This window comes from Bacillus marinisedimentorum (assembly GCF_001644195.2).
GTDB lineage: Bacteria > Bacillota > Bacilli > Bacillales > Bacillaceae_O > Bacillus_BL > Bacillus_BL marinisedimentorum.
In genome coordinates this window covers 1-55,589 of record NZ_LWBL02000067.1, presented here as the reverse complement: position 1 = coordinate 55,589, position 55,589 = coordinate 1, and the positions used below count along the sequence as shown (strand labels likewise).

Sequence of the window (55,589 nt, the reverse complement as noted above, 5' to 3'; positions counted from 1 at the left end):
TCTTAGACGCGCTTGACTTTTGTTTAGTTTTCAAAGAACAATCTATCAATTAATGAATCCGCCGCTTTTAACAGCGACTTTATAAATATACCATGTTCAGAACCAGAAGTCAATATCTTTTTTAAGTTTTTCATCCGTTAAGCTGAACAGGCTGTCTCGCGACAACGTTATTCAATTTATCACCTTTTTAAAGCAGAGTCAATACTTACTTAGCAATTTATTTAGCATTTCCTAAGATCCGCCGCAAGGCTTTCCTATTATAATGAGAACCTTATTTGACTACAAAGTGTTTCGGAGCGCCAACTCTATCATTTATTTCTTTTTTCAAAAACTCAGGATATAAGACAATTTCTCCAAGAGCTTTAACAGGCATCCACTGATAAAGCAGCCTTTTCCCTTCCCCCAAAATGGTTTTGTTTTAAAAGGGTATTCTTCATTAAACGATACCTCATAATAAAACTCTATTTCATGAACATTCTTCCCCTTGCAGACAAAGAAATTTCCAACGGACCAGAGCAGCCGCCCAACGTTGACTTCCACCCCAAGTTCCTCTTTGTACTCTCTTCGCAGGGTTTCTTGTGACGCCTCCGCCACTCCGGCTCTTCAACCAGGAAGCGACCAGTGCGGGCCGCCCGCTTCTTTATGTAAAAAGGACATGATCATTCACAAGGCATACCTTGGCCACGCGATAGTTAATGGAATCAGATAAACAGTGAAATCCCCCACTGTATCTCTCCTATCCTTGTTTTAATCGGATCTCACACAGGCCAAATACATGACAGGTCCGGTTTTCACGCGGTATAACGGCGTTTTCACACCGAAGACAACCAGTTTCACGCCAACAACCACCTTTTTCAAGCCGAACTCCTGCCTTTTCACGCCGAACCGGCGCATTCACGCCATAACACCTGTTTTTCACGCCGCAGCGGCTTTAATTCACGCCAAACCCACCTTCACGCCGCAGCGGCTTTAACCCATGCCAAACCGCCACTTTCACGCCGCAGCGACTTTAACCCATGCCAAACCGCCACTTTCACGCCGCAGCCCCTTACGTCACGCGCAAAAGCCCCTGCAATCATCTGCCGCAAGCGCCAAAATAACAGAATCATCCACCCTGCCTGTCTAACACCTCACCGTGTGCAGACAGGCCCCTGACCACCGTTCCGCCGCCAATGTCGAAATAATAGCGTTGTCCCTTGTGTTCAATTATCCGGGCCTCTTCAAATACTTCTTTTCCGATAACTGAAGTTTCCACTTTTATGATATCCGGATTATTTATTTCACCGAACACCACATGACGCTCATGGAGGCTATTTCCCTGTTCATCATCGTCTCTGAGATACTCATCATATACCGTCAGGTTCTCATTTTCGTAATGCATCCAGCTGTGGCCGCCGATGCTTGCCCGGCCTTTTTCTTCATCACCTTTGAAGAAAGCCGCTGCAAGCACTTCATGTTCTGCAAAAGGGAGCTGTTTTTTATCTGGATCAGTCGTATACATGACAGCAGTCACACCATCGAACAACCCAATATGGATAATGTTGTTGATTTCATACGGAACTGCCTTGTCCATCGCTTCCGGCAAACTGTCATATCTGCCTATTTCAAAGTCTGGCCGGACAAGCAAGAGCACTATAATCGCACAAATCATCAGAGCTGCAAATCCTATTCTTTTCATCTTTCTCCTCAACAAGTCATCCCCCTCCGGCCGAAAACTGGTAAATATATACTACAATCTTAGCATATGCCGCATTTCAGCTGGAAAGAAACTTCATATAAAAGATCCGACCACATAAAAAACCGGTCCCCTTGCGGATATTCCGCAAAGAAACCGGGTCTGTGATGCAAGTCTATTAAATAAGGAAAATGAAGTACAAAACAAAGATCACAAACAGCAAATACATAACCGGATGAATTTCTTTTGTTCTTCCTTTTGCAATCATGGTGATCGGGTAGAAAATAAAGCCGACCGCGATGCCGGTTGCAATGCTGTATGTCAGCGGCATTGCGATGATGGTCAGAAACGCCGGAACGGCAATTTCGAACTTGTTCCAGTCAATCTGGCCGAGTGATGAAACCATCAGGATCCCGACGATGATAAGCGCCGGCGCGGTAACAGGTGCCGTGACAACGGCCAGAAGCGGCGAGAAGAGCAATGCCAGCAGGAAGAACCCGGCTGTTACGACTGAAGTGAACCCCGAGCGCCCGCCGGCGGCAACACCTGCAGTCGACTCAATATAAGAAGTGGTCGTTGATGTTCCGAGCGCCGCCCCGGCAACCGTTGCTGCTGAATCGGCAAACAGCGCCTTTCCGGCACGCGGCAGTTTGTTGTCCTTGATCAGGCCCGCCTGGTTTGCGACTGCGACAAGTGTGCCCGCAGTATCAAAGAAATCGACGAACAGGAATGTCAGGATGACGACAAGCATTTCAATCGTGAAAATATCGCCGAAGTTCTGGAAAGCCACGCCAAATGTAGGCGCTAAGCTGGGCACTGCTCCGACTACTTTTGAAGGTGCATCGATAAGTCCGGCGATCATCCCTGCAATTGCAGTGATCACCATACCGAAGAAAATTCCGCCTTTTACGCCCATCGTCATAAGAATGATGGTGACAAAGATGCCGAAAACGGCAAGGAGCGTGTTGCCGGCAGTCAGATCGCCAAGCCCGACAAGCACTGCATCGTTTGCGACAATCAAGCCGGCGTTCTGGAAACCGATAAAGGCGATGAACAGTCCGATACCGGCTCCGACAGCATGCTTCAATTCTGCCGGAATGGCGTTGATGACTTTTTCACGCAAGCCGGTAAGGGTCAGCACGATGAAGATAAGTCCAGAAACGAGTACCCCTGTCAGTGCTGTCTGCCACGGAACACCCATTGTCAAAACAACTGTGTATGCAAAAAATGCGTTCAGCCCCATGCCCGGTGCCAGGGCAATCGGATATTTGGCCAGAAGCCCCATAATCAGTGAGCCGACCGCTGCCGCGATGGCAGTAGCGGTGAAGACAGCCCCCTGATCCATCCCGACCCCTGCCGGCAGATCCGGAACATCGCTCAGAGAAAGGACAGACGGGTTTACGAATAAAATGTACGCCATTGAAAGAAAGGTGGTCAGCCCTGCGACGAATTCTGTTCTATAGTTTGTGCCGAGTTCGTCAAACTTGAAAAACTGCTTCATTTTAAATCCCCCTTAAATGGTTAGCCGCACACTCCCGGAAACAGGGCCAAAGAGCAGGTCCGTGGTTCTCCACCTGGCATCAGGAAAGAAAAAATGCTCCCGGACAGCATGTCCGAGAGCATTCTAATACAAAGGTAATGGAAAAAAGGGATAGATGGGTCCCTGAATATAAATATCTCCATATACCCTCGTAGTCCAGCCATTTACGGCAGCCGGGTAGAAACTCTCAGGCCATATCCCCAAGAATATACGACGGTTTATCAGTATAATAATTAAGTTCTCGTTTATTCTAGCAATTCAACGAGTGTCCGTCAAGCTAAATACGAACATTTAAAGGAGAATTTATATTTTTATTCGTTTTTACTCCCATTCAATAGTGGAAGGCGGTTTGCTTGTCACATCATAAACGATGCGGTTTACGTGATCGACCTCATTGACGATCCTCGTAGAAATTTTCTCCATTACATCCCACGGGATCCGGGCCCAGTCTGACGTCATCCCGTCAACAGAAGTGACGGCACGGATGCCGACTGTGTAATCATACGTACGCGCATCCCCCATGACTCCGACGCTGCGGATGTTCGGAAGGACGGTGAAGTATTGCCAGATTTCACGGTCAAGGCCGGCCTTTTTGATTTCATCTCTCAGAATAGCATCAGATTCCCGGACAATTTCAAGCTTTTCTTCCGTCACTTCGCCAAGAACGCGGATGGCAAGACCAGGGCCCGGGAACGGCTGGCGCCAGACGATTTCATCCGGGATGCCCAGTTCTGAACCGAGTCTGCGGACTTCATCTTTGAAAAGCGTATTCAGCGGTTCAATCAGCGTGAAATTCATATCCTCCGGCAGGCCGCCGACATTATGGTGGGATTTGATTGTCTGCGCAGTCGCCGTGCCGCTTTCAATGATATCGGTATAAAGGGTGCCTTGCGCAAGAAAATCGATATCCTTCAGTTCGGCAGCCTTGTCATCAAACACGTAAATAAATTCGTTGCCGATAATTTTGCGCTTCTTCTCCGGATCGGAAACGCCGGCCAATTTCGTCATGAACCGGTCTTTCGCATCGATTTTGATGACATTCATGTTGAACCCTTCGCTGAACGTATTCATGACACTATCAGCTTCGCCTTTTCTCAGCAGGCCGTGGTCAACAAAGATACAGGTCAGCTGGTCGCCGATCGCCTGGTGGATCAGCACAGCGGCAACGGATGAATCGACCCCGCCGCTCAGCGCGCAAAGGACTTTGCGGTCGCCGACAAGTTCGCGGATTTTCTCGGTTTCCATCTCGATGACGTTTTCCATCGTCCACTCGCCTGCACATCCGCACACTTCATAAATGAAGTTTTTCAGCATGTCATTTCCGTATTCGGTATGGCCGACTTCGGGATGGAACTGGACGCCGTACAGGCCGCGCTCTTCATCGCTCATTGCGGCGATCGGACACGAAGGGTTCGTTCCGTCCACTCTGAACCCTTCCGGTGTTTCCATTACGAGATCACTGTGGCTCATCCAGACCGTCTGCTGTTCAGGCAATCCTTTGTAAAGCGGTGACGTATGCTGCAATGTCAATGTCGCTTTTCCGTATTCCCTGCTTTTGGCCCGTTCCACTACTCCGCCAAAGTGATGCGTCATCAGCTGCATGCCGTAACAAATCCCAAGAACAGGGATGCCAAGGTCAAAGATGCGTTCGTCGCAGCTCAATGAATCTTCGCCGTACACACTGTTTGGCCCGCCGGAAAATATGATGCCTTTCGGATTAAGTTCTTTAATCTCTTCTGCAGTCATCGTGTGAGGGTGCAATTCACTGTATACACCCAGTTCGCGGATTCTTCTTGTGATCAGCTGGTTGTACTGGCCCCCAAAGTCGAGGACAATCACCATTTCTTCTGGTCTTTCCATTTCTCCACCCCGTTTTTTCCATTTGTATTAGCGTATCCGGATTGCCGGCGGACTATAAGCCTTTGCCGGCCCCATATCCGAACTGTCACTCCGATGTCCATGATAATAAGAAAAGCGCAAGGCGCCCGCTTAGCGGCGTACGCATAAGAGGGAATCACCGCGTATGACGATAGCCGCTGGCGTCTGGAGCTGGACATTGATCTTGCTTAAAAACTTGTCCTTCCTTACCTAATTAAAAAAATAGAACCTGCCTCTTGAACAAGAAGGCAGATTCTATCCCGAAAAAACGGCCGAACTGCTGCACAGGGGCGGCAGCCGGCCGTAACACCCCTACGGACGGACTTTATCATCTGCCTTCATAGCCAGGCCATTTACGGTGACCCGGTAGAGACTCTCGAACCATATTATCGAGGATATACGAAGGATTAGTCATTCTATTAATTTGATGATAATTCTATCAATCCGCTTAAGGGCGGTCAAGACGCAAGTCTTCTGATTAAATTTTCCCATAATTCATACGATTTCTTCCAGCCTGCACTTGCATCTTCATGCCGGTACAGAACCCGCTCGTAATCACGGGTCAGCGCTTCCATTTCATGGAGTCCGAGCGTCTTGTCGACATGGCGGGCAAATTCGCTCAGCGTCTGACCTTCCCTGAACCGAAGGCCTTTTTTGCGTTCAAGCCTTTTCAGCAATTTCTGGTATGCTTCAAAATAAGCCCGTTCATCCTCACGTCTTCGGAAACGGTACAGCAGAAGGGCAGTTCCCCATTTATCCCTTGTTTTATAAAGGATAAATGCAACAGCCGCCAGAATGCCGGCTGCGATGGCCGCTGCCTTCCAGACGAAATCAAAATTGACCGATCCGCCCCCGCCGTTATCGGTGTCCTGTTCAAGCGCCTCGTCCGGCTCGACCTCCTCCGGCTGTTCTTCAGGGAGTTCCGTTTCGGTTTCGGTCTCATTCGGCATCGCTTGAAAGTCAAACGGATTCCGGAAGCCTCTTGTCGGTTCAAACGGCACCCAGCCGACTTCCGGGAAATATGCTTCCACCCATGAATGGGCATTGGCGTTGCGGATTTCATATATTCTTACACCGGATTCCGGGGTTTCAATATATTCACCCTGCGTATATCCTTTCACCCACCGTGTCGGAATATCTACAGCCCTGAGCAGCACAACCATCGAAGTGGAAAAGTTATCGCAGTATCCCTTTTTCGTTTCAAACAGGAATTGATCGACGTAGTCTTCGTTCTCATCCGGAACCGCGACATCGAGCGTTTCATAAATATAACCTTCATCCGTGAAATACTCCTCAATCGCTTTGGCCTTTTCATAACTGGATTCTTTGCCGGCCGTAATTTCCTCCGCGAGTTCCCTTACTCTGCCGGGAAGTTCTTCCGGAAGCTGAGTATAGGCCTCTCGGATGTCCGGGCTGACATTTTGTTCCGGTTCCATCAGCTTTTCAATCGGGAATTCCGGGAAGTCATATGTCATCGAGTAGGAACGGAGAATCGTATTCTCCCCGTTTCGCAGCGTCGTGAATTTTTCAGTTATCGGATTTTTCAAGAGAGATGTTCCATCAGGAAGCTGCACACCTTTTAAATCAACAGGATAAATAAGGTGCGGATATTTTGCGTTATCAGCCATCGTGATCGTCGTCTCAAGCTCTTCCGTATTCACACCTTCTGCCACGGTGTTGAGTTCGATTTGGGATGGATTGACCGGTACGCCCTCCGCTTCCTGTGACACTTCCCAGCCTTTCCCTGTGTATACATCTTTGGTTTCAACACGCCAATAATGGACATCTTCCACTTCAGCCGAAAAAACAGGCGTCTCATCGCCGAAGAACGGACCGCCAAGCTGGCTGTCATCTGCACCGTAACCGACTTTGCTTATGCCCGTATAAGACCCGGATCCGCCGCCCCCCTGGTTCGTCGCCGACTTCAGGAACGGAACAGGATCAGACCATTGCGGCGCCGCTTTCGGTGCGGTGAACCCGCCAAGCACCGCCAGCAGAATGACTGAAACCAGCGGAACCATCCAGAACATAAGGACCTGGCCGATCGGCATCGCGAATCCTTCTTTTTCTTTTATGCGGTTGAAATAAAGGATTCCCATCAGCAAAAAGCTGAAAATGACCGTTCTCACAATGGCAAATGTCGCATCATATTCGGTGAACGTATCAAGCACGGTCAAATAAATGATCGTGAACAGAATGAAAATGAATATCCGTTTCACCTGGACGACCCAGTAGAACATCAGGTATCCCATCAGCCAGAGTAAAACGAAGAAAAGAAGGCTCCGGAACAGATTCGTCATCTCCCACCAGTGCGCTTCAGAAATGAGTCCGATATTATAAATGAAATCATTGATCACAATCGGAATCCATGTGAACCTGAGAAAGGCTTCCTCCAAAAACAGGCTGTTCAACAGATAAAACATGACTGTACCTTTCAGCAGCAGGGAAACCAGCATATTCACATGCAAAAATGAAACAAAAAAACTGAAGGCCGCAAACATGACAAACACCGTCAAATCGCCGGTATCCGTCACTGTTTCAAGCGGACGGAGCCACTCCAGGAACAGCAAAAAACCGAGTCCGTATAATACAGCGTTCAACCAGTTCAAATAGCGCGGATTGTATAAGTTCATGGCTGCCTCACCTCGTCGAAAACCTTTTTGAAATTGTCCGAGCCGACGACTTTTACGATGATATGCTGGACACGGAGACGGTTTATCCGTTTCGTTTCTTCAGGGCCGAGCTCCCGCCGTCCTGTCATCAAAAACAGGTAAAGGGCGTGATTCCGGTAAGAAAGGTTTTCGAGCGTCCGGACAAGATCTGCCGGGAGTTGATGGGTGACAAGCATGATTGTGCTGCCGATCGGCCATTTCCCGATTTCCTGTTCAATGAGGTCGGAAAATGGAATGCGGCTGTCAGCTCTGACAGAAGCAAGGTGATAAAAAATTTTCTCCTCCTGTCCTTTCCCATAATTGAACGGCATGACGGTCCGCTCGCTCCCGATCGACAGGAAGCCGAGCCTGCCGCCCTGCCGAATGACAGCGCGTGCGGCGGATGCGGCAAAAACGACGCTCTTTTCGAACATGATCGGACTGCCGCCGGCGGTGCGATCGAGCATGATGGTCACATCATTTGTCTGCACCTGTTCGAATTCCTTCGTCATGATCGAATTTTTACGGGCCGTCGCTTTCCAGTCAATCCACGAAAACTTGTCACCGGGCACATATTCACGGACACCTGCGGCCATTGTCGTGTCACGCATTTTTTGAACGGTTGAGGCTACGCTTCCGTGTGCATATTTGTTTTCGATCTGACGGTAATGGATTTCCCGATACTGCGGAAAGACAAGGATATCGTCTTCAATCGGGACAGACAACTCTTTTTCCACCAGACCGAGCATGTCTCCCGTCTTCATGCGGATCGCCGAAAATTCATGGCGGCCCCGCTGGAGCGGATCAATCGCATATTCAACGGTGATGCTGCGCTTGAACCAGGGAAACACCACTTTTTTACCGCTGCTTTCCTGCTTTTTCAATTCAGGCGGCAGCAAATCTTCAACGTATAAGTAAACGAGCGGAAACGGCAAAATCCGGTTGATGCGGATCGTTACGGTCATTTTCTCACCTGCCGTGTAACGCTTTTGTTTCAGTTCCCGTTTCACTTGAAAAGCCGTCAGCCGATAAAAGCCGAATAAAACCGAATAAAGGGCAAAAGGAAGAAAACTGTAAAACAAGAACCAGCTGACGAAGCCGCCTTGAAACATGGCATATGCAAACACCGCCGCCACAATAATAAGCAGCAGGAAGAACTTGACTGAGAAGTTTGCATAGTGCTTGGCCTGTCTCATGACTTTTTCATTTCCCTGACAATCGGCACATTCGTCCGTTCGACAATTTCGCGGATGACGTCTTCGGGGAAACGCCCGTCGAACTTCGCTTCCGCCTTCAATAACACACGGTGGGCCAGCGTGAACGGCGCCAGGAATTTCACATCATCCGGCAAGACATAGTCACGCCCGTGGATGAGGGAAAACGCCTGGGCTGCCTTCATCAGCGACAGCGAGCCGCGCGGACTTGCGCCGAGCTGGATCAGGTTATTCGATCTTGTCCGATTAACAAGGTCAACGATATACCGCTTGATCGTGTCATCGACAAAAATACTTGTCACTTCTTCCTGCAGAGTAAGCAGCTCGTCCTTCGTTATAACCGGCTGAATCATTTCAATCGGATGGTCCCCCTGCACACGATTCAACACTTCAAGCTCTTCACTTGCAGTCGGATAGCCCATCTTCATCTTCAGTAAAAAACGGTCGAGCTGGGCTTCCGGAAGCGGATAAGTGCCTTCGTAGTCAATCGGGTTTTGCGTCGCCATGACGAAAAACGGCTTCGGCAAAATTTTTGTATCCCCGTCGACCGTGACACTTCCTTCTTCCATTCCTTCGAGCAAAGCCGCCTGTGTCTTAGGTGACGTCCGGTTGATTTCATCGGCAAGGACGATATTGCCCATCAGCGGGCCCGGACGGAATTCGAATTTCATTTCAGCCTGATTATAAATGGATACACCGGTCAAATCTGATGGAAGCAGGTCCGGCGTGAACTGAATCCGTTTGAAATCTGCGCTTACCGATTTTGCAAGCGCGCGCACGAGCATCGTTTTACCGACTCCCGGTACGTCTTCAAGCAGCACATGCCCCCGGGCAAGAAGGGCGGTCAAACTGAGAACGGCAGCTTCGCGCTTTCCGATCATTACTTTTTCAATATTATTAACTACTTTTTGAATAGCCGGGTTGTATTTTTCAACAGTATAAGCCATTTTTCTTACTCCCTCCCCTGTCTCTCTATCTATCGTATCATGTTCATTGCAGCTGCTGAACTGCGAACGCAGTCCCCTTTTGTAATAATTTCGCAATTATTTTGTAATTTCCTTTGTTTGGGGGTGAAAAAGATTTGTGCAATTGGAATGCGATATTTTTAAGGGGGCCTTCTATAAACAGCAAAAGAAGCACGCCGGATGATTAACGTGCTTCTGCCGCTTCCTTTTATTCAATTATGGTGGTTCACCCGAGGTCATGCTCCAGCTCCTTGATAGGACTCTCTGAAAATCCATCTGTTAGGAGCATACCCATAATTGATTGGCGGGATGATGACCATTTCTTCAGAATTTTTTTGCACTTCCCGCACACATGCTTCATAAGCCGCCAGGACTTGCTTCAGGGTGGGCTTTTTTACGCCACTGAACAAATAAGCAACGCCACCTGACTATATTTCCGGACAGCTTCATATATTTTTAAAAACGCACAATTCAATCATATACCAGCCGTATTAGGAACCGGCCGCCCCGGGAACGGGTCAGTCCATTATATATGGAGGGAGTTGCATCGACATGGATGTCATGCACTATTTAAATGAGAATTATATGTTCCTCGTGCCCGTGCTGTGGATTATTGGCATTGCCTTGAAGCGGACACCAAAAGTGCCGGATTGGATGATCATCTGGATCCTCTTTTTCGTATCACTCGCTCTCGCAGTCTTTTCTTTCGGTTTCACCCCTGATGCAGTCGTCAATGCGATCATTGCTGCAGGTGTGGCGGTGTTTGGGCATCAGCTGGTGAAACAGACGAAGAACAAATGAGGGAAACCCCGACAGAGACCAAAAACAGGAGAATTTATTGGGAATATGTAAGGAAGAGAACCCCAAATGCACATTACTGGGTTCTCTTTTTCATTATAACTAATTTAGTAGTACCTGCGGTTTCTTCCTTCCGCAGCCATTGCGTCCGCTTTTGTTTCATGGACGGTGCCGAATGGATGCTCGGGCGGCGCATAGATAACGTATACCTTGAGCGGAATATTTCCAGTGTTCGTCAGATTGTGCCATTTGCCCTCAGGAATCATCATGGCAAAGTCATCTTCGACCATTTCTTCAAAATCAAGATTATCTGGACGATCACCCATTTGGACAACTCCCTGGCCTTGCTCAACCCGGATGAATTGATCGCCTTCCGGATGAACTTCAAGTCCTATGTCTTCTCCGGGATTAAGGCTCATCAGTGTAACCTGCATATTACTTCCTGTCCATAAAGCAGTACGGAAATTCGTATTTTGCCTGGTAGCTTCATCAATATTTACGGCGAACGGATTTGCTCCATAATCCTGTAATTGAATCCTTGCCTCATTGGAAGATCGTAAGGAGCCGAATTGTGCAGCATGCCTCCTTTCATCGGTAAAAGCCCTCGAAAACACATCCCGGATAAGAGGATGATCTGTCACATAATAACGGCTCCGATATTCTTCACAGCCCTTCAATATTATTTCATGGGCTTTTTCCAACCCTTCCTCATACGTGTCAAAACGAATTTTTTTGGCCCGGTACACAGGCTGGCTTCCTGTCAGAGCTGTATACAGGTCAGTCAATTGCCTTAAATGAGACTTCTCATCCTCCAAAGCACGCCGTATGTCCTTTTTATGTTTGTCATCCGGCGCTACTTTCACTAATCGGCTGTATAAATCAATCGCTGACGTTTCATATTTGAGACCGGAAAGAATTGCATCAACCACAGGCTGGTGATTCCTTGCCATCCAGTCTCCGTTATAAGCTGCTCCGTTGGCATAGTAAGGATTTTGGTACGGGTTATTACCATTAGACATATCCACTCATTCCCTTCACAGAGTTCTGCCATCATCATATGCCCATTTGTTTCGGAACGTACTTCAATGCACTGGACACATTCATATCGGCAAAAAGCCATCAGTCTGTTTAACGCCGCATTTTTTACAGACATTTCCCTGGCGTGCCGATGTAAGGCAAACAAGCATTTTTGCAAGCCTCTGTCATAAAATTCTATGTAGGGGTGATAAAACATGGCAAGAGTAAAATATACAGATAGCGACGTTGCTTTAATGGCAAGGATGATGAGGGCAGAAGCTGAAGGTGAAGGCGGGCTCGGGATGCTGATGGTTGGAAATGTGATTGTTAACCGGCTAAAAGCGAATTGCCTTGACTTCAAAGATTTAAGGTCAATACGGGATGTGATCTTCCAGGTGCAAGGAGGAAATTATTCTTTTGAAGCCGTTCAAAAAGGCAATGTTTTTTACAACAGGGCAAGAAGCACAGAAAAAAGGTTAGCCAGACAAACCCTGGAGTATTGGAGACAACATCCTTCCAAGTATGCCCTCTGGTATTTCAATCCGTACGGCGCATGTCCCTCTCAGTGGTACGGCCAGCCGTTTACAGGGCAATTTAAACAGCATTGTTATTATGAGCCGGAGGCAAATACGTGCGAAGGGGCTTATAGATGGTAGAGAAGCGGGAGGGACAGGTCCCTTGTCCCCCCTCTTTTCCTTATCCTCATTTCTCCTATTGCTTTAGCTTTATCCATATATAAGGTGGCTGCTGTAAAAACAGCCTGCCTGGTTATACAGGACGTTAAAGAAAAAACCATCCTGACCGTTCAATAAGCGGCAGGATGGTTTTTTCTTTGGAAATCTGATAGTTTTGCAGAGCTTTTTTATGAGATGAACCATTTACACTCCCTGATTCTCCGTAATCTTTCTTCTTTCCAAATCAAGACAAGTTGCCGGGTTGTCGCCCGCAACGATTAAAATTGGACGAAATCGGCTGAAAAACAGGCTGGAGATTTAGACAGGCATACATGCGAAAAAGCTGCTTTTGCATTTAATAGTATCAGACAGCGATAGAAACTAGTTCCAGGAGTTTCCAAAATACTTGCTGTCTAAAAACCAAAGGAGGTTATTGATTAAGTGAATAACGGAAAGAACAATCATGACAATTGCTGCTTCAACTGCTGCAATGAAAAGGACCTTGTCCAGGATAAGATTTGCTGTGATTTTAGCGTAGCTGTAGGAGGTACGCCTACAGTGGTGTATGGCACAAATGCCGATCAGTGTGACACTCTTGTGGCTTCGGGAACGATCAAAAACTGCAGCCAGGCTAACATGACTGTTGCGTTTGTGAGAGGTGCAAACGTTGACGGGACCGGCGGGACTGCAATCAGAACAGCTGTTATCCCCCCAGGCGGATGTTTCGTATTCACGATCGGACGTTTTGATGTGATCCGTGCCACTACAGCCAACACTGAAGCGGCAGGACCTGCCCAGGGTGAACTTTGCCTCACTCCGCGTTATAAACTTTAATAAGGAAACAGTTCATCCTTTCTTTTAACGCACTAACAATGGGATGCCAGTTTCCAGACCAGGCACATGAGTGACTTGCTTATCGCAAAAGCCTCTGATTTTTATGCCACGTGATTAACAGATCGGAGGTTTTTGTGCTTTTTTTATTACCGGTGAAGGATTCTGTCATAATAGGCCGGTCATACAAACAAAACCAACTTCGATTCAAAGGATACTTAAAAAGCAGTTTGCTGGAAAAGGGGTAAGGAACCATTGGAAGGATACCGGAACGAAAATAGATGCGTGAAAGCCGTTTTGGAAAAAATAGCAGATGCTCAACGGAAAATTACTATCGATCCACGTGAGCCCTCTATACAGGCCTCAATTGACGAATCCGCTAAAAATAAGAAAAATACAATCCCATTCATCCTGTATTGCGGGTCAAAACCATTTATTGCACATGGTGTGATGCCTTCTGCAGATTATCGTCGGCAAAAAGGCAGTTGGCTCTGGTTTCCTACCTTTCTTTTTCGAGTGAAGGATATAAAAGGTGATTGCGCCTCTTTGGAATTATTAAAACTCAAAGAACACCCTGCATTCAAAACAATGAACACGAATGTGGAATGCACCCCTTGTTGTCAATTAGATTATGCAGAAATCGATGATTTGGTGCCAACAGGCATGCATATAACGGTCGATGTTTCATGTTTCAGTTCCATTCAATGCTTGCCGGCCTTATATATAGTTCCTGCCCTATAACGACTTAATAAGAATCTCCAGAACACATGAAAGAATCCATCCCTCAATCAGATGGATTCTATTTAATAAACAAGAGTGTGTCACTTCCTGATTTGGTTAGGGCTGCTGTTGCTTCCTAAATGGGAAGTTGATTTCCGCTGCTGGCGCTAAAAACACTGGAAAGAACGCACCGCGTTCGGATTGATGACATGATAAATCCAGCCTAACCTTCTCCATCTAAAACCGACGATTGTATTCCTTCCTACAAAGGTCGGGAAAAACCAAAAACTGCTGCCGTCCCTTAACCAAATATACGTGTTCCGGTACAAACAACTGCTCATGCCGGCGGGGCCGTACTGCCAGGCAGGAATAGGGGGTGAAAATGCCGGCGGCGGTCCCATAGGAGGAATGCCTCCGCCGGCCGGCGGCGGACCGAAATAACCTCCCGGGTACTGTCGGTCTTCACTGTTCCACTCATACATGTCATTGTCAAAAAGATACGGATCTTCCTGATACAAAACCAGCACTCCTCTCCATTGATTTTCTGTTCACTATATGAAGCTGGAGAGGATCGGGTGAATGCCTGTGAGTGCTGTCATTTCTGATCAAACGGATTTATAATGCAGCATATCCCTGATCATGACAGCTTTAAACCTATACCAGACACCGTTAATTCGTAATGTCTCCAAAAGGGACACAGTCTCACAATAAGCTCGTTACCTGGAACCCTTTCTCCAAACGTTGACAGAACACAGAAAACCCGAATAATGGCGCTTTTTACCTAATGCTTTTTATTCGGGTTATGATTCATTTTAAAGCTGTTGGCTTATTTACTTTTTGAGAAAAGGCCGACTTCTCCTTACTTCCCGAATGTAACATTCCTGGCAGCTGAGCCGTTCGCTGCCGTCACTTTCTCCATAAGCATGACTGTATCCAGTTTAAACTGCTCATTTTTCCAATATCACCATGTCAGCGTCACGCCCAACTTCCAGTCTGCCTTATTCAAAGCATCCACGGTATTGAATCCTTTATCCACAATCTGATTTAGGTTTAGGTATGAGAAATTAAAGGAATTACCGATTACAACTTTTTTAAAATACAAATGTTTGATTAGGAACGTAAAGAGGATTGTTAGGCCCTTGAATTTACGTTAGTAAGGCCGCGCTGGGTTTCTAATAGTTTGATCAAAAATTTGTACCATTACTTACCTTTAGGAGGTACACGATGAGATTTGCAGGTGTAGGCTTAGTTATGCTAGCCGCTATATTTTGGGGCATTAGTGGCGGGATTGCCGATATTTTAATGAACAAGGGCTGGGATCCCATTGTGATTTCACTTTACCGGGGGGCTGTTGGATTTATATTTTTTTCCGCGTGGCTTCTCTTTCGCTTCAGACAAAATTGGGTCTTCTCCACTCGTTTATCCCTTTGGTCCTTACTAGCGGGTGTTGGTGTTGCTGGAAATTTCACTTTTTATTTTTTAAGTATCCAGGCCTCGAGCATTGCTGTTGCCGCTACGTTAATGTACACTGCACCTTTATTCGTCCTGTTAATCTCCTTTTTATTCCGAATTGAACGTTCGACCTGGTTTAAATGGGGATGCATTTTCAGTGTACTTATTGGGATTATCCTGCTTACAGGTGCCTACAACACCGAATCGATGTCAGTGAGTTTTCTGGGGACGGCAACCGGGCTCGCTTCTGGGCTCTCCTATGCTTTGTTTATATTCGGGTTTAAAAATGCCTCTTCTATGGAAAATGAAAAACCGCAGACTATCTTAACGATCGCTTTTTTTTCATTTTGTCTCATCCTTATTCTTTTGACGGACAATGAAGAAGCAGTCAGTGTGTTGACGTCAAGCGACATAGGATGGTTTCTGCTATTAGGGATTCTGGGTGCTGGAATTTCATTTATATTTTATGTGATCGGCATTCGATGGACTGCCCCGTCAACTGCTTCAATGGTCGCTATGGTAGAGCCGGTGACAGCTTCATTATTTGGCGTTTTGCTTCTCGGAGATCATTTGACCCTCATTCAACTTCTTGGAATGGCACTCATCCTGGTTACGATCACCATACTTAGTGTGAAGCAGGCAGGCTGAATTGGGACAGGTACCTTGTCCCCCATCATTCAAAACGGAACAAGATACTCTCATGATTCAGGGTGGTATTCCTATTGGAAGCGGCCGGATTTCGTCTGGCAGTGATATTGTTTATTGACCAACCCGAGCAAATTTCGCCAAGCCGGAAAAAATCGCCGCTGAAAGCAAAAACCCCGAAAACCCGCTGACCGATCAGCAAGGGTTATTTATTTGAAGAAATAAAAGGAGTGCCTCCCGCTACCCGAGTTCTGCCGAATCAATAGGTGATTCGACAAACTTCGGGTGGTGACAGGCACCACGTTTAAAACCAGTTGATCGGTTCCGGTTTAAGGTTTTGGTATATATGCTTTGTTTCGGTATATTCTTCAATACCCGGTCTTCCCAGCTCGCGCCCGATACCGGACTGCTTAAATCCGCCCCATGGTGCATGCGGGAAGTAGAGGTTGAATTCATTAATCCAGACAGTGCCCATTCGCATCTTTGCTGCACATCGTTCAGCTTTTACAATGTCGTTTGTCCAAACGCCGCCGGCAAGTCCGTAGATAGAGTCATTCGCAAGCTTTATCGCTTCCTCTTCTGTACGGAATTTTTCAACCGTGATAACAGGGCCAAAAGCTTCATCTTGGACAATGCTCATATCTGATTTACAGTCTGTAAAGATGGTAGGAAGGTAGAAAAATCCGTTTTGCAGTTCCGGCTCTTCCGGACGGCTGCCGCCAACGGCTAATGTTGCACCTTCTTTAACACCTGTTTCTACATACTTTTCCACTTTCGCAAGGTGCTCAGCTGAAATAAGCGGACCCATTTGTGTATCTTCGTCAAATCCGTTTCCGAGCTTGAATTTTTTCACGCGATCAACAAGTGCGTTGACGAACTCATCATGAATGCTTTCTTCTACAATCAGTCTTGTCCCAGCGGAACATATTTGTCCTGCGTGGAAGAATACCCCGTTCAATGCCTGGTCAACAGCCACCTCGAAATCAGCATCAGCAAAGATGATGTTCGGGTTTTTCCCGCCCAGTTCAAGCGCAAGCTTCTTCACATTGACGCTTGCTGCCTGCATAATCTTCTTCCCGGTATCAATCCCGCCAGTAAAAGAAATAAGGTCCACATCGATGTTATCAGAAAGCTCTGCACCAACTGTATGACCGGCACCAAGCACAAGGTTGGCGACACCAGCAGGCACGCCTGCCTCTTCCATCAGTTCGAATACTTTGATCGTCGTAAGTGGTGTAATTTCACTTGGCTTCATAATCAGTGTGTTACCTGTAACTAATGCCGGAGCCAATTTCCAGGATGCTTGCAGCAATGGGTAGTTCCAGGGTGTAATCTGGCCACAGACACCAACAGGTTCGTGAACGACCTTACTGATCGAGTTCGGCACTGGCGACTCAATCAGTTCCCCGCTATTTTTATCTGCCAGCTCTGCATAATAACGGAACACTCCTGCGATATCATCCATATCCCAACGGCTTTCCTCTACTGTTTTTCCAGTATCTAAAGATTCCAGTCTGGCAAGCTCTTCTTTATCTCTTTCTATTAATTCAGCAATTTTCCTGACGATCGCGCCTCTTTCTGCTGCCGGAACAGAAGACCATTCTCCGTTATCAAATGCCGCTCTTGCTGCAGCGATTGCCGCTTTTGCATCTGATTCATCACCTTCTGGAACAGCGGCAATCACTTCCTGGTTAAATGGATTAATAATATCACGCGTGTTGCCTGAAATCGCTCCCACCCATTCACCATTTATGTATTGTTGTTTTAGACTCACATCTATCAACTCCAGTTTTTAAATAATTAAGTTTGTTAAAAATTTATTTAACGTTCTGGTAATCATAACATGGTCATTTCAAAGCTGTCAAAAATCTAAATTCAAGAAAGAATTAAAATTAACTTGAACGGTTGGGATTGCTAGGTTTGTATCATTTGCAACAGGTTAACATTGCGTTTTCCATTTGACATATAATCTGAACACGTTATCATAAAGTTTGTGAAGAATATTTAATAAATATTTAATGCGGTTTACTTTCAATTGAAGGAGCAACTTGATGAACGAATCCACTGAAAGATCGAAAATGAAAATAGAAGAAGCCAAAAATAAAGTCATTGGCACCATTGCAGAAACAATGGATTTGTATGGGGTAACACCAGCTGCAGCAAATTTATATGCGACGATGTACTTTAAAAATCAGATGACTCTTGATGAAATGCGTACGGAGCTCGGAATGAGCAAACCGAGTATGAGTACGAGCGTCCGCAAACTCCAGGAAATCGAAATGGTGAAAAAAACATTTACACGCGGTTCCAGAAAACACACCTATGTCGCTGAAAAAAACTTCTTCCGTTCCTTTATGGCGTTCTACTGCCAAATGTGGGAACGCGAAGTGAAAATGAATATGGAAGCAATTGAGGAAGCGCAAGAAGATTTTATCAATGTCATCAAAGATTCCGCCAGCACGCCAGAAATTGTTGCAGAGGCAAAAGAATACTATGATCAGTTAGAAGAATCCAAAACATACTATCACTGGCTGGAAGACTTAGTTGCAAGCATAAAAAGCGGCAAGATATTCGAATTTATACCTAAAGATAACCAGGATTGATATTAGGCAAATCAATAGAAAGATAAACGATCGCCACCCGCTAAATGAATCGTGCACTTATCCCTTTACTGCTAAGGGATAAGTCAGTGCTGTACCATTGTTAAATTATTTCTTAACGTTTTTAACGTTTAGAATAGATTTTTGTTTAATCCACATACTAAAAAGGGGAGTTTTTCAACATGGACAAAGGGAGAAAACAACTTGGTTTAATCTTAGCACTGCTTATGGCTGCTGTACTGGCAGCATGCGGAAGCACTAGTGAGGAAAACAGTGAAGCAAAAGCAGAAGCTCAAGACACAGAAGGAAGTAATGAAGAATTGACGATTGGCCAAATTAACTGGGCCGAAAATATTGCAGTTACAAACATGTGGAAAGTGGTTTTAGAGGATAAGGGGTATAACGTAAAATTAACGTCATTGGACATGGGGGTTACGATGAGCGCGTTAGAAAGCGGTGACCTGGATGCCAGTTTAGAGGTATGGTTACCGGTCCAGGATGCTAATTATTTAGAAAAGTACCAGGATACTGTTAATTTTTCAGAAGCTACCTGGTATGATCATGCAAAGGTCGGGCTTGTTGTTCCAACCTATTTAGAAGAGGTTAATAGTATAGAAGACTTAAATGAACATAAAGATTTGTTTGATGGAAAAATTACCGGGTTCGACCCTGGCGCAGGTACGATGGAAGTCACCGAGCAATTAATTGAAGAGTACAATCTTGATTTTGAACTAGTGCCAAGTTCTGAACCTGCAATGTTAGCTGAGATCGAAAAAGCAACAGCACATGAAGCACCGATCGTGGCACCACTTTGGAGCCCGCACTGGGTATTCTCCAAGCATGACTTGAAGTTCCTTGAAGATCCGAAAAAGACATTTGGCGGAGTAGAGAAAATTCACCATGCGACGAGACACGGATTTGAAGAAGATTATCCTAAAGTGAGCGAATGGTTCAAAAACTGGAAGATGGATGATCAGCAAATCGGCCAGCTTATCGACTATGTAGAAAGTGCAGAAGATCCTATGGATGGGGCTAAGAAGTGGGTCGATGAGAACCAGGAGCTGATTGATGAGTGGGTAAAAGAATAGGTGGAAGAATTGAAGAAGCTGGTCTCTCCTTTTTGGTGGGACCAGCTTTTTTGTTTCGGTTCTGTGGAAGTTTCATGTTGATGTTTGGGGTTTCTTAAAGTTATCCGTTCCTTTCCGCTGCAGGCATTCGCTTTCCGCGGGGCGATCGGGGAGCCTCCTCGTCGCTGGCGCTCCTGCGGGGTCTCCCCTGTTCGCTTGTCCCGCAGGAGTCTCATGCCTTCCGCTCCAATCCACTCAGTTGAATAACAACAATTTGCAGAACCACTGAACAACTTTGATTCGTGATTCTTTACCATTTTGGACATTCAAGGTGAGAATAAAGGAATTGATTTATATGATAATTCAACAAACCAGAGATTTGCGATAACAGAGAGTCCTCTCATTAAAAGAATACGCGGCTGGATTGCTTGTTTTCATCCAAACCACCGGTTGAATAAAATAAAAGCGGGACTTCTTATCACGTGCCAGTTGATTGGCGCGGAAGGGGCTCGACTCCTCGCATTTCCTTCGTGCGGTGAGGATTCGAGGAGGCGTATTCCGTCCTGTGGGAGCAGGGACAGCTGAGATCCCGCAGGACATTGAAAAAGCTTCTTCGAATTGACACCGCACGAAGAAAATTGGTTTTTATTTTCGAGGAACGTAGCGAACGAGGCTCACCGCCCGCCCCGCGGCAAAGAAGACACTGTGAGTGCGGCCGGAGGGAAGTATGAACGGATGCCGTCTTTGTGCCCTGGTGAAAGCGAGCCCCTATTTCTTAAGAGAGGGCCAGGTCTATTTCCCAGCAAAAAAAGAGACGGCCCTCTTTCATAAATGTATTCTTGCAAATACATTTTGAAAGAGGCCATCTCATTGAAGGCATTATTGCTTATGCTTTTACTGTGCCTGCGTCGGCTGGGTGTACGCCATGACGGTAGTAGTCGGCATCGATCGGCTCCAGCGGTTTGCGGCCAAGGATGATGTCCGCTGCCTTTTCCGCCAGCATCAATACGGGTGCATGGATATTGCCGTTCGTGACATAAGGCATGGCAGACGCATCGACAACCCGGACATTGTCGAGTCCATGGACCTTCATTGTCAGCGGGTCTACGACAGACATTGGATCTGAAGCTGGCCCCATTTTTGCCGTGCAGCTCGGATGAAGTGCAGTCTCGGCATCTTGTGCCACCCAATCCAAAATCTCTTCGTCTGTCTGAACGGAAGGACCAGGTGATATTTCTCCCGAATTATAAGGTGCCATAGCTGGCTGAGACATGATTTCACGTGAAATCTTTATCGCTTCAATCCACTCGCGGCGGTCCTGTTCGGTCGAAAGGTAGTTGTAGACCATGCTCGGATGCTCTTTCGGATCCGTCGAACGAATCTTCAACGAACCTCGGGCATCGGAGTACATTGGGCCGACGTGCACCTGGAATCCGTGCTCGGTGTCTGCTTTTTTCCCATCGTACCGTACCGCTACCGGAAGGAAGTGGAACATCAAATTCGGATAGGCGACGTCCTCGTTCGAACGGACAAAACCCCCACCTTCGAAATGGTTGGTTGCTGCCGGGCCTTTGCGTCCGAGCAGCCATTGCAAACCGATCCACGGCATCCGCGCTTTATTCAAGTTAGGCTGCTCAGAGACCGGCTGCGGACAAGCGTACTGGATGTAGGCTTCGAGATGATCCTGAAGGTTTTCACCTACACCCGGAAGATCAACTACCGGTTTGATGCCAAGTGAACGCAAGTGTTCAGCATCGCCAACACCTGACAGTTGCAGCAGCTGCGGCGTATTGATTGCACCCCCGGCCAGAATCACTTCCCCTGCACTGACCTGATGCGTCTTCCCGTTTTGCTGATATGTCACACCGGTTGCTCGGGTACCATTGAAGTCAATATTCGCAACAAAAGCACGCGTTTTTACAGTGAGGTTCTCGCGCCCCATAGCCGGATGCAGATATGCCCGTGAAGGCCCAAAGCGCCGGCCTTTGTACACATGCTTATCAAACGGCCCGAATCCTTCCTGGCGAAAACCGTTCACATCAGGAGTCCGTGAGTAGCCAGCCTCCACAGCTGCGTCAAAGAAGGCCTGGAATAAAGGATTAGTTGCCGGCCCGCGTTCCAATTTGAGAGGGCCGTCGTGGCCGCGAAACTCATCATCCCGGTCGGAGGCTAAGGCATTTTCCATCCGTTTGAAATACGGGAGACAGTGCGCAAAATCCCACGTTTCCATACCCGCGTCTGCTCCCCAACGCTCATAGTCCATTGGATTGCCTCGCTGGAAAATCATTCCGTTTATAGATCCCGAACCTCCGAGCACCTTTCCCCGGGCATGCTTAATACGCCGTCCATTCATATGAGGTTCAGGATCAGATTCGTATCGCCAGTCGTAGAATGGTTTTCCTGCCGGAAACGGCAAAGCTGCCGGCATTTGGATCAAGAGGTCCCATGAAAAATCCTTACGCCCTGCCTCTAACACAAGAACACTGCGTGTCCCATCTTCACTCAGACGGTTGCCGAGCACAGAACCCGCACTTCCGCCGCCGATTATTACAATGTCATATGTTGCATTCATCTTGAAGTCCTCCTTGGATGCTTAAACAAAAATGAAAAGCATTTATTTAAAAATTTGTTATAAAATGGAGCTAATAGTTTGCTAGTTTTTTAATCCACTAATGGTTCAGGTACGAGATACCGTTTCTATTTAATCTCCTAATCTGTATATTCCACCTATCGTCTAATGCCAGAGTATTTCTATCAACCCACGAATATGTAGAAAATACAGGTGGTTTTCTTTTTCGGAATAAACCTAAACCTGCACCCTGTGGATGAACATCCCTTTTGTTTACTTTATTAAATTTTTATTTAACATTTTTAACTTTTTAAATATAACATAGTGCATTTTTTTTGTAAACCGACGCTAAAAAAGCGCCTGCCACTACCCTATTGAACTGATTACTATTCGACACAATACGGGTGGTGACAGGCACCCCTTTATAACAAAATGTTTGTCTATCTTACAAACACATTACATTATCCTTTCTGCAGTGGCTTAGGGTTTCATTTTGCTTCAGGTCTATACTATAATAGCCACTAATGATTGATTGAAGGGAGAACAAAACTAATGAAAAAGTTTTCATATCTAGTAATAACTGCATTCTTCATCCTGCTTTTAGCAGCTTGCGGAGGAAATGAAGAGTCAAAGGACGATAACGGTAAGCAAAAGGAAAACAAGCAAGAACAGCAAGCCGGCCAGGAAAATAACCAAAATCAACAGAAACAAGCTGAGGACATGCAAAAGAAAATGGAAAAACAGCAAGTTGATGAAGATAAGACCGTTGCTGTCGTTAACGACAAAGAGATAAAAGGCGGTGAATATAATTCCTTGCTCTCTCAAAACCAAGCGCAATATCAGCAAATGGGACAGGACCCGACTTCAGGAAAAGCAGCAGAACAGTTAAAAAAACAAGTCCTGGATGCGCTCGTAGGACAGGAATTGCTGCTTCAGGAAGCAAAATCGAAAGGATATGAAGCTTCTGCGGACGATGTCGAGAAACAAATGAGTGGCATAAAAGAACAATATGGGGATGAAGAAGCATTAAACAAGGTGCTGGAACAGAATAACCTCACAGCAAAAGAACTTGAAAAACAGATTACACAGTCCCTGATGATCGAGAAATATGTTGAAAAAGAAATCAAGACAGATGAGGTAACCGACGAAGAAGCAAAAGAATACTATGAACAGATGAAAGCCCAATCGGGTTCACAGTCTGAGGGTCAAGAAATGCCGCCGTATGAAGAAATAAAAGGGGAAATAAAGAAACAGCTGGAAAGTCAGCAGCAACAAGAAAAACTAATGGCAAAAGTGGAAGAACTTAAAAAAGATGCAGATGTTGAACTGAAAATATAATTGTCAGCTCTTCAGGTTTGATTCTGGAACAGAAAAAAGAAGAAGAAGACATAAAGCCAAAGCTTTGAGCAAAACAAAGCTTTGGCTTTTTTTATGGCTTGTGTTCAGTGGAGTTTCAGAGGTTCGTTAATCTTGGACTCCTCCGTATTCCCATTTATAAAAAACGTTTTTGTGACATAGTCAGTGGTGTGATAACAGACATTCTGGCTGTTGGGTTTCTTCGGAAGGTGCGACTGTCAGACCTGAAACCAGGTGCTCAAATACAGGTGCAGAAGATAATAACGTCATGAAGCATAACAGCCGACTTCCAGCCTGCCTTTGCATCATGACAATGAAAGCAGGTTTTCCGGCACCACTTTCAAAGCATCGACTCCCTTATCGAGGAGTTGTATAGGTATAAGAATTTAAAGGAATTACCGTATACACCTTTCTTAAAAAACATATCTATTTGATTAGAGACGTAAAGTGGATTGTTTGGCCCCCTTGAAATTTACGTTATTAGGCCGCGTTATGTTTCTGATACGTGAAGTTTCGCACCTTACTACTCTTTAGGAGGCATACGATGCGGTTTAAAGGTGTGGGCTTAGCTATGCTGGCTGCAATATGTTGGGGCATGAGTGGGGGAATTACCGGTATTTTAATGAACAGGGGCTGGGATGCGATTGTGATTTCACTTTACCGGGGGCTGTTGGATTTATACTTTTTTTCGCGTGGTTTCTCTTTCGCTTCAAGCAAAATTGGATCTTCTCCACTCGGTTATCCATTTGGTCCTTACTAGCGGGTATTGGCGTTGCCGGGAATTTCACTTTTTATTTTCTAAGTATCCAATCCTCAAGCAATGCTGTTGCCGCCACTCTAATGTACACCGCACCTCTTTTCGTCCTGTTAATCTCCTTTTTATTACGAATAGAACGTTCGACCTGGTTTAAATGGGGATGCATTTCCAGTGTCCTTATAGGGATTATTCTGCTTACAGGTGCCTACAACACCGATTCGGCTTCAGTGAGTTTTCTGGGGGCGGCTACGGGGCTCGCTTCCGGACTTTCCTATGCTTTGTTTATATTCGGGTTTAAAAATGCCTCTTCCATCGGAAAGCCGCAGACCATCTTAACGATCGCTTTTTTCTCGCTTTGTCTCATCCTTCTCCTTTTTGCGGACAATGATGAAGCAGCCGGTGTGTTGACGTCAAGCGACATAGGATGGTTTCTGCTGTTAGGAATCGTGGGTGCCGGACTTTCATTTATATTTTATATGATTGGCATTCGACGGACTTCCCCGTCAACGGCTTCGATGGTCTCAATGATAGAACCGGTGACAGCTTCATTATTCGGCGTTCTGCTTCTTGGAGATCATTTGGCCTTGACTCAACCTCTTGGAATGGGGATTATCATGGTTACGATCACCGTGCTTAGTGTGAAGCAGTCTGGCTGGAAGTACAAAGGGACAGATTCATTGTCCCAAGAAAACGGGGATACACCTGTCCCTTTGTCTCAGGTGACCAAATCAGGGTAAATGTATATCTCCAACTGGCGCAAGAAATGAAAAAAAAATTACATTCCTGATTATAAACCCAGTGAAAGTTTTTTGGCCCAAGCGTATTAAAGGTATCAAATATCCAATCGAATGTTGAATTAATGAAAATCTCATTAGCCTTACCTTATATTATCGAGGTTATATACTTGAACCAACAAACCTAGTTAACAAAACTGGGGGCGTTTGTTCCAAGATTCCCCCCGATACAGGAATACTTGAGTTCAAGGTATCATCGAGAAATCTTAATTAAACTCAGCCAGTGCATTGGCTTATCTAGATACTCTGGAATTTTAGTCCTTGCATCTCCTTTAGCAGAATTGATTTGTGACTGAGTTAAAAACAGTGCTTCATTTAAGTTAGCTCCACTGAAGTTTGCATCTCTAAGATCAGCTCCAATGAAATCAACCTTTCTCAAGTCACTATGTTTTAAATTAGCAGCAATCATAAGTTTTCCTCTAAGGTCCTCTCCGCGTAGGTCCTTACCATTTAAGTTGGCTCCTATATAATCTGAAGTTTTTATCTTCTTTGTCTTATTTATGAAAGCTGCTCGGTATAGTTTGCTTGTCTCTACTAAATGTTCATTTACAAGCTTTCTGTGAGTTGGAACATCAAGGTCTAATATCTCTTCAGGGGTTTTTGAAGTTAATTTAACTGTTTTATTATATATCTCTAGCAGGTTAGATTGAATTGGAATGGTTTCTCTTAAGTTTAGGGCTTGTTTAAGATACCAAAGCATCTCATGTAATTGTTGGACAATAGGAAAAACCGAAAACATTTCTTCGGCACGCTCATCACATTCTCGCCAACTTCTTCCTTCATATAGTACCTGGGAAACATGCTGTCCGGCACCGAAACATTCATAGGTTATACAACCATTGAATCCTCTATCTTTCAATTGGTCATGTATAGAACATAAGTGATTCGAATATAAGTTTTTGCAAGGTTCTCCTCCCTTTTTATCAAAAGGAAAGTCTGCTGATTTAGCAAAAGGCAATGCTACACAGCATAACCCAAAGCATTCCATACAATTAGACTTTAATTCTTCATTCATTATCTAACACTTCCTATATTAAAAATTTCTCTAATTACAATTATTAGTGAAATGTTTACCATTCTCAAGATATGTATTGTAAAATATTTCATTTTCACCCATTTTGATTAGATTATCTCGAAACTGAGTCTTCCTCAATCTTGCCCTATACATGAAGACTCAGTTTGCCCTTTGCCACATGCATCTTTTAACATCTCCAAATTATTAATCCTGGTGCCCGGCTCATATTTAAGAATAAATGAAAAGCCTCTCAAAAGTTTATAAACTCTTGAGAGGACAGGCACCTTAATCAGGTTTTTGGTTTTTCTTTTCCCATAGAGTCAAATAATTGTGTAGAGGATAAGGCATTGAAAGGTAATGTGACATTGTGTTTAAGCCCTTCGTTGTAAGATGCTTTTAAGTCCGTAATCAGAACGCCCAATGACGTATCTGCAGTCCATTCAGAAATATCATTCCAATTTCGGACTACCCAACTATCACCTGTACTTACTTGAAGCAAGTTTAATATCTCTTCCTCAGGCAAGTCATATGTATTCGCTAATTTAAGTCCCTCAGCCACTGCATTTATGTTAATGCCTAAAATCATATTATTAATTAACTTTGCTGCCTCGCTATTACCTGGCTTATTACCGTAGTAGAACGTATGGGAGCCTATCGCATCAAAGTAACCCTTAAAAGATTCCACGATTGTCTCAGGACCTGATGTCATAATTGATAAAGTACCAGCCTCAGCACCTGGAACCCCACCGCTTACCGAAGCAGAAATGATTTTTAATTCACTTTCTTCTTCGACTTTCTTACCTAATTCATTCATTGTATCAGGGTCGAGAGTACTCATGACAATAACTGTTTTATCTTTAGGCTGGGCAGTTAATAGACCATTTTCTCCAAAAATAATGTCAACATTTTGGTCATAGTCACGAACCATTGAGATAATCGCTTCGTCAGCTTGCTCTGCTACCTCTTTTAACGTATCTGCCATGGTTATTCCAGCACCGTTTGCCTTTTCATATATTCCTTTGAAAGCGTCATAGCCTATCACTTCAAAACCGGCTTTCTTTAAATTAACCGCCATTGGAAAGCCCATCGCTCCCAGTCCTACAAATCCAATTTTTTTACTCATTAAAATTCCTCCTCCTTTTAAAAAGTTATAATCTATCCCATCAAAAACTTTATAAAAAGTTGATTATGCTTCGTGTTTATATGATAAGTCGACACAATGGCGTTAACGTTATGACCTTAAGAATCATAAAGCTAATCCTGGAGAAAACATGATAAAAGGATTAATTTCGACATATTTCGGGTGGTGACGGGCACCTTAATTAATCTCTTCAAGCTTATTCTTAACTGCTTCTTCATCAGTGACAAAGTAATATGTAGCACCGTTTATCGAATAGGGCTCGTCAAACCATATACCATTATTAATTGCTTTCCAATTAAAACGATTTGCTTCTGTATGTTTTTTGAAAAACCTTGCTGCCTCTTGAATACTTGTACACTCTTTAAGTAATTCCACTCCTTTATAAATATTAACTGGTATCTCTGTTTTATTTTGTAGCTTCGGCCTTTTTCTCTCCATTTTATCACCTACATTTGATGGTTTAATTTAGAAAAACCACAAAAACCGGAGGGACAGGTACCTTGTCCCACTAAAAAATGATTCCTATTTTTCAGCAACTTTCAAATCGTTAATCATAATCTCCAGCAATGCCTCCTGGTAACCTGCTCTCTTAAGCCTCTTCATCTCATCAACTACATCTGACAACCCGGGTTCTGTTAGACTGTTAAGCTTAAAAAGACGTTCCTCGGAAATGCTAACAGTGGGATTAGATTTCTTATATGAATCGAAGCTCATCCTCCAGTATTCGATATTATCCCGATATCGTTCTTTTAACCTTACAGCCATGGCCAGGCCCTCCGGATCAAAATCTCCCGCATAGCTTAATTTGCAGCCGCTCGCAACCATCATATCCAATAACCTTAAAGCAGCAAGTTTGAATTGGCCATGAGTGCAAATTAACGGTGCATGCGGAACTGCGTCTAAAAGACTTGAGAAAACGCCAGAGTTTTCAACAATCCAAACTTTAGATTTCCTGTTTTGGGGGTACACTTTTCTAACTTTCAGCAACTCCCGCATCGGAACATTCATGACGCTTGCTGTTTCAGAAGCTGCTTTCCACATTGGGTGTTCCCCTTTTTCGGTTTCTGCTGTTATGTTGGCACATGTTACGTAATTGGTGATGTCATCACGCAGCAGGTTGAAATCCATTAACAAATCATTGATGCTTTCGGTATCAGCAGGAGGTGCAGACATATTTTCTGCTCCCCTTTTTACATGTAAGACATGTATCCAAAGCTTACCCAGTTCTGTTGACAGATCAAATGCATGTGGATTGCCGGCGATCCTCTGGCTGAAAACTGGCAATCGTTCGTAATCTGCAGGCAGCTTTGCCATTGCTCGTGAAAGGGTTCTACAATAGTCCGCGAATCTCTCTTCATCCAATAATCTGTTGATCCAGTATGTATCTGGGGAGCGGCTCTGAAGATGCCTGAACCAAAAGGACAGGTTCAGAAATTCTGCAGAAAGCCGTGCCAGTTTTTTCTGCTGCTCAAGTTGCTTTTGTTCCTTCGCCTCTTTCTTAGTGACCAGAGGCTCGTCAAAGTAGCCTTGCAGCAAATCCAATAGCCCCAACCCTTCAAACTTGGTTTCCTGAAGCTTTCGTTCAAAGGAAAGGAGGGTGATCGTTCCCTTTGCTTTCAGCCTGTCCACGTCATCGCCAAAGAACCGGGCTATCGATTTGATTTCTTTTTCCTGAAAATTGGTTAATCTAACAGATCCTCCTATTCTGCCATAAGATTCATATTTCTTTTTGAAAAGGGAAAAGAGGCGGTGAAAACCGGGATCACCGCCGAAATAGTCTAATGCTTCTTGCAATGGGGAATCAGCCATTTTTCTCATCCTTACTTAGATTGATGTGACGGGTTCTTCTTGAACTGCACCTTCATCTGCTTGAAGGTTCATTTTATAGCCATCCCACTGGTAGCGGAGCACCGAGACGAAATCCGCATTTTTCGGACGGATCAGTTCGCATATTGAAAGGGTGGAAATCGTGTCATAGTCTCCCCATAGGACCTGGGAATTCATGATGTAATCGAAACCGAGGTGTTCGACGATCTCGAACATTTCCCTGATGTTATTTTCATCGACACCTGCAAACGCCTCGTCAAGGGAAATGATGTACGGCGCGGTGCCGGCTGCTTCCTGGTACCGGGAATAACAGGCTGTGAAAAGAGGGATATACATGGCCATCGCTTTTTCCCCGCCGCTGAACGTGTAGAACTTGTTGTTGGTCAGTTCCCTTTTCGGTTCATTTGTCCGCTGATAAGAAAGGACGAAGGAGAACCACTTCCGGTAGTCGAGCACTTCCTTCAATACTTGGAGAAGAGTGTGGCCTTCGCCTTTTTCCTCGATCCATTGCTTCGCCTTGGAAATTTTCGAGCGAAAATGGGAAGTGATTCGTTCGAGATCCTGTTCTTTTAGCAGTTGTGCATCCTGTTTTAAAATATGCACCAGGTCTTTCGTGTCCATTTCTTCTTCAGTGTCTGCCGTCCGCGGACGCCATTTGATCGAAAATGTCAGCCCAGAGGAAGAATCGCGGCTTTCCATCAGGCTGTTCATCTTTTGCGTCCAGCTCTCGGCACGGCGGATCCGGCTTCTCAGCTTGCTGCCGACGGATTTGAACAAAATTTCCTCATATAGTTCTTTGTCCTGCTCATCCAGGTAGCTTTCCTGGCGGGCATAATCATCCTGAAGGTTTTTTTGGACAGCATAAGGATTGACCTGCTGGCCGCGCAAGTCCAATTCTATGAATCTTCTTGATGTTTTTTGCTTCCATTGATCGATGAACGGCATGAATCTATCCTCTGATACCTGTTTCATCCATTCCGGAACAGGATGACTTTTTGTATAATCGCGCATCCGGTACTCCATCAGGTCTGTTTGCTTATCGTAGAATTCACTTGTCAACCTGGCGTCTGTCTGGCTTTTTTCTTTTTCTTTAAGGAGTTCCCCATATGCTTTTTCGACTGTTCGGGCGATGGTTTCCACCTTATCCTCTTCAGGCAGCCCGGCCGTCAGTCCTCTGTGGTACTCTGCTCCGAGTGCTTCCTCCCAGGCTGACCTCATCTGTTTCCAGAATTTCAGCTCGTGCTCTTTTTCCTCGAGATCTTTTTGCTGATGGCTCCAGGTCGTTTCAAGCTGCGGGAGGCGCCGGTTGGCTTCACTTAATTCTTTTTCAATCCACCCCAGTTTATCCTGAACTTCTCGTATCTGTTTACGGATATCAGCTGCCCCTGCCTGTTCCAGCTGCGCTTCGATTTGTTTGATGTTTTTCTGAAACCGCTCGATTTCATCATTCAGAATGTTAAGTTCTCCTGAAAGTGCCAGGATATCCTCTTCCATCTCTTTAATACGGCTCTCAAGTTCTCTGACCCGTTCTGTAACATTAATATATCTTGTATGAAGGGTTTGGAGCTCAAAAAGATCTTTTTCATAACGGTTCATAATCGTTTTTGCTTCCTGGTAAGCTTTCCTGCTTATTTCCAGGTTGTAAAAACGAGTTTGTTCACCGATAATCCGTTTAAGCTCCTGATATTCGCCGTCCATTCCTTTTAACTGGGCGGAAATTCTTTGAAGCTGTTCCTGGTGATGTTTCAGTGCGAGTCGTACTTTTTCGATCTGGCGGAAGCTCTCCTGAAGATCTTTGTCGTTTGGAAATTGGCGCCATGCTGTTTCCGCCGCTTCCATCGCACGTCTCGCTCGATCTTTTCCTTGCTGGATTTCCCTTTTTTCTTCTTGGAGGGCTTCCAGGTCTGACTTCAGCTGATGAATGATTTCTTCACGGTATCTCTTTCTTGCGTTTCTGCCGATAAAGCGGACACTTTCAACCGGAACGGCATGTCCTGTTAAAATCCCAAGCTGATAGGAGCCGTTTTCCTGAACCGACATGGATGCACCATCCCGATTTTCCCCGATTACAATGCTTCTCAGGATATCATCGACCTGTTCAGGAGTGATGGATACGCCTTCCACAATATCTGGCTTGAGATAATCAGCTAATGTATGGGCCATCATATTCGGATCTGGTGTCAGCACACGGTCGTGGATCACGGCCCGGGTTCCATCTGTGATGAGGGCATCAAGCAAGCCGCTGTCGATCATGGCAGCTTCGATCCTTGTCTGAACTTCCCGTGAGACTCCCTCATGGAACTCAACAAGTGTGTAGAGCGGAGCAAACTCTGCACCCGACTCCCTTAATGCCTGCCTTGCTTCCCTCGTGGCTGGATGTGTGTCAGGCTCGGGATCCTTCTTGTTTTTCCACTCATTAAGGACAGATTCTTTTTCCTCGATGTCTTTTATGACCTGTTTTTCCTTTGTATTCAGTTCGGATAACAGGTCTCGCTGGATGTTCTGGTAGTGGATGACATAAGGAGAAACAGCATCAGTGATCTCGTTATAAGAAGCAGGTTCATAAAGGGAGTACATGCCTCTTGCAGCTCGCTGCAGCGCTTCTTCCTCAACCTTGAATTCACTGTGTGTCTCAGTCCACCTGTAGATTTCATTAAGATGTCTTTCTTTATCTTCCTCAAAAATCTTCAGCCAGTCTGACTCCTCGTGCCGCTTCCGGTCAAGGAGCTGCTGTTCACCAGCTAATTCCTTGTTTTTGGTTTGAAGGTTTTCTTTTACCTGTTCAAACTCCCGCAAGTTCTCTTCAATAACAGTCAGCTGCCCGACATGCTGTTCCGCTTCTCTTTTCCAAACGGCAAAATCAAATTCGGTGTTCTTTTTCCGGTCATAATCTTCCTCGTTCATCTCATGCTGTGTGAAGGATGCCTCATGCGCATCATTCCCCATATCGCCGAGATGGTCTGCGATATCCCGCAGGAGACTCTCGGTTTCGAGTTCCGCTTCATCCTTTTGCTTTTCTGCCGTCCACTTTTTATTTTTCTCACGCGACAGCTGGGTGTCTTTTCGGGCAAGATCATCAGAAGAACGCTTCAACCGCTCGATTTCCTGTTTTTTCTCCTCTTCCAGGTTCCACACTTTATGTGATTGAAGCCTTTGCTTCTGCTTTTCATACGTATCCTTATCCTGTTTAAGAAACTGGACTTTGTCAGACAGTTCCTGAATTTCCACTTTCAACTTTTCCTGGTCTTGACCAAGCTGTTCGAATTCTTTTTCCTCTTTCAGGGCCCTTCTGGAAGCTTTTCGATATTCAGCCGCCTGATCGGCAATGTAGCGCTGATTATAGATATCGTACGCCTTATTCAGCTTTTCAAGGGATGAAAGTTCACGCTCGAGCTGTTCGATCTGCTGCTTTGTCTGGTCCATTTGCTCGATTGTATCAGACAGATGCCGAAGATCATCATCGGAAAGCGGCGGCAGTGCGGCTTCAAGGATTTCATAAATGACCGTCGGCCTGAATTCCTTCGAAAGCTTCGGGCTTCTCAGCTGGATCAACAGCTTGATCAATTCCTCATAGGCTTCAATCGTTTCAAAGCCGAAAATAAGCTTATTGACGAGCTTCATGTAATCGCCTTGCGTCTGGACAACCTGGCCCCCCTCGCCAATCACATTTTCAAGTTCGACTCTTGATCGTGGAATTTTGTTTACTTCCGTTCCCTGCCGCTCTGTTTTATAGAGCTCGATATCTGTCCCGATGCGGCGGTTATCCGTGATTGTAAATCCCCAGAACTTAAGCGGCTTCTGCCGTTTTGCCTGCAGTCCGATCCCTGTCGTGACATACTGATTGGTGTCTGCTCTTTTGTATTCGATAAAAAGATAGCCTGTCCGCTCATCCCTGTCGACGATTTCCTTTTCCCCGAGCAGATAGTCTTCCATTTTCCGTGCCTTTGAACCGAACGGATCGAGCCTGTCCGGTGACTTTTTTCCATCAAGTAAAACGGGCAGGAAACTTTGCATTGTTACAGACTTTCCCGATCCATTGCTTCCTCTTAACAAAAGTTTCCCTTCCGAAAAATCGAATATCTCCTCATCGTAATACCAGAAATTGAGCAGGCCTGCCCTGTTCATTTGCCAGCGATTTTGTTCCCTCAAGATCGTCCCTCCTCTTTTAGATAGTCACCTGGATACCGGCCGATCATCCGTCCGAATCCTGATTGCAATACAAGGATGCCCGATTCCGGTTCTGTAAAAGCCAGTTCCCACTCCGATAAAAGTTTTATCAGCTCCCCGCTTATGTGGCCGGGCGAGCTTTCACGATAGAGCTTGCTCCACCCATGGCCCTGTGCTTCCTTGATATCGGCAACGAGCTGTTCAAATTCGGCCAATGTAAGGCGGATTTCCCCCATTTCATTGAAAGGATATTTTTCCATATCCGCTCGAATCCAGTCAGCCACATGGAGCGCAATGTCAGTGATGCCTTTTTGATCGGGAAATAGCGTATAACGCTGCTTCCTTTCAGGCAATACGAGCAATGCCGCATTTTTAAATACTTCGAGCCTGAAAGGCGTATGTTCCTCCAGGTCATCACTGAGGCGGTTGCGGAAGTTTCGGATATAGGCAAAGTCCGCATCATCCTTGCTCTCCCTGTAAACGACCGGCGAGAACATCAGCTTGCGGTACACCCTTTTCCTCCGTTCATCAGCCTGGTGCCTGTTCCATTCATTCTCAAGGATTTCTTCCATAGTCGAGTACCGGAACAAGTCATCCGGATAAGATCTCATAAAATAGCGGGCATAAACGGTTACTTCATATAGCACTTCTTCCTCTTCATTTGTTGCAAAAAGCTCAAGGTCCCCATCGACGGTTTTGATCAGCCTCAACTCAACCAGCTTTTTCAGTGAACGGACCAATGACTTGCGGTGCCGGTAATTCGTCCAATCCAGCGGAAATTCACCCGGATACATTTCCTGGATATCCTCCGTGATATCAGACAGCAAAAACTGTTCGTCGACTGAGCGGCGTTCCGTGAATGCCAGTGCACAGCTGAAGATTGCATAGTCCATCGGTTCGGAGAACTCCTGGATTCCCATCCAAGGCTTAGGATCAACCGGGATTTTCTCCAACTTGATAAAATGCTGGTGCACAAGTAAATCAAACCCGAATTTTTCGGTTAAGTATCTCTTCAATCGGTGTTCCCGTTCCCGGATCAGGTGATAAAGGGCCGGTTCTTCGGAACGAAGCACCCAAAACTGCTCAAAAAGAATCCCGAGCGCTTCCTCTGTCTTTTCATCAAATTGAACCGCTTCTTCCATTACACATTCACCTCATCTTCAGAAAAAAGGAATACTGCATTCGGCATTTCAAGGATTCCATCCTCGGATTTCAAGATTACCCGTTCATCCGAATTTAGTGTGACTTTCACTTTTTTGCCGAACTCCGTTTTCACGACTCTGTCTTTTCTCGCCATCGCCTTTCCGATCCATGCCAATAACAGTTTCCGGACGTGAGCTTCCACTTCCGGAAGTTCTCTTATTGAGATTTCTCCCCCCTGGATATACTGCTCGATGATCTCCTTTTCGCGCTGGCGCTTTTCCAGATGAATCCTCTTCATCGTTTCGATCTTCTCTTTGTTATCCTCTATTGCACCGGCACGCGTTTTTTCCCGATACTGACGGATCCTCGGCTTCGTCTGATGCACCATCGGCTTCTCTTCCCAGATATCCATGTAAATATCCTCGGTTGGCACCTGGTCAGAATGAAGATGACGGGTATGAAAGACCCCGAAAGCCACAGAAGACAACTTATGCGCTTCTTCAATTGAATCCATACCGTCGAACCATTTGGCAAGATGAAGGTAGTCGTTCTTCCTGCTCCGGAATTGCTGATGCCTTTCCCCCAGGCGCTGGACAATCCTGGTTATCCTGCGGATCGCTTCATTCGTCCTGCTTTCAAGACGCTCAAATTCGCTCTCCCCGTGTTTATTTCCAAGGAACCACGCCTTCAAGTTAAGCCATTTTTCTTTTAAGTCCTCCATCGGATCCAGCCTCAGTTCTTCCTCAAAACGAAAGGCCTGCTCATGATGCCTGATCACCTGGTTGAAAAATGGTTCCATCTCTTCCACAGTCAAACTTGAAAGGAGATCCTGTATTTGCATGGCCGTTCTCTGAAGCGCAATAATGAAGTCTCTCAAATACGTCGTGAACTGATCTTTATAGGCAATAAACGCTTCCGTCTTCATCCGCTCGGCCACTTCTTCGCTATGTATATAAGCAATATAATCGGAGGTGTTCTGGGTGATCTGGCGGAAATAAGTCATGGCATCGTCCCACACCTGTGCACATTCCTCATCCGGTTCAGAATCCGCCTTTTTGACTGTTCCGGCAATCGATGAAAGAACTTGATAGAGCCTCTCAAACTGAGTCCTTTCAAGCGACCCGCCAAAAGTTTCCCCCATATTTTCAAGCTGCATCAGCATCCGCTCAAACTCTACCGTATAAGGAGTGCACTGGTAGCGGAAGCTTTTCTTCTTATATTCATCAATAGTCTTGGCCTTTCGGTGTTCCTGGCTCGCAATCAAATTCCCCCATTTGACCAGCGAGTCCAGATCCTGATGAAGCGACTCCACCGAATAATCACTGAACTCAGGGAACTGGCTAAGATATTCATAGATTTCATCCGGAAACAAAAACTCCCGCATCCGCTCATGCTGTATATAAAAATACCTTAAAATCGGCCGATAACTCCATGCTTTATCGGCGGTCAAGTATGTAGCTTCTTTAATCTTCTTTTGAAGGCCTTGCTGCATGCTTTCACCTCTATCACTAGACTCTTTCCTACAGTATAATTCAATTTTACCATCTAGGTAACTATCCTTTTTTCCATCGTTTTTCCAATAATTCACTCCATATATTAATACTGGCTTTACATCACCTTGGATAATTGGCTTTTTGGATGATATGCTCAAAGTAAACAAATAAAAAGAAGCTTCCCTAAGTTTTTCAACTTTTGAAAAGCTTCTCTTGGTACTAAGAAGGATATTATTTTTTTCAACCTTCCCCTCTTTATCCCTTTATCACTTTCATTCCTTCTTCAACAATTTTTTTACCCGCATCCTTATTTTTGACTCCTACCATAACTCCTCCAAGAATTACAACTGTCCCCATTGTCCCTAATGCTAATTTTGTTATCCAAGCTCTTTGTTTATCGGATTCTTTTTCAATTCTGTCATATATAGAAGAAATCTCTTGTTGAATTAATCTCAATATTTCCGTATCTTTTTCAGTTTCATATCTTTTATTTAATGTGTCTATTCTTTTGTTAAATGAGTTTATAACATCTTTGCCTAAATTTTTTGAAGCTAAGTCATTTACTGTTTTTAAAATATTAGGAAGTACTCCTGCCACAAATTTATAGTATTCTTGTATTATAGTTTTATCTAATTTTTCATTAACTTCTAATTCCGGTAATAGTTCCGCTATTTTTTTTATATCTGCTTCCGTTGGGTTTTCTAAATCGCTAATCCCTTCTTGATTTAACAATTCCTTGAACTCTTCATTCATAAAGAATCCCCCTTTTTTATTTATTATTAACAAACTTTTTAACATAAACGGATACATATGTATCATAGCCAGCCAGAAACTGCCTCTTGAAATTCTTTGCATCAAATAAAAAATTTTTGCTTTTATAAATTGTAATTGGAACAGCCGTTTAGTGTCCCTCTTATTTATTATACATCTAATCTACTAAAAATTGGTCATTATATCTTGAATATGAGCGCCTAGTCATAAAAAGAAATGCCAGTCACTTTTCGAGATTTATCGAAACTATCTTTTGGCATGTACAGGTGTAAGGCACTATTAAATAATAATGAAAAGGAGCTGAAGGGACACCCCTCAGCTCCTGGTATTTCCTGTATTTATTGGACAAGCATCTTACTTTATGCCACCCCTTAGGTGAGAGTGTGTAATATCGTTAACGAGACGTGTAAAAAGCGCAGTAAACCAACTTTTTAGATATTGTTGACTGTAAAATCTTTAACAGTGGTTTACCCTTTTTTATGGGATTGTGTTAGCAAAATGTTAGCATATTGAATCTGTTGATCACACATATAATATTTTGCCAGTGCTATTGGTGTTAAACGTTCAACTTGCTAATCACTACTTACTCTGAACATATGCCCCTCGTATTCCTCACAAATCCATTACTACTAGGGTACTATTTTTTCTAGTTTTAATCCTCCAGTGGATTTTGAATACTCAAACACTATATCTTTACTCTCTTCATATATAATACAAAGAAAATAATTGTCACCATTTTTATGAGCAGCAGTATATTCGTTATTTGTCATTGAAACTTTATCTCCATGACTTTTCACTTTTTTATATTAATAAATTCAATTAAATACCCACTCTAATAGCATTCTAGTATAGTTATCTTCCCCAATATAATTGTAAGGCTCTTTTTCATGAAATTCATAACTCCATTTCGAAACCATAAAATCAGCTCTTCCTAAATTAATAACATGCTTTCTAAAATTAATATAGTCCTCTTTTAAAAGTTCGCTTTTAAAAATTAGATTTTTGCCTGACTGATGAACAATCCAATTACGTGAGGTCCTTCCATTATTGAGAATACTTATTTGCTCATCTGATATATTAAAGAGCTTTTGGTTTCTGTGTAAAGTTTTTATAGATTTACCTAATAATAAACCATTTAGTTTATCGACATAATTTAGATATTCCTTACTCAGAAATTCTAATTCTTCTCCTTCTAATTTAGATATAAGCTCAAGCCATTTTATCATTTCTTTACATGTGAATTCATATTTCTGACTTATTAACATTAACCGGCCAATTAATGAAGAATAGTTATCTATAGATTTTATTTCTTTTGATGTGAGCCACATTTTAATCATCTCCTATACAATCTTTATAGCTATATAGACAGGTATACTGTCTTCCAAATAAAGGGACAAGTTACCTGTCCCTTTGCTCTCAGAGTTTAAGGACAGAGGGACAGATTCACTGTCCCTTCAAATAAATAATCTCCCAATAAAATAAATACACATTGTTATAAAATTCACTCTCAAAAATTAGAAAATATGATAATATTAAAATATTAATATTCCAATTTAAGGGATTTATTTGTGTTCAAAAGTATTATTAAGGGGTGGAGAGATGATATTTTTAAGTCATCAGCATAATGATAAAGAAATTGTAAGTCCAATTGCTTATGCTTTGGAGAAAACTTATGGAGAAGAAAACGTATTCTATGACGATTGGTCAATTAAACCCGGAGAAAACATCATTGAAAAGATGAATGAAGGATTAGAAAAATCTAGGTTTTTCTTTTTCTTCATAACCGAGAATAGCTTAAAAAGCAAAATGGTATCTCTTGAATGGACTAACGCATTAAAAGCACGGTCTAAAGATATGGAATTCATACCAATAAGAGCAGACCAAGTAGATGTTCCGGTAATTATATCAGCTTTAAGTTACCTCGATATGAGCACTAACGGTATTGATGCTACTTTACAGCAAATAAGAGAAATTGTATCACCAGAAGTAGAAAAATACAGAAAAGATATACCTACTTTCAGGAATTTAGAAGGCTACTATTATGAAGAGGATCGTAATACGTACCGCTTTTTCATTCGGCCCAAGAGATTTTTCGAGCCAAGTGGATGTATTATAGCAGCCACAAACCTCAATAAAAACCAAGCCAAGTTTACGGCAAATGCAAACATGTATGAGACAGGTTTTACTGAAAATAGTGTTACAGTTTCTGCACGAAAATTAAATGCTTTTCTATTAAATTTTCCAGGTGGGTTGAAAGCAGGATTTACTATAGATCTCACTTTTAAAATGAATGAAAATATTAACATGTCAAATCCTAATATAATTATCTTTCATCAAAAAAACGATAAGCAACTTCAATCAATTAGACTCACACCTGTTATGTCAAAAAGCCAAATACCATGGTTTAATTAAGTTACTATAATTGGATAGATTTTATATTCTATCATCTAAAACAAGGTCTCGGATTTATGCCTTAGAATACCACTAAATTGTAGGCTGGATTGAACGAACCGGACAATTCAGGGGTGTTGTTATGATTAAGCATCTGAGTTTAAAAATCCCAAAGTTTCTCCTTAAATATAACGCACTTCTTATTTCACCTTTTGGAATTGCCTGAATGTCGATAATTTCTTTTATTTCTTTATCTTCTATTCTCATACTTAAATGTATGTGGAAATACATGGAATATCGGTAATCGCACGTCCCGTTTGATATGATTTAGTAACTTATTAAGATTATTCACCCTCTAAAGCAAATAAAATAATATTAGTGTATTAGTTATTATTTGCCTACTTTAGCATTCATAAAAGTAAACACCAGCATTACATTGTGAATTTATCATAAAATCTTTATCGTTTAACGCCTTTTTAATTAAATCTTTTTTATATGGTAAATGAATGGTAGGAACCTTGTACATAGTATTTCGAAAAGCAGGTAGTTTATCCCATAAGTTCTTGATCTCACTTTTTATGGTATTTGTTCTACAATTTATAATATCACTTTTATTTTGATATTCAGGATAAACAACAATTACTGGCAATCCCTTCGTATTTACTCCATAGTTGATTTCTTCACGCAATGCTTTACTATTTTTTGTAATACTACTTAAAAACAATATTATATTCTTTGAATTATTTAGTCTTTCATGTAAACGAGGTTTCAAAGTTCTTTCCCAGTCACTTCCGTCCCTAACGTTATAGTTTTTATTATGGGAGTCATTAAATGGAAAACTACTCTCTGCGCCTTTCCAAGCCCTTAACATATTATAAGATGAAAAATCTTTTGTGGCAGATGCACCCAGATTACTCTCACTAAAAGGCTCACTGACATAAAAAGCTGAATAATTGCCATTTTTATATGCCATTTTTTTCAAACTCCTTTAATTTATAATAATTGATACTTTTATGATGGGATCCATGAAGAAGGATAGTAACTTTAGAAGGTTCTCTAAATTTAACCTTGCTAATTTTAAAAGTCCAAAGCATAACTTCTAGCAATTGATGAGGAGTAGCATTAAAGTCCTTATGTCTTGTTATACCAGAACCTAACAAAGGAACAACAACTTCTTGTTGAGCATAAAGACTATTTACTTCATTCCAGAAGTGGATCAAGCAGTTAGCATATTCATGCAGTTTTAAATTAGCTTCATTCTCATCATTAAATTTTGAAAATGCCACAAGAAAAAAATCTTTATCTTTAAAAATAGACCCTAAACGATAGCGAGTATGTTTTCCACCTAAGGGTCGTTCTACATTTTTTTCAACAATTCTATTCTGCATTCGTTGGTCTTGATAAATTCTTTCATCTAAATCTGATGTGTTTTCATAAAAGTAATTTAAATACTGTCCGTTTAAAGATGATTTAGATATTATTTTGTCATCTACTTTAGTATCAAAAAATTCATTAAAAGCAATTACTTTATAGATATTTCGAGGAAATTTGAAAATATCTCCTGTTTTTACTACAATTTCTGACCCATCTACAATTAATTTGGTTTCTTTTAACCTTGTATTTTTCAATAAGTCTAACAGGATATATAAAATAGAAATACCTACTAATCCAAGTAAAATATAAAATTTGTTAAAACCTTCATCGAATTCAACAAAAGTATATACTGTTGTAGCAATACCGAATAATCCCCCAGGAACAGCCCAAACATTTTTCCAGTAATCCTTATCTTTAACAATTTCTTTTAATTTTTGCATATCATTCCCCCATAATAAAAGTATATCTATTGCTTATAAAAAAGATAAGTCTATTCCTGCCACTCTCCCATACCAAAATTTCTACCTTTGGCTCTCTTATTTTAAATAAAACATTATATTTAAATTATTAACATTTTTATACAAAGATTGATAATCCTAATTCTATTTTACCAAAAATTGTAGTTATTTGGTTAAAAGATAATAATATGTCTTCAATTTTTTCACAATACAAGGGAATGGTTCTATCGAACAGGCAGGACCTTTTTCGAAAAGCACTAGAGCTGGAGTTGATTTATAAAAACCCTACAGAGATTGCTTAAAGATGGATAAACAAACAATTGAACAATTGGAAGAAGTATAAGTTCCCAAGTAACTAAAAAGAAGAGCTTGTCCTGTTTTAAAAACAGCCAAGGGTCTAAGTCATACAGATGATCAAATTACGAAAAATGCCCATCTCAATGTAACCGAAGAAATAAAAAAAGAAGCCTCTCAAAAGTTCGCTGAACTCATGAGAAGCCTCCGTTAATATCCTCAATGTTAGCAAAATGTTAGCAGACCAATCTCACCTTACCAACAAAGCCTTATCTATCAAGGGTTGAGGGGGCACTTATTACATCATGCCGCCCATTCCGCCCATGCCACCCATATCAGGCATGCCGCCGCCATCATTCTCTTCCGGGATGTCAGCAACAACTGCTTCAGTTGTCAGGAACATCGCGGATACGGATGCAGCGTTTTGGAGTGCGGATCGTGTAACTTTTGTCGGGTCAACGATACCTGCTTCGATCATGTTCACCCATTCGCCAGTGGCAGCGTTGAAGCCGATGCCGATGTCTTCGTGCTTGAGGCGTTCAACGACGACAGAGCCTTCAAGTCCGGCGTTGTGGGCGATCTGGCGGACCGGCTCTTCAAGTGCGCGCAGGACGATGTTGATGCCTGTTGCTTCGTCGCCTTCTGCTTCGATTCCGGCCACATTGTTGTAAATGTTCACTAGTGCTGTACCACCGCCGGATACGATGCCTTCTTCGACTGCCGCACGAGTGGAGTTCAGGGCATCTTCAATGCGGAGCTTGCGTTCTTTCAGTTCGGTTTCAGTAGCTGCACCGACTTTGATGACGGCTACGCCGCCGGCAAGCTTGGCAAGGCGCTCCTGCAGTTTTTCACGGTCGAACTCGGAAGTTGTTTCTTCGAGCTGCGTGCGGATCTGGTTGACGCGGGCACCGATTTTTTCAGTGTCGCCGGCACCTTCGACGATTGTTGTGTTTTCTTTTGTAACGACAACTTTAGCAGCGCGTCCAAGCTGCGTGATGTTGGCAGACTTAAGGTCAAGGCCAAGATCTTCTGTGATGACTTCCCCGCCGGTAAGTGTGGAGATGTCTTCAAGCATTGCTTTACGGCGGTCACCGAAGCCAGGTGCTTTGACAGCAACTGCGTTGAATGTGCCGCGCAGCTTGTTGACAACGAGTGTCGCAAGCGCTTCGCCTTCCACATCTTCAGCGATGATCAGGATCGGCTTGCCCTGCTGGACAACTTGTTCAAGGACAGGAAGGACTTCCTGGATGTTTCCGATCTTCTTATCTGTGATCAGGATGTACGGATTATCAAGGACCGCTTCCATTTTATCGGAATCTGTCACCATGTAAGGTGAAGCATAGCCGCGGTCGAACTGCATGCCTTCAACGACTTCAAGCTCAGTGTTGAAGCCTTTGGATTCTTCGATTGTGATGACGCCGTCGTTGCCGACACGCTCCATCGCTTCAGCGATCAATTGGCCGACTTCGTTGTCAGCGGAAGAAATCGCCGCAACCTGTGCGATTGATTCTTTGCCTTCGATCGGCTTGGAAATTTTCTTGAGCTCTTCAACAGCAGACCTGGTCGCTTTTTCGATGCCTTTGCGCACGCCCATCGGGTTGGCGCCGGAAGTGACGTTCTTCAGGCCTTCTGTGATCATCGCCTGGGCAAGGACAGTCGCAGTCGTTGTACCGTCACCGGCGATTTCGTTTGTTTTGCTTGCCACTTCAGCAACAAGCTTCGCACCCATGTTTTCAAATGCATCTTCAAGCTCGATTTCTTTTGCGATTGTCACACCGTCATTTGTGATAAGCGGTGAACCGTATTTTTTCTCAAGAACCACGTTGCGTCCTTTTGGTCCAAGCGTTACTTTAACAGCATTTGCAAGGGAATCCACCCCGCGCAGCATGGCACGGCGCGCTTCTTCGCTAAACTTAATTTCTTTTGCCATATTTTCAAAGACCTCCTTGAATATGTAGAATCTGTTTTATCAAATTAGCCGATAACTGCAAGAATGTCGTCTTCACGCATGATCAAATACTCGGTACCTTCGTATTTCACTTCAGTGCCCGCATATTTCGAGAATACCACGAGGTCGCCTTCTTTCAGTTCAAGAGCAACACGTTCTCCGTCTTCATTCAGACGGCCGGAACCCACTGCAACCACTTTGCCTTCCTGCGGTTTTTCTTTTGCAGAATCCGGCAGCACGATTCCGCTTGCAGTTTTTTCTTCAGTTTCAACAAGTTCGATGATAACGCGTTCACCTAAAGGCTTTAACAAGTGAAACACCCTCCTCATGTAATTATCAAATGGATATTTTGTCGATTATTAGCACTCGCCCATGTTGAGTGCTAACACAATTATTATATTAAATAATCTGTTTTTTAAATGCAAGTGTCTTGTATCAAATTTTTTTAAAAAATGATTCGGGGACAGCAGATGGCGGAAGCGCATCAGGCAGGAAGTTATGGTAAAATGGGGAAAGCATGTTTTATTCCCTGCTATACGTGAATATAACTTGTTAAGAGGGATGAACAATTGCCCCAAAAAAGGCTTTAAATATAAGCGGCCGGTTTTCAGCCGCGCTGATATAAGCTTAACAGTCTTGCTATAAAATGAAAAAGGAGAAGGCATATTGCTTAAACGCTACTGGTTTGTTCTACTCGTATATATTATCGCCCAGTTTTCTGGCTTGCTCGGCTTTCCGCTCCTTACTGCCGCCGGGGTGGCAGAGGATAAAATCGTCGGCATCTGGACGGTCATCAGTTTTGCGGCTGCACTTGCCGTCATTTTGTTCCTCATGAGGACGGATATGAAAGAACGGCATCTGAACTCTGAACGGTCCGGACGCGGGGAAGCCGTTTTGTGGTCAGTGCTCGGCATCTTCATGGCACTCGCCGCCCAGAGCATCGCCGGCTTGATCGAAGTGAATGTATTCGGCATCGAAGCCGGGTCTGAAAATACGGAAATGCTTGTGAAAATCGCAAAAGTCACGCCGATTTTCATCTTCGTCACATCCGTGATCGGACCGATTCTTGAGGAAATCGTCTTCCGGAAAATCATTTTCGGGTCGCTCTACAAACGGTTCAATTTCTGGATTTCGGGCATTGCCAGCTCACTCATTTTCGCCACGGTCCACTTTGACCCGAAGCATTTACTCATTTACACCGCTATGGGGCTGACATTTGCGTACTTATATGTGAAAACGAAAAGGATCATTGTCCCGATTGTCGCGCATGTCGCCATGAACAGCCTGGTTGTCGGCGTGCAGATCATCTTCGAAGACGAAATCCGCGAGATGCAAAAACAGGCGGAGATGATCCAGTCATTTATTGGAGGCTTTTAATTTTATGAGAATTTCACCTTTGCTTATGGGGTTCCTATACGGGGGCTTTGCATTCATATTCGTCTACCTGGCCATCCAGAGCCCCGAAGAAGACATCTGGAATTTTACAACAATCCTTCTGATGCTGCTGGCCACATTCAATTTCGTGTCGGCGATCCGGTTTTTCATGCTGGATTATAAAATCCGGAAAATCACGAAGGAAAAAGAGGACGATTGATTGATGATAAAAAACACCTGGAGCAGCATATTGTTGCTGTCCAGGTGTTTTTAAGTTTGCGGGAAGGCATGTATAAGCGAAATAAGTGCGGCTAAAGCTGAGGCGGGCACGGACGCAACGATTTAGTTCTATCCTCGCTTTTTCAGGCACTGAACTTTTATGAAGCATCTTGAAAACACGTCACTGCGGATTCAACTCCGCTTCCTCCCGCTTCTCATCCTGGCCGATCAGCCATCCTGCTGGAATCGAAAGGGCGAGGAGCACTCCGACGACAAGAAATCCTTCGTTGATCGCCTGGAGGCTGCCTTCGGTGCCGCTTACGCCCATTCCGAGCAGCTGGGCTCTCCGGACCTCATAGTATACCGAAATGAAAACAATGCCGAGCGATGAGCTGATTTGTCTGAGGACATTGTTCATCGCTGAGCCCTGGGCAACGAGGCGGTCAGGAATCGCGTTCAGCCCTGTCGTCGTTGCCGGCATATTGCAAAGCCCCATGCCGATTCCCCTGATCAGCATCACAACCAGGATGTACCAGAGGGAGGTCTCTAGATTCAGGAAACCGAGTGCCAGTGTTGTGGCGGCAAATATGACAAGGCCGGTGGTGACGACGCCTCTCGGTCCATTTTTATCCAGCAGCCGGCCCCCGACCGTCATAAAAATGCCGCTGAAGAGAGCTGACGGCAAAAACACAAGCCCGGTAATGATGGCACTTAACCCATATACGTTCTGAATAAGAAGCGGGATAAGGAAAATCGATGAAAACAGCCCAATCGATGTAACGCTGGCAATCCATACTGCAATGGAAAAAGCGGGCGCCTTGAAGACGGACAGCTCCAGCAGCGGCTGGCTTTGCCGATTTTCATACTTCACAAACGCATATATTCCGGCGAGGCCGAAGATGATCAGGCCGATATTCACCGGGTTTGCGAGGTGTTCCACCCTTGAAATCCGGCCGAGCGCAAACAAGACTGCTCCTACTCCAAGGGTAACGAGCAGGAATCCGATCTTATCAAACTTGATATCTTTCACCTTTTCCGTCGACTTCAAGTAATAAGCGGAAGCGGCAAGCCCAAGGAGGCCGAACGGGATATTGAACAAAAACAAGTAATGCCAGCTGCTCGTTTCAACAATCGTTCCGCCAAGTGTCGGGCCGATCGTCGGCGCCATCATGGCCGCGATGCCCCACACCCCGGTCGCAAGCCCGCGTTCCTCCCGCGGAAACACTTCAAAGATCAAAGCCATCGAAAGCGGCATCATGACACCACCTGCAATCCCCTGTATGGCGCGGAATAAGATTAATGATGTGAGGCTCCATGCCATTGAAGCAAGGACAGACCCGATCAAAAACAAAACAAGCCCAATCATGTACAGCTTCTTCTTGCCGATCTTATCGCCAAGATAGCCGGTCAGCGGCATCGTGATCCCCATCGAAACCATAAAAATGGTAATCACCCAGCCGATTGAAACCGCATCCGTATCAAAGATTGCCATGAGTTCAGGAATTGCCGGATTCAGCATGCTGTTATTTAAAATGATGGTGAATGTGCCGAGCAAAACGGCAATGACCACCATCCACTTTTCAGGTATTTTTTTCGCCATCTCTCTATCCCCCGGTTGTTTCGTTTTCCGAAATTTTCTTTATCTCTATCATACATCAAAATAGGGCTGTGAAAAGAATAGACGGCAGACAATTTTAAATAAACGTTTGTTTAAATCTCCAGCAGCCCTCGTGACCGGTGCATTCTCTTTTTAAATAAACGTTTGTTTAACTTTTTAAAACCCACGGCTGGGACCGCTTACAGGTTCGAGTGAGCTTATTAACACACTAAATAATAAGAAGACCAGTTTGGGTTCCGGTCTTCTTGTTGATGTTAAATTTAAGAGCATGATTGGGAAGAAAAATTTGAATTAGCTGAAATCTGTCCGTTCCTTATGCTGATGAATTACTTGATGCGTTCCCTTTTCGGTGATCCGAAGACCTTTTTGGGAACGCATAGTATCGATTCGTTCCCTTTTTCGTACTCCGAAAGCCTTTTCCGGAACGCATAGCTCGTTGCGTTTCCTTTTTGGAACTCCGAAGACCTTTTCGGGAACGCATAATTCAGGTAACAATATGAAAAGCCCATGTACCCCAGTTAATAGAAATTTGAAAATGCCGTTGACCGTTACGATAACAACAAAAAAGAGGTGTGAATCAGCGTGCCGATTCCACCTCCAAAGATATATTCGTTTATGTTTCAACCCTGCCAGTTACTCAAAAACCGCGGGTTCGTTTTATTCTTCTGCCTCTTCCTGCTCACCTTCACTGAGAGGATAATGCTTCAGGAAGTAGATCAGTGACTGCAGTTCAATCGCAAGGTCGATATGATGGACCCGGATATGAGGCGGTGTCGCCAGCCGGGCCGGAGTGAAGTTCAGGATGCCGCTGATGCCGGCTTTCACAAGGCGGTCGGTGACGGATTGCGCTGCGGGTGCAGGCACCGTCAAAATGGCGACAGATACATCTCCAAGCCGCTCTTCCAGCTTTTCACTATCGTAAATCGGCACGCCGCCGATTTCAGTTCCGATCTGGTTCTCATTCACGTCAAATGCCATTGCGATTTTCGTATTGTTATTTTTGGTGAAATTGTAATGCAAAAGGGCCCTGCCAAGGTTACCGACACCGATCAAGGCGACTTTTGTAATTTCATCCTGGTCAAGCGTCTCCCTGAAAAATGACAGCAGATAGCTCACATTATACCCATACCCTTTTTTGCCAAGTGCACCGAAGTAAGAAAAATCACGGCGGATTGTCGCTGAGTCAACCTTGACCGCTTCGCTTAATTCCGCAGACGACACCCGCTGTTTCCCTGATGAATGCAAATTCTTCAGAAAACGGTAGTATAACGGCAGCCTTTTTGCCGTTGCCTGCGGGATTTTATTTTTATCGATTTCCATAATTTAACCCCCAACACTGCTTTTCGCTTTGTTCTATTCTCTTCGAAAATCTCCGCTTTTGCCGCCTGTCTTTTCCACCAGGTAGGTCGGGCCGATGATCATTCCTTTATCCACTGCCTTACACATATCATACACCGTCAGCGCTGTTGCGGATGCTGCCGTTAGCGCTTCCATTTCCACGCCTGTGTTCCCCTTCGTTTTGACACTTGCGCCGATATGCAGAATATAATCACCGTCTTTACTGCCATCTGCGGGTTTTTGCCATTCGAACGAGACATCGACCCCTTTCAGCTGAAGCGGGTGGCACATCGGAATCCATTCCGGTGTTTTTTTGGCTGCCATGATACCGGCAACTTGAGCGACTGCCAGCACGTCTCCTTTGCCAATCTCATTGTCCTGTATTTTTGTATATATCTCTTCACTTACCTGAACACTCGAATGGGCCAGCGCCGTCCGGACGGTTGCCTGCTTGTCCGCGATATCGACCATTTTTGCCCTGCCCTGCTCATTAAAGTGAGTAAACTCAGATGCCATACGAAAACTCCTCTCAGCTTGCTTTCTATCATTATAACCCGAGATCGGGCCTTTTTTGAAACGAATAATCGACAATTGCGTATTCTTAAAAGCCCCAGGTTGCCCAGCTGATTCCCGGTGCGATACACTAAAGCTATCGAATATAGAGGTGAACTGCTATGATATTGCTTCAAGTAAATCAGTTGACAAAGCATTTTGGCGCTGATCTTATTTTATCGAATATTAAATTGGAAGTACAATCAAATGACCGCATTGCGCTTGTCGGCAGGAACGGGGCGGGCAAATCCACGCTCTTGAAAATCATCGCGGGCCAGATGTCTTATGATGAAGGCGAGATCATCAAGCCGAAAGACCTTTCACTCGGTTATCTTGCCCAGGATACCGGCCTGGAATCCAATTTGTCGATTTGGGATGAGATGCTGAGTGTCTTTGAACCGCTGCTGAATATGGAAAAAAGGCTGCGCGCCATGGAGGCTAAGATGGGGGACCCCGATTTACTGAATGACGGTGCTGCCTATGACAAGCTCATGAAAGAATATGATGAATTGCAGCTCGTCTTCAAAGATGAAGGCGGATATCAATATGAGGCGGATATACGTACGGTCCTGCACGGTCTGAACTTCAGCAGATTTGATACAAATACACCGATTTCAACGTTGAGCGGGGGCCAGAAAACCCGGCTTGCTCTCGCCAAACTTCTGCTGACAAAACCTGATTTGCTGATTCTGGATGAACCGACGAACCATCTGGACATCGAAACGCTTACATGGCTTGAGCAGTATTTGCAAGGTTATCCGGGCGCTTTACTGATTGTATCTCATGACCGTTATTTTCTTGATCGCATCGTCAATGTTGTGTATGAAATTTCACGCCATACGACCGGCAAATTCCACGGCAACTACAGCAGCTATCTGGATGAAAAAGCCCAACGGTACGAACGCGACTTGAAACAGTATGAAAAACAGCAGGAGGAAATCGCCAAGCTTGAAGATTTCATCCAGCGCAACATCGCCAGGGCTTCCACGACAAAACGGGCACAGAGCCGCCGCAAACAGCTTCAGAAAATGGATAAGATGGACAGGCCGCAAGGTGATGCCAAATCGGCTTCCTTTTCCTTCGAAATTGAACGGCAAAGCGGGAACGATGTATTGAAAATCAACGATCTGTCGCTTGCATATCCCGGTAAAGAGCCACTTTTTTCCGGATTGAATACAACGATCAACCGCGGCGACAGCATCGCACTTGTCGGTCCGAACGGAGCGGGCAAATCCACTTTGCTGAAAGCCATCATGCGCAGCGACAACGTCACATCAGGCTCCATCGTCTACGGCAGCAACGTATCTGTGGGCTATTACGATCAGGAACAGGCCAGCCTGAAATCAAACAAGCGTGTCCTTGATGAACTGTGGGACGAGTACCCTCTCAAGAGCGAAAAGGAAATCCGGACCGCCCTAGGAAATTTCCTGTTCAGCGGCGATGATGTCCTCAAGCCTGTTTCAGGGCTCAGCGGCGGGGAAAAAGCGCGGCTGGCCCTGTGTAAACTGATGTTTAAGAAAGCGAATTTCCTTATCCTCGACGAACCGACGAACCATCTGGACCTCGACAGCAAAGAAGTGCTTGAATCAGCACTGATTGATTATCCAGGCACAATCCTGTTCGTATCCCATGACCGTTACTTTATCAACAGGATTGCAGACCGAATCATGGAACTATCCACAAAAACAGTGACCGAATTTCTCGGCGATTATGATTACTATGTGGATAAGAAAAATGAAATGGAAGAACTCGCCCGTCTCGAACAGGAAGAAAAAGCGGCAGCTGCCCCTTCCGGCAATCATGATCAGCAGGGCGGCGACAAATCGAAGTACATGCAGGACAAAGAAGAAAAAAAGAGAGAACGGCAGCGGCTGCGAAAAATTGAAGAAATCGAACTCCGTATTGCCGGGCTGGAGGAACAAATCGAAGAAAAAGAAGCACTGCTCGCCCTTCCGGAAATATATGAAGACCATGAAAAATCAGCCCTGCATCACACGGAATTGACGGCCTTACAGGAAGAACTCGAGCAGTTGATGGAAGAATGGGAAGAGCTTCAATTGGCCGAAACTGAATAAAGAAGCGCAAGCGGCAGTCCGCAGTCAGGTGCCTGTTTCTGCGATTCGCCGCTATCCGCTTTTCAGGAACAAAAGCGCAGGGCGCACGCTTAGCGGCGTACGCATAAGCGGGGGTACCCGCAGGAAGGTGGTCTTTCCTTCCGGAGGGGATGAACCGCTTATGACGATAGCCGCTGGCGCCTGGAGCTGGATGACTCCCTTCTGGCTTTTTATCAACAACGCAAACATTTTTTAATTTCCTTACCTATAAAAAAACCGGTGCAGCTTTGCACCGGTTTTCTATATTTTAAAACTATTCACACCATCCACAGAGTTATACACAAAAAATAGTTAGTAAGAAAGAGGATTAACAGATTTATCCCCATTATCCACAAAATCACCCGTTTTTATCCACAGAATGTTATTAACATAGTAAAACCTTTTATACCGCTGTTCCATTTGTTTTTCCACAAAAATGGCATGCTGTGGATAAATAACCTGTTAATAGTCTTTTATACTCTTTTCCCTATTTCAAACAGGTTAAAACATCTATAAACCGATCTTTTTTGGTAAATGTCCTGGTTCAAAAGCACAGGTTTTAAGTTAAACTTTTTTACAATTCAAATTATTATTACCTCTTTAGACCTTTTGTCATAGAAAAAACCGCTGCCTATACAGCGGTTTAATTGAACGACTCCAGATCCAGCCCCGGATGGGCATTTAACGAAAATGGAGCACGCTTTCCTTTATTGAATTCGATGCTGCCTGCTGCCGCAATCATAGCGGCGTTGTCTGTGCAAAGCGAAAGCGGCGGGATAATCAAATCGGCCGTAAGCTGATCGAACTCCTTTTCAAGCCGGCTGCGCAGGCCTCTATTTGCGGCTACCCCTCCTGCCAGCACAACCTGCTTCACCCTGTACTCCTCCGCTGCTTTTATCGTCTTCGTCACCAGTACATCAATGACGCTTTCCTGGAAACTGGCTGCAAGATTCTCGGGTTCGATTTCTTCGCCGCGCTGGGCAGCATTGTGCAGCGTGTTGATAACTGCTGATTTCAGCCCGCTGAAGCTGAAATCATACGAATCCGGTTCAAGCCATGCGCGCGGCAAGTCAATTGCCGGTTCCCCTTCACTGGCCAGCCGATCGATATGCGGACCGCCTGGATACGGAAGTTTCAGCGTCCGCGCTACTTTGTCGTATGCTTCTCCTGCAGCATCATCCCTCGTTTCCCCGATCACTTCATAATGTCCATGCTCCCTCATAAGGACAAGCTCGGTATGACCGCCCGAGACGACAAGTGCGAGCACCGGAAACTCAAATTCTTGCTGGAGGCGGTTTGCATATATATGACCGGCAATATGATGAACGGCTATAAGCGGAATATCATGTGCCAGCGCAATCGCTTTTGCGGCATTCACTCCGACAAGCAAGGCGCCTACAAGCCCGGGTCCCTGTGTGACCGCGACCGCATCCAGGTCCTCAAGCGTGATTCCCGCCTGGTCAAGCGCTTCCTGCAGCACGACGGTAAGCTGCTCCACATGATGCCTTGAGGCGATTTCCGGCACAACGCCGCCGAATCGTTTATGGCTTTCGATCTGGGAAGCAACCACGTTGGAAAGAATTTCGGTTCCATTCTTAATGACGGACGCCGCTGTCTCATCACAGCTCGTTTCAATTCCTAGTATCAATTCAGTTTCATTATTTTTCATTTAAGTTCACCCACATCACTAATGCGTCTTCATTATTATCAGTATAATAATTTTTTCGTATGCCGCCTTCCTGGAATCCCAGTTTACGGTATAGATTCTGTGCAGCGGCATTGCTAGCCCTGACTTCAAGCGTTACTGTATTCGCTCCCTGCCCCCTTGCAAGGGCAAGGGCATAGCGCAGTAATTTTTCCCCGAACTTCCGCCCCCGGTATTCCGGCAAAACCGCGATATTGGTTATATGCCCTTCATCAATAATGATCCACAGCCCGCAATATCCGATCACACTGCCATTCAGCTCCAGAACGAGATATTTAGCGAACTGGTTGATCTCCACCTCATTGTAAAACGATTCCCTGCTCCACGGTGTCGCAAAGCAGGCCTGTTCAATTTTCTCCACTTCATCTATATCGCTGACTGTCATCAGCCTCATGACCGGCCTGTTTTCCATATCGTTTACCCCTGCCGGTTCTGTGATTCGAGCCATTTGGCCTCAGCCTCCGCTAAACGCAAGTAGTTCGGAACGAATTCATGCACAGGAACCGCCTCTTTTTGAATGCCGAGATACGCCAATTCCGAAGGACGCGGATTATGGGCGGTTAACGGGGCAATTACAGCCTGCTCCCCCAGCACTTCTACAATACGGTTCTGGTGGATCGGCAAGTCATTGCCCATAAACAGAACAGGTTTTTCCTTTTCTTGAAGCATTGGAAGCCAGTCATCCAGCTGGATAATCCGCTCCTCCTTTTCAACCTTCATGCCGTTCGCAGCATCATACAATGCAGTATACACCTGGCCGCGCCTTGCATCGAAAATCGGGGAAACATAAGATCCGGCCATTTTCCCATTCTGGGCCAAAACGTCAAGGCTTGAGACACCAGTGACTGGAATGTTCAATGCCCAGGCCAGTGTTTTCGCGATTGATACGCCGATCCTTACTCCCGTATAGGAACCGGGACCGTTCGCCACAATAATGCGATTCAGTTCGGCCGGCTTCATGTCCACATCTTTCAGGAGCTGGTCTATCGCCGGCATCAGCCGCACAGAATGGTTCTTTTTTAAGTTGGTTATCATTTCACCGGTAATGCGGTCATCAGAAATGACGGCTATCCCCATCACCAGGTTAGAGGTATCAATGGCAAGCGCCTTCATAATCAAACAATCTCCTTACAAATCGTTATGTAGTGCTCTCCCTTTGGCGTCAGCACAATACGCCTGTTGTCGTCCCCTTCATGATACAGGAATATATCCAGGCGTTCATCAGGCAGCTGATCATGAATCATAGAAGCCCATTCCACAATCGTTACGCCGTCACCCTCAAAATACTCATCAAACCCAAGATCCTCCCCGCTGTCTTCAAGACGGTATACGTCCATATGGAAAAGCGGAAGCCTGCCCTGGTATTCTTTGATGATCGTGAAGGTCGGACTGTTGACGGTCCGACGGACGCCGAGCCCTTTTGCCAGTCCTTTTGTAAATGTCGTCTTCCCTGCCCCAAGATCGCCTTCCAGTGTCAGCACATCACCGGGACCAAGCTTATCAGCGAGCCGTTGGGAAAATGCCATCGTTTCTTCCGGAGACTTCGTGTTGAATTCAAATTTTTCTTCTGTCATATGACTCACCCGTTTTTAAAGTGATTATACCCCTTCTTCCCGAGCAGCTCGGTTTCCCCTGAAGCAGTATGCAAATAGACGGCTGGTTTACCATCTGCTTCACACACTGTTCCGATTTCATGAAGGGCATATTTCAATTTCTCATCATCATGAATGGATTCCCATTCAATTTTGGACATGGTACCAATCAATTCAAAGTCCTCTCCGCCAAATAGAATACTCGAAATCCGTTCATTTGAAGGGAGTGCTTCCAGCTGCGGACTTGCCGGCAGCCGCATTTCTGAAATATCAATTCTTACGCCGCTCGCTTCCGCAAGTTCATTGGCCTCACTTGCAACCCCGTCACTTACATCATTCAACGCTACCCGCTGCAATCCTGCCAGGAACCTGCCGGCCTCGATACGCGGAACAGGCCGCCGGTGCCTTTCGATAAAATATTGTTCCGCCTTGCTGTAGACACGTCCAGGCTCCTCAAGCAAGAGTTTCAGCCCTGCCGCCGAATCACCGGGTGTACCGGTTACAAACACGATATCCCCCGGTTTCGCGGTACTCCGCAACAGCTCTTTCCCTTTTTCCACCCGGCCAATCACGACGACCGTCAACACCAGGCCTGATTTGGAGGCAACCGTGTCACCGCCGATCAAATCCATCTGCCAGCGGCTGCCGAGTTCAGCCATCCCTTTATACATCTCCTGCAGGTCATCTTCCGTCCAATCTTCCGAAATCGCGGCCGACACGAGGTAAAACGCCGGTTCAGCCCCCATTGCGGCAAGGTCGCTTATGTTGACGGCAAGGGCTTTATATCCAAGGTCAAACGGGTTCATCGTTTTCCGCGTAAAATGGATTCCTTCCGCCATCGTATCAAGGCAGACAACCTCAGAATAGTTGTCACTTCCGCTATACACGGCAGCATCATCACCGATTCCCTGGATAAGGGACCGCTGAAACGTTTGAGCAGGTGTAATCGAGCGGATGAAAGAAAACTCACCTGAAATCGGCATCAGTCTACCCCCTCAGTGGTTTGGAAAAAATTTCTCGTTGGAATGCTTATCTCTAGCATACCTCTATTTCCGTGCAAAAAAACCTTAGGACATGTCCTAAGGGCTCTATCATGTAGTTTATCTTATTTTAAGGCAAAAACCTACGATTTTAACCGAAAAGGCTCCTTATATGGAGGCATCTCTTCGCATAAAACCAATAAAAAAAACGAAACCATTGTTTCGTTTGCTCTAAATGGCGGTCCGGACGGGACTCGAACCCGCGACCTCCTGCGTGACAGGCAGGCATTCTAACCAACTGAACTACCGGACCATATTTGGTTGCGGGAGCAGGATTTGAACCTGCGACCTTCGGGTTATGAGCCCGACGAGCTACCGAACTGCTCCATCCCGCGATGATAAAAATTATGATGTTACGTTGTATCCTGGAATTACGTTGCCAAAAACTAACTGTCTCTTCCTCTGCAAGCCTATTCGGGGGTGATTGATGCGTCGAGACAACTCGCAGCAAACTCATAGAAGTAACGCTCGTTGCTCCATCCCGCGATGATAAAACTTTGGTTAAATACAGCTGTCTCTTTCTCTGTCCCTTAAAAAGGGAATGCCCGGCGGCGTCCTACTCTCACAGGGGGACGGCCCCCAACTACCATCGGCGCTGGAGAGCTTAACTTCCGTGTTCGGGATGGGAACGGGTGTATCCTCTCCGCCATTGCCACCGGACAATTTATTACGGTTTGCGATCATCTTCGAATCTCTTCGTCAGCTCCCTCATCGGCATCCTTACGTATGCAAATACGCTCCGGTGCCTCCTCAGTCGCTTCCTCGACCTTCTCGATGCTCCCAAACCTTTCTGCTCAAACAGAGTTTCCCTAAAAGAAAGGGCAACTGTTTGA

At 44.8% G+C, this 55,589-nt stretch carries 45 protein-coding genes, 2 tRNA genes, 1 rRNA gene, 2 pseudogenes and 2 riboswitches; of the genes and pseudogenes, 13 read left to right on the top strand and 37 right to left on the bottom strand.

All coding sequences use genetic code 11. The features are described from left to right. Window positions 1-441: 441 nt before the first annotated feature. The 8 genes and pseudogenes from A4U59_RS22645 to A4U59_RS19055 form a co-directional block, all read right to left on the bottom strand. Window positions 442-594, bottom strand: a pseudogene (locus tag A4U59_RS22645) (NUDIX domain-containing protein); the annotation flags it as partial. Between the two features lie 153 nt (window positions 595-747). Continuing rightward, window positions 748-894: a hypothetical protein gene (locus A4U59_RS21505; RefSeq protein ID WP_157888228.1), complete on the bottom strand. Its 147-nt coding sequence runs from the start codon at window positions 892-894 to the stop codon at window positions 748-750. Between the two features lie 211 nt (window positions 895-1,105). Further along, entirely contained in the window at window positions 1,106-1,690 is a 585-nt protein-coding gene (locus A4U59_RS19080; RefSeq protein ID WP_070121725.1) for a hypothetical protein, read from the bottom strand. Between the two features lie 163 nt (window positions 1,691-1,853). Continuing rightward, entirely contained in the window at window positions 1,854-3,176 is a 1,323-nt protein-coding gene (locus A4U59_RS19075) for an NCS2 family permease (RefSeq protein WP_070121724.1), read from the bottom strand. A 171-nt stretch (window positions 3,177-3,347) separates the two neighbouring features. Beyond that, window positions 3,348-3,449, bottom strand: a riboswitch (purine riboswitch). A gap of 87 nt (window positions 3,450-3,536) precedes the next feature. Then, window positions 3,537-5,075, bottom strand: a complete 1,539-nt coding sequence (gene guaA, locus A4U59_RS19070; protein WP_070121723.1) for a glutamine-hydrolyzing GMP synthase — start codon at window positions 5,073-5,075, stop codon at window positions 3,537-3,539. 339 nt (window positions 5,076-5,414) lie between these two features. Next, window positions 5,415-5,516: riboswitch (purine riboswitch) on the bottom strand. Between the two features lie 35 nt (window positions 5,517-5,551). Continuing rightward, window positions 5,552-7,726: a transglutaminase TgpA family protein gene (locus tag A4U59_RS19065; protein WP_070121722.1), complete on the bottom strand. Its 2,175-nt coding sequence runs from the start codon at window positions 7,724-7,726 to the stop codon at window positions 5,552-5,554. Next, window positions 7,723-8,940 (bottom strand): DUF58 domain-containing protein, encoded by a 1,218-nt coding sequence (locus A4U59_RS19060; protein ID WP_070121721.1) that lies wholly within the window; start codon window positions 8,938-8,940, stop codon window positions 7,723-7,725. The genes A4U59_RS19065 and A4U59_RS19060 overlap by 4 nt, the downstream gene beginning before the upstream one ends. Beyond that, entirely contained in the window at window positions 8,937-9,905 is a 969-nt protein-coding gene (locus tag A4U59_RS19055; protein WP_070121720.1) for an AAA family ATPase, read from the bottom strand. The genes A4U59_RS19060 and A4U59_RS19055 overlap by 4 nt, the downstream gene beginning before the upstream one ends. Before the next feature lie 570 nt (window positions 9,906-10,475). Here A4U59_RS19055 and A4U59_RS19050 point away from each other — a divergent pair. Then, complete coding sequence (locus A4U59_RS19050) at window positions 10,476-10,724, top strand: phage holin family protein (RefSeq protein ID WP_070121719.1); 249 nt, start codon at window positions 10,476-10,478, stop codon at window positions 10,722-10,724. Between the two features lie 104 nt (window positions 10,725-10,828). Here A4U59_RS19050 and A4U59_RS19045 read toward each other — a convergent pair whose 3' ends face one another. Beyond that, on the bottom strand, window positions 10,829-11,740 hold the full coding sequence (locus A4U59_RS19045) for a cupin domain-containing protein (RefSeq protein WP_070121718.1): 912 nt from the start codon (window positions 11,738-11,740) through the stop codon (window positions 10,829-10,831). A 213-nt stretch (window positions 11,741-11,953) separates the two neighbouring features. Here A4U59_RS19045 and A4U59_RS19040 point away from each other — a divergent pair, with 213 nt between their 5' ends. The 3 genes from A4U59_RS19040 (at window position 11,954) to A4U59_RS19030 (ending at window position 13,984) form a co-directional block, all read left to right on the top strand. After that, a complete protein-coding gene (locus A4U59_RS19040; RefSeq protein WP_070121717.1) occupies window positions 11,954-12,394 on the top strand; it encodes a cell wall hydrolase in 441 nt (146 codons plus the stop codon). Window positions 12,395-12,853: 459 nt separating this feature from the next. After that, window positions 12,854-13,246: a DUF3992 domain-containing protein gene (locus tag A4U59_RS19035; RefSeq protein WP_106406379.1), complete on the top strand. Its 393-nt coding sequence runs from the start codon at window positions 12,854-12,856 to the stop codon at window positions 13,244-13,246. 252 nt (window positions 13,247-13,498) lie between these two features. Next, complete coding sequence (locus A4U59_RS19030) at window positions 13,499-13,984, top strand: CotY/CotZ family spore coat protein (protein WP_070121715.1); 486 nt, start codon at window positions 13,499-13,501, stop codon at window positions 13,982-13,984. A gap of 146 nt (window positions 13,985-14,130) precedes the next feature. Here A4U59_RS19030 and A4U59_RS19025 read toward each other — a convergent pair whose 3' ends face one another. Beyond that, window positions 14,131-14,481: a hypothetical protein gene (locus A4U59_RS19025; RefSeq protein WP_245680594.1), complete on the bottom strand. Its 351-nt coding sequence runs from the start codon at window positions 14,479-14,481 to the stop codon at window positions 14,131-14,133. Window positions 14,482-15,187: 706 nt separating this feature from the next. Here A4U59_RS19025 and A4U59_RS19020 point away from each other — a divergent pair. Then, entirely contained in the window at window positions 15,188-16,063 is an 876-nt protein-coding gene (locus A4U59_RS19020) for a DMT family transporter (protein WP_070121714.1), read from the top strand. A 301-nt stretch (window positions 16,064-16,364) separates the two neighbouring features. On the opposite strand, the gene betB is transcribed toward A4U59_RS19020, so the two are convergent. Further along, window positions 16,365-17,834: a betaine-aldehyde dehydrogenase gene (gene betB, locus A4U59_RS19015; RefSeq protein ID WP_070121713.1), complete on the bottom strand. Its 1,470-nt coding sequence runs from the start codon at window positions 17,832-17,834 to the stop codon at window positions 16,365-16,367. A gap of 277 nt (window positions 17,835-18,111) precedes the next feature. On the opposite strand from betB, the gene cudC reads away from it, so the two are divergent. Then, the gene (gene cudC, locus A4U59_RS19010) at window positions 18,112-18,663 is read left to right on the top strand and encodes a choline uptake/conversion transcriptional regulator CudC (RefSeq protein WP_070121712.1); all 552 of its coding nucleotides are present in this window, start codon (window positions 18,112-18,114) and stop codon (window positions 18,661-18,663) included. A 179-nt stretch (window positions 18,664-18,842) separates the two neighbouring features. Next, window positions 18,843-19,748, top strand: a complete 906-nt coding sequence (locus tag A4U59_RS19005; RefSeq protein ID WP_070121711.1) for a glycine betaine ABC transporter substrate-binding protein — start codon at window positions 18,843-18,845, stop codon at window positions 19,746-19,748. An 865-nt stretch (window positions 19,749-20,613) separates the two neighbouring features. On the opposite strand, the gene betA is transcribed toward A4U59_RS19005, so the two are convergent. Continuing rightward, entirely contained in the window at window positions 20,614-22,299 is a 1,686-nt protein-coding gene (gene betA, locus A4U59_RS19000; RefSeq protein ID WP_070121710.1) for a choline dehydrogenase, read from the bottom strand. Window positions 22,300-22,848: 549 nt separating this feature from the next. Here betA and A4U59_RS18995 point away from each other — a divergent pair. Both A4U59_RS18995 and A4U59_RS18990 read left to right on the top strand, forming a co-directional pair. Next, window positions 22,849-23,634 carry a SurA N-terminal domain-containing protein gene (locus A4U59_RS18995; RefSeq protein WP_070121709.1) on the top strand — a complete coding sequence of 262 codons (786 nt, stop codon included), beginning with the start codon at window positions 22,849-22,851 and terminating at the stop codon, window positions 23,632-23,634. A gap of 562 nt (window positions 23,635-24,196) precedes the next feature. Continuing rightward, a pseudogene (locus A4U59_RS18990) lies at window positions 24,197-25,146 on the top strand (DMT family transporter). A gap of 250 nt (window positions 25,147-25,396) precedes the next feature. Here A4U59_RS18990 and A4U59_RS18985 read toward each other — a convergent pair. From A4U59_RS18985 to A4U59_RS18945, 10 genes are all read right to left on the bottom strand, one after another. Next, window positions 25,397-26,218: a pentapeptide repeat-containing protein gene (locus A4U59_RS18985; protein WP_070121708.1), complete on the bottom strand. Its 822-nt coding sequence runs from the start codon at window positions 26,216-26,218 to the stop codon at window positions 25,397-25,399. Window positions 26,219-26,507: 289 nt separating this feature from the next. Further along, window positions 26,508-27,341 carry an NAD(P)-dependent oxidoreductase gene (locus A4U59_RS18980; protein ID WP_070121707.1) on the bottom strand — a complete coding sequence of 278 codons (834 nt, stop codon included), beginning with the start codon at window positions 27,339-27,341 and terminating at the stop codon, window positions 26,508-26,510. A gap of 195 nt (window positions 27,342-27,536) precedes the next feature. Then, on the bottom strand, window positions 27,537-27,734 hold the full coding sequence (locus tag A4U59_RS18975) for a hypothetical protein (RefSeq protein WP_169824006.1): 198 nt from the start codon (window positions 27,732-27,734) through the stop codon (window positions 27,537-27,539). A 147-nt stretch (window positions 27,735-27,881) separates the two neighbouring features. Further along, window positions 27,882-29,168 (bottom strand): TIGR02679 family protein, encoded by a 1,287-nt coding sequence (locus A4U59_RS18970; RefSeq protein WP_070121705.1) that lies wholly within the window; start codon window positions 29,166-29,168, stop codon window positions 27,882-27,884. 15 nt (window positions 29,169-29,183) lie between these two features. Then, entirely contained in the window at window positions 29,184-33,311 is a 4,128-nt protein-coding gene (locus A4U59_RS18965; protein WP_070121728.1) for a TIGR02680 family protein, read from the bottom strand. 20 nt (window positions 33,312-33,331) lie between these two features. Next, a complete protein-coding gene (locus A4U59_RS18960) occupies window positions 33,332-34,495 on the bottom strand; it encodes a TIGR02678 family protein (protein WP_070121704.1) in 1,164 nt (387 codons plus the stop codon). Then, on the bottom strand, window positions 34,495-35,988 hold the full coding sequence (locus A4U59_RS18955) for a TIGR02677 family protein (protein ID WP_070121703.1): 1,494 nt from the start codon (window positions 35,986-35,988) through the stop codon (window positions 34,495-34,497). Before A4U59_RS18955 ends, A4U59_RS18960 begins: the two co-directional genes overlap by 1 nt. A gap of 256 nt (window positions 35,989-36,244) precedes the next feature. After that, window positions 36,245-36,742: a hypothetical protein gene (locus tag A4U59_RS18950; RefSeq protein WP_070121702.1), complete on the bottom strand. Its 498-nt coding sequence runs from the start codon at window positions 36,740-36,742 to the stop codon at window positions 36,245-36,247. A 647-nt stretch (window positions 36,743-37,389) separates the two neighbouring features. Further along, entirely contained in the window at window positions 37,390-37,557 is a 168-nt protein-coding gene (locus A4U59_RS22640) for a hypothetical protein (RefSeq protein ID WP_425388926.1), read from the bottom strand. An 18-nt stretch (window positions 37,558-37,575) separates the two neighbouring features. Next, window positions 37,576-38,088 carry a hypothetical protein gene (locus tag A4U59_RS18945; protein ID WP_070121701.1) on the bottom strand — a complete coding sequence of 171 codons (513 nt, stop codon included), beginning with the start codon at window positions 38,086-38,088 and terminating at the stop codon, window positions 37,576-37,578. A gap of 271 nt (window positions 38,089-38,359) precedes the next feature. Between A4U59_RS18945 and A4U59_RS18940 the strand changes: the two genes are divergently transcribed. Beyond that, entirely contained in the window at window positions 38,360-39,172 is an 813-nt protein-coding gene (locus tag A4U59_RS18940) for a toll/interleukin-1 receptor domain-containing protein (RefSeq protein WP_070121700.1), read from the top strand. A gap of 382 nt (window positions 39,173-39,554) precedes the next feature. On the opposite strand, the gene A4U59_RS18935 is transcribed toward A4U59_RS18940, so the two are convergent. The 4 genes from A4U59_RS18935 to groES form a co-directional block, all read right to left on the bottom strand. Beyond that, window positions 39,555-40,124 carry a TIR domain-containing protein gene (locus A4U59_RS18935; protein WP_070121699.1) on the bottom strand — a complete coding sequence of 190 codons (570 nt, stop codon included), beginning with the start codon at window positions 40,122-40,124 and terminating at the stop codon, window positions 39,555-39,557. Beyond that, window positions 40,114-40,965 (bottom strand): macro domain-containing protein, encoded by an 852-nt coding sequence (locus A4U59_RS18930; RefSeq protein WP_070121698.1) that lies wholly within the window; start codon window positions 40,963-40,965, stop codon window positions 40,114-40,116. The genes A4U59_RS18935 and A4U59_RS18930 overlap by 11 nt, the downstream gene beginning before the upstream one ends. A 610-nt stretch (window positions 40,966-41,575) precedes the next feature. Continuing rightward, window positions 41,576-43,207: a chaperonin GroEL gene (gene groL / locus A4U59_RS18925; RefSeq protein ID WP_070121697.1), complete on the bottom strand. Its 1,632-nt coding sequence runs from the start codon at window positions 43,205-43,207 to the stop codon at window positions 41,576-41,578. Between the two features lie 44 nt (window positions 43,208-43,251). Further along, entirely contained in the window at window positions 43,252-43,536 is a 285-nt protein-coding gene (gene groES / locus A4U59_RS18920) for a co-chaperone GroES (RefSeq protein ID WP_070121696.1), read from the bottom strand. Window positions 43,537-43,891: 355 nt separating this feature from the next. Here groES and A4U59_RS18915 point away from each other — a divergent pair, with 355 nt between their 5' ends. Beyond that, window positions 43,892-44,602, top strand: coding sequence for a CPBP family intramembrane glutamic endopeptidase (locus tag A4U59_RS18915; protein ID WP_070121695.1), 711 nt, complete (start codon window positions 43,892-43,894; stop codon window positions 44,600-44,602). 4 nt (window positions 44,603-44,606) lie between these two features. Further along, window positions 44,607-44,819: a YdiK family protein gene (locus A4U59_RS18910; RefSeq protein WP_070121694.1), complete on the top strand. Its 213-nt coding sequence runs from the start codon at window positions 44,607-44,609 to the stop codon at window positions 44,817-44,819. Window positions 44,820-44,999: 180 nt separating this feature from the next. Here the strand turns inward: A4U59_RS18910 and A4U59_RS18905 are convergent, their stop codons facing one another. The 3 genes from A4U59_RS18905 to moaC all read right to left on the bottom strand — a co-directional run bounded on the left by A4U59_RS18905 (window position 45,000) and on the right by moaC (window position 48,290). Beyond that, window positions 45,000-46,418 (bottom strand): MDR family MFS transporter, encoded by a 1,419-nt coding sequence (locus A4U59_RS18905; RefSeq protein ID WP_245680593.1) that lies wholly within the window; start codon window positions 46,416-46,418, stop codon window positions 45,000-45,002. A gap of 675 nt (window positions 46,419-47,093) precedes the next feature. Then, window positions 47,094-47,756, bottom strand: coding sequence for a redox-sensing transcriptional repressor Rex (locus A4U59_RS18895; protein ID WP_070121692.1), 663 nt, complete (start codon window positions 47,754-47,756; stop codon window positions 47,094-47,096). Window positions 47,757-47,789: 33 nt separating this feature from the next. Further along, window positions 47,790-48,290: a cyclic pyranopterin monophosphate synthase MoaC gene (gene moaC, locus A4U59_RS18890; RefSeq protein ID WP_070121691.1), complete on the bottom strand. Its 501-nt coding sequence runs from the start codon at window positions 48,288-48,290 to the stop codon at window positions 47,790-47,792. Window positions 48,291-48,448: 158 nt separating this feature from the next. Here moaC and A4U59_RS18885 point away from each other — a divergent pair, with 158 nt between their 5' ends. Beyond that, window positions 48,449-50,401: an ABC-F family ATP-binding cassette domain-containing protein gene (locus tag A4U59_RS18885; protein ID WP_070121690.1), complete on the top strand. Its 1,953-nt coding sequence runs from the start codon at window positions 48,449-48,451 to the stop codon at window positions 50,399-50,401. Between the two features lie 661 nt (window positions 50,402-51,062). Here the strand turns inward: A4U59_RS18885 and tsaD are convergent. The 8 genes from tsaD to rrf form a co-directional block, all read right to left on the bottom strand. Then, entirely contained in the window at window positions 51,063-52,088 is a 1,026-nt protein-coding gene (gene tsaD / locus A4U59_RS18880; RefSeq protein WP_070121689.1) for a tRNA (adenosine(37)-N6)-threonylcarbamoyltransferase complex transferase subunit TsaD, read from the bottom strand. Beyond that, the gene (rimI, locus tag A4U59_RS18875) at window positions 52,078-52,536 is read right to left on the bottom strand and encodes a ribosomal protein S18-alanine N-acetyltransferase (RefSeq protein WP_070121688.1); all 459 of its coding nucleotides are present in this window, start codon (window positions 52,534-52,536) and stop codon (window positions 52,078-52,080) included. The genes tsaD and rimI overlap by 11 nt, the downstream gene beginning before the upstream one ends. Before the next feature lie 5 nt (window positions 52,537-52,541). Continuing rightward, window positions 52,542-53,237, bottom strand: coding sequence for a tRNA (adenosine(37)-N6)-threonylcarbamoyltransferase complex dimerization subunit type 1 TsaB (gene tsaB, locus A4U59_RS18870; RefSeq protein WP_070121687.1), 696 nt, complete (start codon window positions 53,235-53,237; stop codon window positions 52,542-52,544). A gap of 2 nt (window positions 53,238-53,239) precedes the next feature. Then, window positions 53,240-53,698, bottom strand: coding sequence for a tRNA (adenosine(37)-N6)-threonylcarbamoyltransferase complex ATPase subunit type 1 TsaE (tsaE, locus tag A4U59_RS18865; RefSeq protein WP_070121686.1), 459 nt, complete (start codon window positions 53,696-53,698; stop codon window positions 53,240-53,242). A gap of 5 nt (window positions 53,699-53,703) precedes the next feature. Further along, window positions 53,704-54,699 (bottom strand): thiamine-phosphate kinase, encoded by a 996-nt coding sequence (gene thiL / locus A4U59_RS18860; RefSeq protein ID WP_070121685.1) that lies wholly within the window; start codon window positions 54,697-54,699, stop codon window positions 53,704-53,706. A 233-nt stretch (window positions 54,700-54,932) separates the two neighbouring features. Next, window positions 54,933-55,009: transfer RNA gene (locus tag A4U59_RS18855), tRNA-Asp, on the bottom strand. Between the two features lie 5 nt (window positions 55,010-55,014). Continuing rightward, a tRNA-Met gene (locus A4U59_RS18850) sits at window positions 55,015-55,091 on the bottom strand. 208 nt (window positions 55,092-55,299) lie between these two features. Continuing rightward, a 5S ribosomal RNA gene (gene rrf, locus A4U59_RS18845) occupies window positions 55,300-55,416 on the bottom strand. Window positions 55,417-55,589 lie beyond the last annotated feature (173 nt).

Bases quoted from the DNA above. Each gene is read 5' to 3' on its own strand.
- A4U59_RS21505 (WP_157888228.1), bottom strand. From the start codon at position 894: ATGCGCCGGTTCGGCGTGAAAAGGCAGGAGTTCGGCTTGAAAAAGGTG.
- A4U59_RS19075 (WP_070121724.1), bottom strand. From the start codon at position 3,176: ATGAAGCAGTTTTTCAAGTTTGACGAACTCGGCACAAACTATAGAACA.
- guaA (WP_070121723.1), bottom strand. From the start codon at position 5,075: ATGGAAAGACCAGAAGAAATGGTGATTGTCCTCGACTTTGGGGGCCAG.
- A4U59_RS19065 (WP_070121722.1), bottom strand. From the start codon at position 7,726: ATGAACTTATACAATCCGCGCTATTTGAACTGGTTGAACGCTGTATTA.
- A4U59_RS19060 (WP_070121721.1), bottom strand. From the start codon at position 8,940: ATGAGACAGGCCAAGCACTATGCAAACTTCTCAGTCAAGTTCTTCCTG.
- A4U59_RS19055 (WP_070121720.1), bottom strand. From the start codon at position 9,905: ATGGCTTATACTGTTGAAAAATACAACCCGGCTATTCAAAAAGTAGTT.
- A4U59_RS19050 (WP_070121719.1), top strand. From the start codon at position 10,476: ATGGATGTCATGCACTATTTAAATGAGAATTATATGTTCCTCGTGCCC.
- A4U59_RS19045 (WP_070121718.1), bottom strand. From the start codon at position 11,740: ATGTCTAATGGTAATAACCCGTACCAAAATCCTTACTATGCCAACGGA.
- A4U59_RS19040 (WP_070121717.1), top strand. From the start codon at position 11,954: ATGGCAAGAGTAAAATATACAGATAGCGACGTTGCTTTAATGGCAAGG.
- A4U59_RS19020 (WP_070121714.1), top strand. From the start codon at position 15,188: ATGAGATTTGCAGGTGTAGGCTTAGTTATGCTAGCCGCTATATTTTGG.
- cudC (WP_070121712.1), top strand. From the start codon at position 18,112: ATGAACGAATCCACTGAAAGATCGAAAATGAAAATAGAAGAAGCCAAA.
- A4U59_RS19005 (WP_070121711.1), top strand. From the start codon at position 18,843: ATGGACAAAGGGAGAAAACAACTTGGTTTAATCTTAGCACTGCTTATG.
- betA (WP_070121710.1), bottom strand. From the start codon at position 22,299: ATGAATGCAACATATGACATTGTAATAATCGGCGGCGGAAGTGCGGGT.
- A4U59_RS18995 (WP_070121709.1), top strand. From the start codon at position 22,849: ATGAAAAAGTTTTCATATCTAGTAATAACTGCATTCTTCATCCTGCTT.
- A4U59_RS18985 (WP_070121708.1), bottom strand. From the start codon at position 26,218: ATGAATGAAGAATTAAAGTCTAATTGTATGGAATGCTTTGGGTTATGC.
- A4U59_RS18980 (WP_070121707.1), bottom strand. From the start codon at position 27,341: ATGAGTAAAAAAATTGGATTTGTAGGACTGGGAGCGATGGGCTTTCCA.
- A4U59_RS18970 (WP_070121705.1), bottom strand. From the start codon at position 29,168: ATGGCTGATTCCCCATTGCAAGAAGCATTAGACTATTTCGGCGGTGAT.
- A4U59_RS18965 (WP_070121728.1), bottom strand. From the start codon at position 33,311: ATGAACAGGGCAGGCCTGCTCAATTTCTGGTATTACGATGAGGAGATA.
- A4U59_RS18960 (WP_070121704.1), bottom strand. From the start codon at position 34,495: ATGGAAGAAGCGGTTCAATTTGATGAAAAGACAGAGGAAGCGCTCGGG.
- A4U59_RS18955 (WP_070121703.1), bottom strand. From the start codon at position 35,988: ATGCAGCAAGGCCTTCAAAAGAAGATTAAAGAAGCTACATACTTGACC.
- A4U59_RS18950 (WP_070121702.1), bottom strand. From the start codon at position 36,742: ATGAATGAAGAGTTCAAGGAATTGTTAAATCAAGAAGGGATTAGCGAT.
- A4U59_RS18945 (WP_070121701.1), bottom strand. From the start codon at position 38,088: ATGTGGCTCACATCAAAAGAAATAAAATCTATAGATAACTATTCTTCA.
- A4U59_RS18940 (WP_070121700.1), top strand. From the start codon at position 38,360: ATGATATTTTTAAGTCATCAGCATAATGATAAAGAAATTGTAAGTCCA.
- A4U59_RS18935 (WP_070121699.1), bottom strand. From the start codon at position 40,124: ATGGCATATAAAAATGGCAATTATTCAGCTTTTTATGTCAGTGAGCCT.
- A4U59_RS18930 (WP_070121698.1), bottom strand. From the start codon at position 40,965: ATGCAAAAATTAAAAGAAATTGTTAAAGATAAGGATTACTGGAAAAAT.
- groL (WP_070121697.1), bottom strand. From the start codon at position 43,207: ATGGCAAAAGAAATTAAGTTTAGCGAAGAAGCGCGCCGTGCCATGCTG.
- A4U59_RS18910 (WP_070121694.1), top strand. From the start codon at position 44,607: ATGAGAATTTCACCTTTGCTTATGGGGTTCCTATACGGGGGCTTTGCA.
- A4U59_RS18905 (WP_245680593.1), bottom strand. From the start codon at position 46,418: ATGGCGAAAAAAATACCTGAAAAGTGGATGGTGGTCATTGCCGTTTTG.
- A4U59_RS18895 (WP_070121692.1), bottom strand. From the start codon at position 47,756: ATGGAAATCGATAAAAATAAAATCCCGCAGGCAACGGCAAAAAGGCTG.
- moaC (WP_070121691.1), bottom strand. From the start codon at position 48,290: ATGGCATCTGAGTTTACTCACTTTAATGAGCAGGGCAGGGCAAAAATG.
- A4U59_RS18885 (WP_070121690.1), top strand. From the start codon at position 48,449: ATGATATTGCTTCAAGTAAATCAGTTGACAAAGCATTTTGGCGCTGAT.
- tsaD (WP_070121689.1), bottom strand. From the start codon at position 52,088: ATGAAAAATAATGAAACTGAATTGATACTAGGAATTGAAACGAGCTGT.
- rimI (WP_070121688.1), bottom strand. From the start codon at position 52,536: ATGGAAAACAGGCCGGTCATGAGGCTGATGACAGTCAGCGATATAGAT.
- tsaB (WP_070121687.1), bottom strand. From the start codon at position 53,237: ATGAAGGCGCTTGCCATTGATACCTCTAACCTGGTGATGGGGATAGCC.
- tsaE (WP_070121686.1), bottom strand. From the start codon at position 53,698: ATGACAGAAGAAAAATTTGAATTCAACACGAAGTCTCCGGAAGAAACG.
- thiL (WP_070121685.1), bottom strand. From the start codon at position 54,699: ATGCCGATTTCAGGTGAGTTTTCTTTCATCCGCTCGATTACACCTGCT.